This is a genomic window from Micromonospora mangrovicola (genome assembly GCF_047200535.1).
GTDB lineage: Bacteria > Actinomycetota > Actinomycetes > Mycobacteriales > Micromonosporaceae > Micromonospora.
The window spans coordinates 54,257-110,328 of record NZ_JBJZOG010000009.1; the positions used below are offsets into that span (position 1 = coordinate 54,257).

Here is a 56,072-nt window from a genome sequence, read left to right on the forward strand (position 1 = left end):
CACCCGCACCCGACCGGCCAGCACGTCGGCGGTGAGCCGGTCGAGCGTCTCCGGGGTCGGGCTGGCCATGATCGAGGTGGCCGCCGGGTGCTGGTGCGGGCCGAAGCCGATGGTGGACGCCAGCCGCCCGTCCGGGCCGAGCAGCCCGGCGAGCTCTGCCCCGTCGCCGGCCAGGTGCACCACCGCGGACACTCCGTCCGGGGCCACCGCCCGGACCTGGGCGGCCAGGTCGCCGGTGTGGTCCACCACCTCGGTGGCGCCCAGTTCCCGGACGAAGTCGGCGGCCGCGCCCGGGCGGGCGGTGGCGACGACCCGGGCGCCGGCCGCCCGGGCGTACTGCACGGCGAGCGAACCGACGCCGCCGGTCGCGCCCGAGATCAGCACGGTGTCCCCGGGGCCGGGGGCGACGGCGGCCAGCGCGTCGACCGCGGTGGTGCCGGCCAGCCCGAGCGCGCCCGCCGTCGACAGGTCGACCCCCTCGGGCACCCGGCTGATCCCGTACCCATCGCCGGTCGTCAGGTACTCGGCCCACGCGCCGTCGCCCAGGTACGACCGCATGACCACCCCGTACACCGGATCGCCGACGCGGAACGGGCTGGTGACGCCCCCGATCGCCTCGACCTCGCCGGCGAAGTCCTTGCCGAGCACGACCGGGAACCGGTACTCCATCCCGCCCCGCATCAACCCGGCTGCCGCCTTCCGGTCAAAGCCGTTGATCGAGGTCGCCCGCACCCGGACGAGCACCTCGCCCGGGCCCGGGCTGGGCCGGGCCAGGTCGCCGCGCAGGGCCGGCGCCGCGCCCTCCGCGTCCAGCGTGATCGCCCGCACGGGCTCGTCCCCTCTCTCGCCGTGACAGCCGGGCGTCAGACGCCGCGGGCGCGGGGCCGGCCGGCGGACCGGCGCAGCGAGCTGGGCGCGTTGACGCCCGCCTCGTCGCTCACGCTCACCCCGAGCCGCTCCACCAGCTCACCGCCGAGCCAGCCGGTCACCCCGACCAGGACGATGCCGGCGAAGCTGCAGATCAGGGCCAGCGCGCTCGGGTCCCAGTTGTCGGCGGCCAGGCGCAGCAGCCAGCTCACCGCGAACAGCACCAGCACCACCACATTGCCCACGCCGTGCACCGCGCCGACCCGCTTGGCCCGCGTCCCGGCCGGGATGGCACTCCAGTCGATCAGGCCGAACAATCCCGCGACCAGACCGCCGATGATGCCCGCGCCCATCGTGTACGCGGCGGAGATCTGGAACCCCGTCCGATCGGTGATCAGATACAGGATGTCGAAGATCACCGAGGTGGCCAGCAGGCCCAACGGGAACACGATCAGAAGCGGATGGATCCCGTGACCCATCGCCTTCGCGCGACTTTCCATACCGGTCCCTCCTGTCTGCGATCCCAGGCCGGGGCCGGGTTCCCCGCCGGGACCGGAGTACACCTGCCGCTCAGGCGATCGCCTGCCGCGGGGCCCGCCGGACCACCACCAGCCGGTCGCCACGCGTGCGCACGGAGGCCCGCCCGCCGCGCCGGCGCCGGACCGTCAGGTCGACGGTGGCCCGGCCCACTCGTACGCCCTCCAGCCGCAGGTCCGGCAGCCACTCGGGCAGGTGCGGGTCGACGAAGATCGTGCGCAGCGGCGCCGCCGGCCGCAGCGCCAGCAGCGCCTGGACCAGGGCGACGACCGCGCTGGCCGACCAGGCCTGCGGGGAACACGAGTTCGGGTAAACCCCCGGGTGCGGATGTCCCGGGTCGCGGGGGAGCCCGCTGAGCACTTCGGGCAACCGGTGCTCGTCGAACAGCGCCGCCGCGGCGAACATCCCCTCCGCCAGCCGGTGCAGGTGCGCCCAGCAGCCGTACCTGGCCAGCCCCAGGCCGATGGTGCCGGCCTCCACCGGCCAGACACTCCCCCGGTGGTAGCTGAACGGGTTGTACGCCGGGTGCTCGGCTGAGAGCGTACGCACCCCCCAGCCGCTGAACATGTCCGGCGCGAGCAGCCGGTCGGCCACCCGCGCGGCGGACCGGGCCGGCACGATTCCGGTGGTCAGCAGGTGCCCGTCGTTGGAGTTGGTCGACCTGACCGGCCGCTTGTCCGGTCCGAGCGCCATCGCGTAGCAGCCCCGGTCGGGCAGCCAGTACGCCCGGTGGAAGCGGCGGCGCAGCGCCCGGGCCCGGGCCAGCAGGGCCGCGCCGCGGGCCGGGTGGCCGGTCAGGGTGAACACCGCGGCGGCGTGCCGCAGGGCGGCGTACCAGTACGCCTGCAGCTCGCTGGTGGCGATCGGGTTGGGAACCACCCGCCCGTCCTCGTCCACGATCGCCGTGTCGGAGTCCTTCCAGCCCTGGTTCTTCAACCCGGCCCGGGACCGGCAGTGGTACTCGAGGAAGCCGTCGCCGTCGGGGTCGCCGTACCGTTCGATCCAGCGCAGCGCCCGCCCGGCCGTGGGCAGCAGCTCCCGTACCGTGTCCAGGTCGCCGGTCCAGGCCAGGTACTGCCCGAGGTAGACCAGGAAGTCCGGCGCGGTCGACCAGTCGCCGTAGTAGGCGTCGAACGGGTTGAGTCCGAGCACGGAGACCGGCCCTTGCCGCGCCTCGTGCAGCGGTTTGCCCGGTTCCTCGTCGCGCCAGTCGTCCAGCCGCCGGCCGAGGTGCGCGGCGTTGAGCCGCAGGCTGTCGGCCAGCATGGTCGGCCCGGCCAGCAGCGCCTGCCAGGACGCGGTCATCGTGTCCCGGCCGAAGATCTCCTGGTAGACGGGCAGGCCCGCGATCGGCGCCGTGGGGCCGGCCGGCTCGCCGAGCGGCAGCACCGCCAGGTCGTCCACGGCGCACCGCCACGCCGCCGTCACGTCGAAATTGCTGCTGCTCAACCTGGCCAGCTCCCCGGCCAGCCGGGCCCGGCCCCGCGCCGCGCCGTCGTCGGGTTCGGCGAACGTCGCCGGGGGAGCGGCCAGGCGCGTCCCGTCGAAGACCGGTTCGACCAGCAGCTCCACCCGGGCCTCGCCGCGCGGCGGCACCGCCAGGTCGAGGTGGAACGCGTCGTCCTCGTACGCCACGGGGGCGTCGGCCCGGATCCGGACCGCGACCGCCCGGTCCAGGCCGTCGCGCAGGTAGGTCAGGCGCAGTTCCCCGGCGGCCGGGTCCCAGCCGGCGCCGACGTCGCCGACCTGCAGCCGGCGGCCCGTCTCCGCCTCGCTAGTGTCGGCGAAGTCCGCCGCGACGCGGATCTCCAGCCGGAACCGCAGCGGTCGTGCGGCGTAGCTGAGCACGGTGAGCCGGGTGCGCAGCCCGGGTCCGACGAACCGTTCGGTCCGCAGGTACGCGGCCCGCGCCGGCAGTTCCTCCCCGTCGCCCAGTTCGGCGTAGGAGAGCTGGGCGTGCCCCTGCACGTTCCCGGTGGCGAAGGGGACCGGCTCGCGGCCGTCGACGGTGATCCGTTCCCGGCTGAGCACCCGGGTGTTGTGGGCGAAGAAGCCCTGCGGGTCGGTGCCGCCGATCCGGCCGCGTACGTCGGTGACCAGGGTGCTCCACCCGCTCGCGACGTAGCGCAGGTCGGGTCGGACGCGCAGGTTGCGGACCGTGGTCATCGGGCCGCCGGTACCCGTTCGCAGGCCCGGTACACCCGTTGCGGGTCAGGGCATGGTGCGGGCCCGGTCGCGGACGATCAGCTCCACCGCGAGGGCGATGGCCACCGCCTCCACGGCGAGCAGGGTCAGCAGGATCAGCAGCTGGGTGGCCCCGGCGCGGATCGGGCCGGCCCCGCCGAGCAGCACACCGACGAACGCTCCCGGCAGGGTCACCAGCCCGACCGTGCGGGTCTGGTCCAGGGCCGGGACGAGGGCCTGCCCGGCGGCCGGCCGGCAGATCTCCAGCGCGGCGTCGCGGGGGAGCAGCCCCAGCGCCAGGCCCGCCTCGTACTCGCCGTGCCGGGTGCGCAGCTCGTCGAGGGTGCGCCGGCCGGCGAGGCTGGTCGCGGTCATCGCCCCGCCGATGAGGATGCCCGCCGTCGGTAGTACGACGAGGGGCGTCGCCGGCAACGCCCGGCTGGCCAGCAGTACGCCCAGGCTCGGCGCCACCCCGGCGGCGATGGCCAGCGGGGCGACCCGACGCGGCCCGGTCGGGCCGATCCGGCGGTTCGCGGTGACGCTGGCCACGACGTACATGAGCAGGACGAACAGTGCCGTGCTCCACCACGCGCGCAGCACCGCCACGATGATCAGGGAGACGGCGCCGAGCTGGACGGTGGCCCGGGCCGCCGCGGTCAGGATCGTCCGGCCCGGCCCGAGCCCGCTGAACCGGAGCACCGCCGCGCCGGCGAGGGTGAGCGCGGTGAGGGCGGCGACCAGCGTCGGGCCGATCGGTACCGTGCCGCCGCTCACCCGGTGATCATATTGCGGTGGGCCGGCCGGCGGACAGGTTCCGCCGGCCGGCCGCTCACGCAGGGATCACTTGGCGTAGACCTCGAACTCCCAGAGCGAGAAGCCGTACGAGGTGGCCCGCTTGACCCCGTACATCCGCACGTAGCGGGCGGTGACCGGGGCGAAGGTCACGTTGTCCACGCCGCCGTTGCCGACGGTGGTGCTGAACGCGGTCTGCCAGCTGCTGCCGTCGTTGGAGACCTCGATCCGGTACGCGCTGCCGTACGCGGCCTCCCAGCGCAGCACGACCCGCTTGACCGTCCGGGCGGAGCCGAGGTCGACCCGGATCCACTGGTTGTCGTTGTAACTGCTGCCCCACCGGCTGCTCAGGCTGCCGTCGACCGCCTTGTTCGGGGTGTGGCTGGTGAGGAACTGGGTGCTGGACGCGGTCGCGGCCCGGCCCTGGGCCAGGTTGGTGACGTCGTCGCCCCGGCGTGCCGGGAAGGAGACGACCTGCTGGTACGTGGGCCGGTTCTGCCAGGCGATCAGCGGGTGGGTGATGCCGCCGAGCCCGGACTGGGCGATGGTGTCGGCGCACCACTGGTCGCCGGCCCCGCAGTGTGAGTCGCCGGGGTAGACCGTGGTGGCCGGCGCCGCGGCCGCCTGGCCGAGGGCGTTCAGCAGCGCCTGCCGGCAGGCGGCGAGGTTGCCGTCGCCGCAGTACGTGCGGCCGAGGCCGCCGGCGACCGGGTCGCCGAGGACGGCGCGGATGTCCTTGTCGACGTAGCCCCACCAGCCGTACTGGAACGACGAGCCCTTGTGCGGCTGGCCCTGCAGCGCCCAGACGGCGGTGCCGTCCCGGCCGCCGTTCTGGCCGCCGGAGGGCGCCTCGTTGACCTCGATGGCGTCGACCAGGGCGCCGTAGAGGTCGGCGCCGAGGCCGGGCCGGAACTCCGCGGCGGCCAGCAGCGGCCACCAGGCGTCGAAGATCCGGATGGCGTCGGCGTGCTGGTAGACCTTGGACCCGGCGCTGGTCTCCACGCGGCGGGCGCCGGCCAGCTGCCAGGCCTGGAGTTTGCCCACCGCGTCGGCCAGGGTCGGGTCGGTGACCGGCTGGCTGGTGAGCACCCGCAGCAGGTTGCCGAGCACCTCCTGGCCGCGCAGGTCGGTGACGGCCGCGTCGGCCATGATCCGGACCACCGCGGCCCGGTCCAGCTTGCCCTGGGCGAGCGCGGCGCGCACCCGGCCGTCGAGCAGGTCAGCCCGGTGCACCGCGCCGAAGCTGAAGTTGCCGTCGGCGGCGCCGTAGTCCTTCGCCTGCTTGTTGTTCCAGCTGACGTAGTAGTCCTGGTTGACCGACTGCGGGTGGGCGCCGGCCGGCGTGTAGGTGGCGGTGTTGGTGTCCGGGTTCCAGCCCTGCCACTCGTACGCGGCCTCGGCCTTGGTGGGCAGGTTCGGGTCGGTGCCGGACGGGCGGACCGGGTTGGACCCGGAGTTGAAGTACGCCGCCTCGGTCGAGTTGACGTAGAACCAGTTGAACGCGTACCCGACGTCGGCCGCGGACTGCTGGAACGCCGCCGCCGAGCCCATCGCGGCCGGGTCGTTGTACGCCTGGAAGCCGATCGCCGAGTCGGCCTCGTGGCGGTACGTCGAACGCAGCTTGGTGAACGCGGTCGGCTGCCCGTTCACCAGGCCCCGGTGGGTGACGAGGCCGTACCGGGTGCGCAGCGCGCGCAGGGTGTACGAGCCGGACGGGGTGGAGTCGGCCAGGGTGGGCGACCAGGAGTTGGTGTGTTCGAGGACCTCCATCGCCAGGCACTGGCCGTGGTAGAGGTAGCGGGTCGACTGGACGGTCGGGGCGCTGCCGTCGGTGGTGCACAGCGGCACCGCGTAGGTGTCGGTGAGGTCCTGGCTGGCGGAGGTGGCGCTCCAGGCGTAGTCCTGGCCGCGGCCGAGCAGCACGTAGAGGTTGAGACCGGCGAAGGCGGCGCCCCGGGCGCTGATGCCGGGGCCCTGCAGCTCCTGGAGCATGAGCAGCTGCGGCGCGAAGTAGCCGGTCTGCGGGCCGAACACGGCGACCGGGTTGCCGCTGGTGGTGTGCTGGCCCGAGATCACCACGGCGTTGGACATGCCGTGCGCCTTCAGCCCGGCGAGCCCGCTGAGCAGGCTGGTGGTGGCGTCGCTGCCGCTGCCGCTGCTGCTGAGCGTCGCGGTGCCGGCGGAGCCGGTCCGGTTGTAGACCAGCGGCTCGGTGGTGACGGTGCCGGCGTCGGGCAGGGCCACGCTGGGCGCGTTGGCGGGGGCGGCCCCGTACGGGAAGCTCTGTCCGTCGTGCAGGGTCAGCACGGTCACCGGGTCGTTCTGCTGCCGGAACGCCTGCCACACCTGGTCGCCGACGGTGGTGCCGTACTTGGCGCGGGCGGCGATGCGGACCAGCGCGGACTGGATCTCACCGCCGCCACCTCCGCCGAAGAGCCCGCCGACGACGCCGGCGGTGGCGATGAGGTCGGTCATCGTGAAGTGTTTCGGGCTGCCGTTGCCGGTGAGGTTGTACTCGCCGGGGCAGTTGTCGGCGGCGACGCACTGGTCGATGTAGGCGTTGACGCCAGCGATGTAGTCGGTGACGTCGGTGTGAAGCTGCTGGCCGCGGGTGCCCTTCTGGCGCAGCGCGTCGACCTGGGCCTGCAGGTCGGCCTCGGTGTACGGGGAGTTGGCCCAGACGCTCTGCTCGAGGTCCCGGTTGCCGGGCGCGCCGCCCGCGAACGGGGTGAGGGTGCCGCGTCCGACGTGGCGGAGCAGGTCCATCACCCAGAGCCGGTCCTGCGCGCCGGCGAAGCCGGCCCCGTACATGGTGCCGGAGCGGGTGGTGCCGGTGATGTGCGGTACGCCGGTGGCGGAGTCGCGCACGATGGTCACGTCGGAGCGGGGTTGGATCCGGCTCTCCACCTGCGCGTCGGGCACCCCGAACGAGGCGTCGTTGTAGAACCGGGCGATCTGTTCGTCGGTGAGTCCGGCGTAGTTGTAGACCAGGTTGGCGTACTCGTCGAGCTGGTCGCTGGAGTGGGCCGGGCGGGTGCCGAAGATCTGGTGGGCCAGGATCGCGGTGAGGGTGGCGTTGCCGTTCTCGCCGGGGGGCAGGATGTCGGCGCACTGACCGAGGCAGTAGTCGTTGGGGGTGAAGGTGGTGGCGGCGAGTGCCGGTGACGGTGGGACGACCGTCAGAGCGCTCGCCGCCGCGGTGAGGGTCGCGGCCAGGACCGCGAGCCGGATGCGGGTGGTGGGACGGGGCATGGCGGATCCTCCGGGAGTGCGGAGTGGGGCCGGTGGTACGCCCGGCTGCCGCTGTGCCGACGTCTCGCCCTCCGCGCCCGGGCGTCACACCCGGAGGTGAGAATGGCTCATATCTACCTCCGGGTAATGATTGATGGAGTTCCATGCCTTGGCATAGACGCCGTTCACCAGGCGCGAATGCCGACGTTTCGCCCCGGTCAGGACTGCGGCTGGCTGATGTTGACCAGCCAGCCGATGCCGAACCGGTCGACGCACTGCCCGAACTCGTCGCCCCACATCTGCTTCTCCAGCGGCACCGAGACGACGCCGCTCTCGGAGAGCCGGTCCCACCAGCCGCGCAGATCGTCGGCGTCATCGCCGCTCAGGCTCACCGTGATGTTGTTGCCAACGACGAGGTCCATCCCCGGCGGCGTGTCGGAGCCCATCAGCGTGAAGCCGCGAGCGGTCTCCAGTTGCGAGTGCATGACCTGGTCGGCCAGGGCCGGGTCCGGGTTGCCGAAGTCGCCGAAGGTGCTGATGGTCAGGGTGCCGCCGAACACCTCGCGGTAGAACTCCATCGCCTGCCGCGCCTCGCCGCGGAAGCTCAGGTACGGGTTGAGTCTCGAGCCCACGTTGCCTCCTCAGGTCCGCGGACGGGCGCTCGCCCGTCCCGGATGGACAACGAGGCGCGGGCCCCGTGGGCGCGGTGGGGACGGCGCCGTTGCCGCCCCCACCGCTCTCCCCGCGGTACGCCGATCAGTCCAGCTGGAACGACTGGCGCACCACACCCCCCACCAGGGCGCACCAGGTGGTGGTGCTGACCTTGCCGTTGGCGTCCAGGCCGTGCAGTTCCTGCAGGTCCTTGAGGGCCTTCTTGGTCACCCAGTCGTACTCGCCGGTGACCGCGACGTCGGCGTAACCCTTGTAGTTGAGCATGAACTGCACCGCGCTCACCGGGATGCCGGTCGCGTCCTTGTCCAGCTCCGGCGCGAGGGTCTCCCAGGTCGGCGCGGTGACGGTGGCGTCGATGTCGACCGGGATGCCGTTGCGCGCCTGCCAGTCCTTCACCGCGGCGACGGTGGCGGCGTCGAAGACGCCGGTGATCGGGACGGTGTAGCCGCGGAAGGTGAGCAGGTACTGCGCCACCTGCACCACCGGCCCGCCGACGAAGCGCCAGATGTCCGGCCAGCGGCGGGCCGGCACGTCGGCCAGGTCGGTGCCGAGCTTGGCGAAGACCCGGCGGCGCAGGGCGGGGAACTCGCGGTAGAACATCGCGCCCGGGCACTGCGTGGCGCGGAAGTCCCAGTGGCCGAAGATGTCGTGCGCGTGCAGGCCGTACTGCCGGCAGACGGTGGTGCAGAGCTTGACCAGGCCGGCGAGCAGCTCCTCCGGTGGGGTCTCGGTGACGTAGGTGCCCTCGTTCTCGATGCCGATGGCCCGGCCGTTCTCGCCCGGGCAGTGCGCGGCGATCATCTGGCGGTCGCCGGCCTGCAGCCGCTCCAGGCTGCCGTGCCGGCCCTCCAGCACGTGGCCGCCCCGGCTGACGGTGAAGTGCTGCCCGGTGTCCGACCAGTGGTTCACGTCCAGGTGCAGGTCCTGGCAGTCCCGGGCGAGCTGCTTGGCGTGCTCCTCGGAGTAGTCGGTGCTGTTCGGGAACGCCATGTGATGCAGGATGATCTTGTTGCTGGGAATGGCGCTGGTCGACAGCGGATAGGCGGGTGGGCGGGCGCCCCACTCGTCGCAGCTGATGATCCAGTCCAGGTCCGCGCCGGCGTCGGCCTGCGCGGCGGCGGGGAGGGCCAGCTCGCTCCCGACGACCGCGACCGCGGCGGCGCCGAGGCCGGCCCGCAGCAGGGTACGGCGGTCCAGCTCGGGGTGGTCGAAATGCATGTCATCTCCTCTGTGGCCGTTCAGGGCGGCCCACGGCGGCACGCGGGAACGGGCGGCGGCCCGTCCGGGCGGGTCTGAAAAGGAGCTCCAAGAACCGCGCGTGGTGTGGAGGATATTGCCAAGAGGGGCCGAGCGCCAGAGCCTGAACCGGATCGATGCGCGGCATCCGGGGCGACGCCCGGTCGACGGGTCCGCAGTGGCCGTTCCGTCGGACGCCGCCGGGCGCTAGCGTGCGGGACATGCCGACGCTCCCAATGAACGGCATCGACGTCTACTACGAGAGCCACGGGGCGGGCGCCGCGCTCCTGCTGATCAACGGCCTCGGCGCGGACTTCAGCCTGCTGGCCCCGCTCACCGGCGAGCTGGCCCGGCACCGCCGGGTCGTCGTCTTCGACAACCGGGGCGCCGGGCGCACCGGCAAGCCGGACCAGCCGTACTCCGTCGAGCTGATGGCCCGGGACACGGTCGGGCTGATGGATGCCCTGGGCATCGCGCGGGCGGACCTGCTCGGCATCTCCATGGGTGGCCGGATCGCCCTGGAGCTAGCCCTGACCCACCCCGACCGCGTCCGCCGCCTCGTCCTGGTCAGCACCTCCGCGGCGGGCCGGGGAAAGGTGCACATGTCACTGCCGATGCGCCTGCTGTGGCTGCTCCATTGGCTTCCCGGGAGGCACGGCCGGTACCCGCAACCCGGGTACGCACACCGCCGCCAGCGCGACGCCGCCGTCCGCTACGACGCCACGGCGCGGCTCGACCGGATCCACGCCCCGACGCTGATCCTGCACGGTCGACGCGACCGGTCGCTGCCCCTGTCGATGGCCGAGCAGCTGCACGCCGGCATCGCCGGATCGCAGCTGGCGGTCTTCCGGGGCGGGCACATGTTCGCCTTCCTGAGCCAGCGGCCGGCCTTCCTCGCGCGGGTCGAGGAGTTCCTGACCGACCGACCCGTGCGGGGCTCGGGGGCGACGCCGGACGACTCCGACCCGGTAGGCACGTGATCTGCGTCCGACCTGCGGGACGACCGGGGTCGGCCGGCGGTGCGGCGTGGCACCCTTGAGCGGTGCAGAGCCCGAGCCTGACCGGTGTGTTCGTGGTGCTCGCCGTGCTCGGCCTCAGCAGTGCCCTCGGCTGGTGGTGGCGCCGCCGCGACGGCCGGCTCCGCGTGGTGGCCGCGTCCCCCGGCGCGGCCCTCCCGGCCGCGCTGGCCGGGGTCGGCGTACCGGCCGGCGTGGTCACCCTGGTGCAGTTCTCCGCCCCGGTCTGCGCGCCCTGCCGGGCCACCCGCCGGCTTCTGGAGGAGGTACGGGAGAGCGCGCCCGGCGTTTACCTGGTCGAGGTGGACGTCGAGGAGCGGCTGGACGTGGCCCGGGCCCTGGACGTCTGGCAGACCCCTACCGTGCTGGTGGTCGACGCGGCCGGGCACGTGGTCCGGCGGGCCTCCGGCGTGCCGGCGCCCGACGACCTCCGCGCGGCACTCGCCCCGCTGCTCGCCGGAGCGCGGCGGTGATCGGGGTGGCGTTGACCCGGCGTCGGGTCGTGGACCACGGGTGGCTCGCGGCGAGCCTCTGTGCGTCGGTCCGTCCCGCCTGACCGACCGACTCTCGCCCGAACGGAACCCCGCATGCTGCTCGACCCTCGTGGGCCGCGGTTCGCCGCCGTCCTCACCACCGTCGTCCTCGCCATCGCCCTGATCACCGGGTCGGGGCTGCTCGTCCTCGTCCAGGCCGTGGTCTTCGCGGTCACCGCCACCAAGCCCCGCCTCGGCCCGTACGGCCTGCTCTACCGCTTGCTGGTGGCGCCCCGGCTGAGGCCGCCCGCCGAGCTGGAGCCGGCCGCCCCGGTGCGCTTCGCCCAGCTCGTCGGCCTGGTCTTCGCCGGGCTGGGAGCGGCCGGCTGGCTGGCCGGCGTACCGGCGCTCGGGTTGGCCGCCACCGCCGCCGCGCTCGCCGCCGCCTTCCTCAACGCCGCCTTCGATCTCTGCCTCGGCTGCGTGAGCTACCTGGCGCTGCGCCGGCTGGCCGGCCGTCCCCTGGCCGCCCGGGTCCCCGCCCCGATGCGCTGACCCCCGGTGGGGCCGCCCGGTCCGTGCCTGGCGGCCCGGCAGCCGTGGGCGCCTTCGCATAGTCGGGGTAGCGCTCCGTCGCCGGGGCGTCCTCGGTGCGGAGCGAGCGGCGGTCCAGCTCGGAAGCAGTTGGAAACGTTTTCGTAACGAGGCCTTGACCCGGCCGTCGGGTGGGGCGCAGACTCCCGGAAACGTTTACAGCAAGGAGCTGGAGGTGCGGGCGTGGGTCGTAAACGTTTACAGGAGTCGGCCGAGGGTCGACCCACCGTCCACACCGTCGCCGCCCGGGCCGGAGTCTCCATCGCGTCCGCCTCGCGCGTGCTCAACGGCGTCGGCGGCAGCCCGGAGACCATCCGCAAGGTCCGCGAGGCGGCGGCCGAGGTCGGGTACGTGCCCAACGCCATCGCCCGCTCGCTCCAGTCCCAGCGCACCGGCCTGATCGCCCTCGCCGTCGAGGACATCGGCAACCCGGTCTACGTCGAGATGATGCGGGCCATCGAGTCGGTGGTCGCCGCCTCCGGCCGGCAGTTGCTGGTGCACGCCACCGGCGGACAGATCGCCAACGAGACCGCCCTGCTGCGCCGGCTCGCCCACCGGTACGTCGACGGGATGATCGTCTCCCCGATCCGGGTCACCGACGACCACCTCGCCGCGCTGGTCGACAGCCCGGTGCCGGTGGTGGTGGTCGGTCAGCTCGGCGCGGACGCGCCGGTCGACAACGTCCGCACCGACTCACGTACCGGTGTGGGGCTGGCCGTCGGACACCTGGTCGCGGCGGGACGGCGGCGGATCGGGTTCGTCAACGGCCCGCTCGACACCGTCCCGGGTGCGGCCCGCGACGCCGGCTTCCGGGCCGCCCTGGCCGCGCACGGCATCGCCCTCGACGAGCACCTGATCGAGGTCGGCGACTTCCAGTACGCGGCCGGCCGCGCCGCCGCCGAGCGGCTGCTCGCCCGGGCCCGACCCGACGCGCTGGTCTGCGCCAACGACCTGATCGCCGTCGGCGCGCTGCACGCCCTGCTCGCCGCCGGCCACCGGGTCCCCGACGACGTCGCGGTGGTCGGCATGGACGACACCGAGCTGGCCCGGATGATGTTCCCGCAGCTCTCCAGCGTCTCCCTCGGCTCGGCAGAGCGCGGTCGGCGCGCCGCCGAGCTGCTGCTGCAGCGCATCGCCGACCCCGGCCTGCCGCCCCGCCGCGAGCAGGTCGCGCCCAGCCTCGTCGTCCGCGCCTCCAGCGCCGCCGTGCCCGACACCGCGCCGCGGTCCGTGCCCGCGGCCGGCGTGACCGGACCGGACCTGCCCGCGCCGCGTACCCCGGAGGTGACGGCATGACCACCGTGGCCGAACGCCCCGACGTCGCCCACGGCCAGCGGCCCCGCGCGGCCCGCTCCCGCTCCGACCGGCTCGGCATCTACCTGTTGCTGCTGCCGTCGCTGCTGCCGATCGTGGTGCTGTCGGTCTTCCCGCTGCTGCGCGGCATGTACCTGGGCTTCACCGACGCCCGCGCCGGCCGGCACGTCGAGATCAGCTTCACCGGACTGGCCAACTATCGGGAGCTGCTCGGGGACGAGCTGTTCTGGAACTCGTTCAAGATCGGCCTGCTCTGGGCGGTCGGGGTGACCGTGCTGCAGTTCGTGCTCGCCCTGGGCCTGGCCCTGCTGCTCTACCAGCAGCTGCGCTTCCGGGGCATCGCCCGGGTCCTCGCCGTGGTGCCGTGGGCGATGCCCCCGGTGGTGGTGGGGATTCTCTGGAAACTCGTCTACCACCCCGACGCCGGCCTGCTGAACGAGTTCTTCCACCGGCTCGGCGCGGACGCGCTGCGCACCAACTGGCTCGGCGACTTCAGCACCGCCCTGCCCGCGGTGATCATCGTGGGCGTCTGGGCCGGCATGCCGCAGACCACCGTCGTGCTCCTCGCCGGGCTGCAGGGCGTCCCGCGCGACCTGCACGAGGCGGCCGCAGTCGACGGCGCCAGCACCTGGCACCGGTTCCGCAACGTCACGCTGCCCGCCATCGCGCCGGTCGTCGTGGCGATCACCTCGCTGGACTTCATCTGGAACTTCAACTCGTTCGGCCTGGTCTACGTCCTCACCGCCGGCGGGCCGGGCGGCAAGACCATGCTGCCGATGCTCTTCGCCTACGAGGAGGCGTTCCGCTACGGCAACTACGGCTACGCCGCCGCGCTCGGCAACGTGATGGTCGTGATCATCGTCGCGCTGCTCGCCGTCTACCTGCGTCGCCGGCTGAGGGAGGCCAACTGATGTTCGGCAAGCCGAGCCGCACCGTGCGGAGCCTGCAGTACCTCGCCCTGACCGGTTACCTGATCTTCCTCGGGTTCCCGCTGGTGTGGCTGCTGTCCACCGCGTTCAAGCCGCCCCGTGAACTGGTGCAGCTGCACCCCACGCTGATCCCCGCCCACCCGACGGTGCAGAACTTCGTGCAGGCCTTCACCGAGCAGGAACTGGGCCGGGCCGCGCTGAACAGCCTCCAGGTGTCGCTCGCCTCCGCGGTGCTCACCGTGCTGGTCGCGTTGCCCGCCTCGTACGCCCTGGCACGCTTCCGGACGAAGCTCGGCACCGCCGCGCTCGGCTGGGTGCTGCTGTCGCAGCTGTTCCCGTTCGTCCTGCTGATCATCCCGATCTTCCTGGTGCTGCGCGAGGTCGGGCTGGCCAACTCCCACGCCGGGCTGGTCCTCATCTACGTGGTGTGGGCGCTGCCCTTCGCGCTGTGGATGCTGCAGGGCTTCGTCCGCAACATCCCCCGCGAGTTGGAGGAGGCGGCCAGCGTCGACGGCGCCACCCGGCTCCAGGTCCTGCGCCGGGTGGTCTTCCCGCTGCTCGCGCCGGGCATCGTGGCCACCGCGCTGTTCTCGTTCATCTCCGCCTGGAACGAGTTCTTCTTCGCGCTGGTCCTGCTCAAGACCCCCGAACTGGCCACCCTGCCGGTGACCCTGGCCCGCTTCGTCGGCATCGAGGGCACCGCCCGGCTCGGCCCCCTCGCGGCCGGATCCCTGCTGGCCACCCTGCCCAGCCTGATCTTCTTCGCGTTCATGCAACGCCGGCTCTCGTCCGGGTCGCTCGCCGGCGCGGTCAAGGGCTGAACCACACCCCCAACCCACCACCAAGGAGGAATCCCCCATGCTCCGTAGCAGATTCCGTCGACTCGCCGCGGCCGCCGCGGTCGCGGTCGTCGGCCTCGGCGCCCTCACCGCGTGCGGTGGCGGTGGCGGCGAGGACGAGAACTCGTCCGGCCCGGTCAAGCTGCGTTTCCTCAGCCTCGCCTGGCAGAAGGAGTCGCTGCAGGCCAACAAGGACCTGGTCGCGAAGTGGAACAGCGAGCACCCGGACATCCAGGTCGAGTACGTCCAGGGCGACTGGAACTCCGTCCACGACCAGCTGCTCACCTCCTTCGAGGGCGGCGACGCGCCGGACATCGTCCACTACGAGGCCGCGGCCATCGGCGAGTTCAGCAAGCAGGGCTACCTGGCCGACGTCTCCAAGCTGCTCGGTGACGACTTCAAGGGCCAGATCGACCAGGGCGTCTGGGACACCGTCACCTTCGACGGCAAGGTCACCGGCATCCCGTTCCTGCTGGAGTCGCAGGTCGTCATCGCCAACAAGAAGCTGCTCGACGCCGCCGGCGTCGCCGTCCCGCCCGCCGACGGCGGCTGGACCTGGGACGAGTTCCAGGCCAACGCGCAGAAGCTCACCAAGACCGGCCAGTACGGCGTGGCCTGGGCGCTCAAGTCGCCCACCAACCGGGTGATGAACCTGGCGTTGAACTACGACGGCAAGTTCTTCTACACCGACGGCGGCAAGACCGAGGTGAAGGTCGGCGACGCCGAGAAGGAGGTGCCGAAGCGGATGCACGACATGCTCTACACCGCGAAGTCCGCGTCCCCGGAGGCCCTGGGCATGAGCGGCGCGGACACCCTGCCCGGCTTTTTCGGCGGCAAGTACGCCATGCTCCCCGGCTCGGTCTCGCTGCGCCAGCAGATGGTCGAGCAGGCCCCCGCCGGCTTCGAGTGGGTGACCCTCCCGCCGGTCAAGGGCCTGTCCAGCAAGCAGGCGGCCAACCCGCAGACCCTGTCCATCTCCGAGGACAGCAAGCACAAGAAGCAGGCCGCGCAGTTCCTCCAGTGGTTCCTGAACCCCACCAACATGGCCGCGCTGGCCAAGGGTGACTGGCTGGTGCCCACCGGCAAGCAGGCCAATCAGGAACTGGTCAAGGCCACCGGGGGCAAGGACGGCTGGGATGTCGCCGCGGACAGCGCCGCCGACCTGACCGTCGCCCCGTTCCAGAAGGTCGACGCCTACCCGGAGTGGAAGACCAAGTACGCCACCCCGGCGCTCCAGCAGTACTTCGCCAACAAGATCACCCTGGACCAGCTCGGCACGCAGCTGGTCGACGGGGGCAAGCAGGTTCTGAGGTAACCATGTCACTCTTGCTCGACACGTCGGTCGGCTGCCTCGTCGGCGCCGCCGTGGGCGACGCCCTCGGCGGAGCCACCGAGACGGCCCTGCCCGAGCAGATCCGCGCCCGGTTCGGCGGCTGGGTCGAGGGGATCGTCGGCCCGTACCACGCCGACTGGGCCACCGCGCGGCCACTCGCGCCGTACCACAAGGGCGACGGGCACATCACCGACGACACGTTGATGACCCACGCGCTGGTCCGGGCGTACGCGGCCAAGCGGGACCACCTCGACGCGTACGACGTGGTGGAACTGCTCGTGCCCGACCTGATCGAGCGGGTGGTCTACATCCCGGACCTGGAGCGGGAGGGGGTGACCTTCCACCGGCTGGCCGCAGCCGAGCGGTGGCTGGTCACCCGCCTGCACCACGCGCACGCCGATCCCCGCGAGGCCGGCGTGGGCAACATCGTCAACTGCGGCGCCGCCATGTACATGGCCCCGGTCGGCATCGTCAACGCCGGCGACCCGGCCGGGGCGTACGCGGAGGCGGTGGAGATCGCCGGGGCCCACCAGCACAGCTACGGGCGGGAGGCCGCAGCGGTGTTCGCCGCCGCGGTCGCCGCCGCCGCGACGCCCGGCGCGGGCGTCGACGACGTCGTCGCCGCGACGCTCGACGTGGCCCGCGACGGCACCCGCGCCGCCATCGACGCGGTGGTCAAGGAGGCCCGGGGGTACGACGACTGGAAGGTCGCCATCCCCGCGCTGCGCGCCGCCGTCGCCCCCTACGACACGGTGGGGGAGGAGTACCGCAGCCCCGGCCTGGGCGCCCGCCGGCCGAGCCGGCTGCACGCCATCGAGGAGTTGCCGGTGGCGCTGGGCATGCTGGTGGTGGCCGGCGGCGACTACCGTGCGGCGGTGCTCGGCGCGGTCAACTACGGCCGCGACGCCGACTCCACCGCCACCATGGCCGGCGCGATCGCCGGGGCGCTCGGCGGTGCCGCGGCCGTGCCGGCCGAGTGGTCCGACACCGTCGCCTCGGCGTCCCGCACCGACCTGGTCGAACCGGCCCGGGTGCTCGCCGAGGTGGCCACCGAGGTCTTCCGGCGCGACCGGGAGCGCTTCGCCCGCCGCGCCGAGCGCTTCGGCGGGCTGGCATGAGCGTGGCGTCCGCTGCAGCGGGTGGGTTGCGGCTGACCTGGGTGCAGCCGGAGGACCTGCTGCCGCACGAGCTGGCCGCCGGCCGCGACGAGGGCCGCGATGTCGAGGCCCTCGCCCAGCGCTGGGCGGCGGCCGGCGGGGAGGTCACCGCCCCGGTCAGCGGGGCGTCGGCGGTCCCGGCGTCGCCGGAGCTGCGCGCCCTCGCCGTCGAGCTGCTCGACGCCGCCGACGCGCTGCCCGGCCCGGACGCCCCGGGCGAGCCCGACAGCCTCGACGCGGTCCGCGCCACCTGGCCGGACAACTGGCGCCTGCCGACCGCCGCCGACCGGGACCGGCTGCACGGCGCCTGGCTCGGGCGGGCGGCCGGCTGCCTGCTCGGCAAGCCGGTGGAGAAGATCCCCCGCCACGGGATCCGGGAGATCCTCTCCGCCACCGGCCGGTGGCCGCTGCGCGACTGGTTCACCGCGCAGGGGCTGCCGGCCGAGGTGGCCGCCCGCTGGCCGTGGAACCGGCGCAGCGCCCCGACCAGCCTCGCGGAGAACATCGCCGGCATGCCGGAGGACGACGACCTCAACTTCGCGCTGCTGGCGCTGCGCATCCTGGAGACCCACGGGCCCGGCTTCACCAGCGCCGACGTGGCCCAGGCATGGCTGGACTGGCTGCCCGCCGGCCGGGTCTTCACCGCCGAGCGGGTCGCCTACCGCAACCTGCTGCTCGGCCTCAACCCGCCGGACACGGCCCGCCGGCACAACCCGTTCCGGGAGTGGATCGGCGCGCAGATCCGCACCGACGTGTACGGCTGGACCAACCCCGGCCGCCCCGACCTGGCCGCCGGGGCGGCCTGGCGCGACGCCGCGGTCAGCCACGTCCGGGCCGGGGCGTACGGGGCGATCTGGGTGGCCGCCCTGGCCGCGGCGGCACCGGTCGCCGGCAACGTCGACGAGGTGCTCGACGCGGGCGAGTCGGTGCTGCCCCCGGGCAGCCGGTTCACCGCCGCGATCCGGGAGGCGCGCGCACTCGGCGCCGGCAGCGACGACTGGGAGAGCATCGTGGACACCCTCTACGAGCGGCACGGGCACCTGCACTGGGTGCACGTCCGCAACAACGCCGCCCTGGTCGCGGCGGCCCTCGCCCACGGGCGCGGCGATCTGGAACGGTCCATCTGCGCCGTGGTCAGTGGTGGCTGGGACACCGACTCCAACGGCGCCACCGTCGGCGCGGTCACCGGAGCGCTCACCGGCGCCTCCCGGCTGCCCGCGCGCTGGGTGGCGCCGCTGCACAACCGGTTGGCCAGCAGTATCGCCGGCTTCGACGGCATCGGCTTCGACGAGCTGGCCGACCGTACCCACGCCGTGGCCCACGCCGGGGGTGCCGGGTGAGCGCGAGGAGCGAGCCGGTTTTGCGAGCCCCGCAGTCGCGAACGGAGGTGGCGCCATGAGCGCCCGGGTGGTGGTGGTCGGCAGCGCCAACCTGGACCTGGTGGTCACCGCGCCGCAGCTGCCCAGGCCGGGCGAGACGGTGCTCGGCGACGACTTCCGCACCGTGCCCGGCGGCAAGGGCGCCAACCAGGCGGTCGCCGCCGCCCGGGCCGGCGCCGACTGCGACTTCGTCGGGGCGGTCGGCGCCGACGAGTTCGGCACGCAGCTGCGGGACAATCTGGTCGCCGCCGGCATCGACGTGCGGGGCCTGCGCACCGTCGACGGGCCGTCCGGCGTCGCGCTGATCGCCGTCGACCACGCGGCGGAGAACTGCATCGTGGTCGCCCCCGGCGCCAATGCCACCCTGACCGCCCTCGACGACGCCGACCGGACCGCCGTTGCCGCCGCCGACGTGCTGCTGCTGCAACTGGAGGTGCCGCCGGCGGCGGTGGGCCAGGCCGCCGGCTGGGCCCGCGACGGCGGTACCGCGGTGGTGCTCAACGCCGCGCCGGCCCGGCCGCTGCCCAGCGAGCTGCTCGACCTGGTCGACGTGCTGGTGGTCAACGAGCACGAGGCCGCGGTCGTCGCCGGGGTGTTCACCGACGAGCCCGCCGCCCTGCTGGACACGCTGGTCACCCTGGTGCCCCGGGTGGTGCTCACGCTCGGCGCGCGCGGCGCCGCGTACGCCGACCGCGGCGGGGCCCGCGTCGAGGTGCCGGCACCGAAGGTCGACGCGGTGGACACCACCGCCGCCGGCGACGCGTTCACCGGTGCCCTCGCGGTCGCCCTCGCCGAACGTGGCGGCCTCACCGCCGACACCGCCACCGCGGTGCTGCGCTGGGCGTGCGCAGCCGGCGCGGCCTGCGCCCGGCGTGCCGGCGCGTCCACCGCGCTGCCCGAGCGCACCGCCATCGAGGCGCTCTGCGCCGCCACCTACGGAGGGGCCGAGTGAGCTTCAACCCGTACGTGCCCCGGCCCATCGACCGGCCGACCGAGGTGCCGCTCGGCACGCACGCCGACCTGACCACCCTGGACGAGGCGAAGATCTTCGCCGCCCCCGACGATCCGGCCGACTGGCGGGAGCAGCTCACCCGGTGGCGGGCCGACGCCCGCGCCCGCCTCGGCTACACCGGCGCGCACTACGACGAGATCCCCGGGGACTGCTTCACCGTCTGCCTCGCCTGGCTCTGGGACGAGACGCTGTACGACCACGAGCGGGGCGTGTTCACCGTCGAGGCGTTCCTCGACGCCGCGCGGCGCGACTTCGGCGGCTTCGACGGGGTGGTGCTCTGGCACGCCTACCCGGTGATCGGGCTGGACGAGCGCAACCAGTTCGACTGGTACCGCGACGTGCCCGAGCTGCCCGACGTGGTGCGCACCTTCCAGGCCCACGGGGTCCGGGTGTTCGTGGACTACAACCCGTGGGACACCGGCACCCGGCGGGAGGCCGGCGCCGACGCCGAGGAGGTCGCCGCGCTGGCCGCCAGCCTCGGGGTCGACGGGGTCTTCCTGGACACCCTGAAAGAGGGCGCCGGTGAGCTGCGCAAGGCCCTCGACGCCGTCCGGCCCGGCCTGGTCCTGGAAGGGGAGAGCCGGGTGCCGCTGGCCCGCATCGCCGACCACGCCATGTCCTGGGCCCAGTGGTTCGCCGACTCCGACACCCCGGGCGTGCTGCGGGCCAAGTGGTTCGAACGCCGGCACGTGCTGCACCACACCCGCCGCTGGCACCGCAGCCACCTCGACGAGCTGCACTCCGCCTGGCTCAACGGCTGCGGGGTGCTGGTGTGGGAGAGCGTCTTCGGCGTCTGGGTCGGCTGGAACGACCGGGACAAGGCCGTGCTGCGCGCCATGCGGCGGGTGCAGGCCGGACACGCCGCGTGGTTGCGGTCTGGGGACTGGGTCCCGCTCGCCGACCATCCCGGCACCGGCCAGGTGTACGCGTCCCGCTGGACCCACGACGACCGGCCGCTGTGGACGGTGGTCAACCGGGGCGCCGACCACGACGGGCCGTGGCTGGTCACCGACCGCCGGCCGGAACGTTTCGTGGACCTGGTCACCGGCGCCGAGCTGACCGTCACCGAACTCGACGGCGGCCGGGTCGCCGTCGGCGGGCCGCTGCCCGCCGGGGCGATCGCCGCCGTGGTCGCCACCGACGTTTCGGTGCCCCGGCACGCGCCGCCGACCGGCGACGCGTCCTTCCCCGCCCGCGCCGCCGTCCGCACCCGCGTCCCGCAGGCCCGGCTGGCCGCCCTGCCCGACGGCATGGCCACCGTCGAGGCCGGTCGCCACGAGCTGACCGTCCACCATCGGGTCCGGGAGACCGGCCTGTACGGCGAGGCCCCCTACGTCGACGAGTGGAAGCCACTGCCGCCCCGGCTGCACCACGCCGGCACCCTGCACCGGAGCGTCCGGCTCGGCCGGTTCGCCATCGACACCCACGAGGTCACCCACGGCCAGTACGCGCGCTTCCTCGCCGCCACCGGCTACCGGCCGGTGCGACCGGAACGGTTCACCGCCGGGCAGGGCCCCGCCGACGCCCCGGTCACCGGCGTCGAGCTCGCCGACGCCCGCGCGTACGCGGACTGGGCCGGGATGCGGCTGCCCACCGAGGACGAGTGGCAGGTGGCCGCCGGGGCCGGACTGCTCGTGCGGCGGGAACCCCTGGTGTGGAACCTGACCGAAAGTGAACACACCGATGGGCGGACCCGGTTCGCCATCCTCAAGGGCGGCTGCGCGTACCGGGCCGAGGGCTCCGACTGGTACCTCGACGGCGGCCCGCAGCCCCCCGACGTCTCGGTGAAGCTGCTGCTCACCGGTGCCGGCCTCACGCGCTCCACCTCGGTCGGCTTCCGCTGCGCCGCCGACCTGCCCGGGGCGGCGTGATGACCGCACCGCTGCACGGGATCAAGGTCGTCGACCTGGCGACCCTGTTCGCCGGGCCGCTCGCCGCCGCGTTCCTCGGCGATTTCGGCGCCGACGTGATCAAGGTGGAGCACCCGGCCAAGCCCGACCCGTCCCGGGGCCACGGCCCCGCCAAGGACGGGGTCGGCCTGTGGTGGAAGGTGCTGGGCCGCAACAAGCGCACGGTCACCTGCAACCTGTCCGACCCGCAGGGCGCGCAGCTGCTGCGCCGGCTGCTCGCCGACGCCGATGTGCTGGTGGAGAACTTCCGCCCCGGCACCCTGGAACGCTGGGGCCTCGGCCCGGACGAGCTGCACGCGGTCAACCCGCGGCTGGTCATCGCCCGGATCAGCGGCTTCGGCCAGCTCGGTCCGTACGCGCCCCGGCCCGGCTTCGGCACCCTCGCCGAGGCGATGAGCGGGTTCGCCGCCGCCACGGGCGAACCCGACGGGCCGCCCACCCTGCCCCCGTTCGGGCTCGCCGACTCGGTGACCGCGCTCGCCGGCGCGTACGCGGTCATGCTGGCCCTGCGCTCCCGCGACCTGTCCGGCCGGGGCCAGGTGGTCGACCTGGCCATCATCGAACCGATCATGGCGATGCTCGGCCCGCAGATCACCTGGTACGACCAGCTCGGCTACGTCCAGCCCCGGCTGGGCAACCGGTCGAACAACAACGCCCCCCGCAACACCTACCGCTGCGCGGACGGGCGGTGGGTGGCGGTGTCCACCAGCGCGCAGAGCATCGCCGAGCGGGTCATGCGCCTGGTCGGCCGGCCCGAGCTGGTCGACGAGCCGTGGTTCGCCACCGGCAGCGGCCGGGCCGCGCACGCCGACGAACTCGACGCCGCGGTCGGCGCCTGGGTGGCCCGGCGTGGCCGGGACGAGGTGGTGGCCGCCTTCGAGGCGGCCCAGGCGGCGGTCGCCCCGGTCTACGACGTGCGGGACATCCTCACCGACCCGCAGTACGCGGCGCTCGGCACCGTGGCCACCGTCCCCGACGAGGAACTGGGGGAGGTCCGCATGCAGAACGTCCCGTTCCGGATGTCGGCCAGCCCTGGCGAGATCCGGCACGCCGGCCGCCGCCACGGCCAGGACACCGAGGCGGTTTACCGGGCGCTCGGCCTGACCGCCGAGGAGCTGGCGACGCTGCGCGAACGCGGGGTGATCTGATGCTGCTCACCTGGCTCTACGTGCCCGGCGACCGGCCCGACCGGTTCGCCAAGGCGGTCGCCTCCGGCGCCGACGGGGTCATCCTCGACCTGGAGGACGCCGTCGTCGCCGGGCGCAAGGCGTACGCCCGCGACGCGGTCGCCGAGTTCCTCGCCGGGCCGCAGCCGCTGCCGGTCCAGGTCCGGGTCAACGAGCTGACCGGCCCGGACGTCGACGCCGACCTGGCCGCGGTCGCCGCCGCCCCCGGGCTCGCCGGGTTGCGGCTGCCGAAGGTGGAGTCCGCGGCGACGGTCGCCGCCGTCGCCGCCCGGGTCGACACCCCGCTGCACCCGCTGATCGAGTCGGCGGTGGGCCTGGAGTCGGCGTACGCCATCGCGGGCGCGCACCCCGCGGTGGCCTCGCTGGGGCTCGGCGAGGCCGACCTCCGCTCCGACCTGGGCGTCGCCGACGACGGCCTGCTCTGGGCGCGCGGCCGGATCGTGGTCGCGTCCCGGGCGGCCGGCCTGCCGCCGCCGGCCATGTCGGTGTACGCGAACGTGGCGGACCTCGACGGGCTGGCCGCCTCGTGCGCCGCCGGGCGGCGGCTCGGTTTCCTCGGCCGGGCGGCCATCCACCCGCGCCAGCTTCCGGTGATCGCCGAGGCGTTCCGCCCGGCCGACCGCGAGGTGGCCCTGGCGCGGGAACTGCTCGCCGCGGTCGCCGACGCGCAGACCCGCGGCACCGGCACCGTGGTGCTGCCGGACGGTCGCTTCGCCGACCGGGCCATGGTCGCGGCGGCCCGTCGGGTGGTCGACCTCGCCGCCCGCTACGCCGCCTGACCGGCTCGCCCGTCCGGCGCAGGACGCCCGCGGCGCACCGGGCCGCTCAGCCGGCCAGCTCGGCCAGCGGTCCGGTCGGCAGGGCGATCCAGCCCTCCACCCGGGCGAGCGGCAGGTCCGCCGGCGCGGGCCGGCTCACCCGCCCGAGGGCGGCGGCACGGGCGGCCAGGGCGGCGACCACCGCGTCGAGGGCGTGGTCGCTGCGCCGGCACGCCGCCTCGTGCCCGCCGAGCCGGAGCCAGGGCGCCGCCCCTGTCAGCCGGTCGACCAGTTCGCCCAGCGCGGGGCCGTTGCCGGTGCCTTTGTATCGGCGGTGGGGGAGCTCCCACAGCTTCAGCGACCCGGCCGGGTAGACCTCCACCACGGCGCCGGCTCCGCTCCGGTCGACGGGCCGCCCCCTCGCGGCCAGCGCGGCCAGCAGCGCCGCGCAGCGCATCGCGGTGTGCGCGATCCGGTCTGCGGCGACACTCAACGGCAGGTGACCGGTGGTGTGGTGGGTGAGCAGATCCGTCCGCCGCCACGCCAGTTCCCGGCGCCACTCCCGTCCGACCAGCTCGGGGGTGACCAGGGAGCCGGCGTGATGGGCGACGAGGAACTCCACGAACGGCGCGGGCCAGCCCAGCGGACAGTCGATCCCTGTCTTGTCGGCCGGTGCGAGCGCGGCGAGCAGGGCGTCGTCGTCGGCGCGTTCGGTCAGCGCCTCCAGCGTCGCGCATTCGTCCGTCCAGCGCACGGAGGCGACCGCGGTGGTGCGGGGTTCGGCGGCCAAATCGATTCCGACGGTCAGCACCGGCCCACCCTAGGCCGGCCCGGCCTGGCGGGGCACTCGTGCCGCCCCGCCAGGCCGGGCTCACCGGTCGTCCTCCGTGCCGATGATGCGGGTGAGCTGGTCGACCCGGCGCAGCCGGCCGTCCGGGGCCAACTGGCCGAACATGTGGATCTCGGTGATGACGTCGCGGCCGCGGGACAGCGCGATCAGCGTGTAGCGGGCGGCCACCCGGTCGCCGCAGACCAGAGCCTCGTGGACGTCCACCTCGCAGCGGGTCACCGTGCGGCGGACCGGCCGGGCGTGCGCCGTCAGGCGCTCCCGGTCGAGGTGGAGCCCGTCGCTGTACCAGGCGATGTCGGGGGTGTGGTAGCGGTCGGTCACCACACCCGGGTCCTCGTCGCCGAAGGCGATCTCCTGCACGTACGCCCGCAGATAGTTCGTCAGGTCGTCGCGCGGGCTGGGGGATGAATCGGTTGACATGGCGTCCCTTCGATCCCTACCTCTGACGTTGCTGTCAAGGCTAGGGGGTCTTCGGTAGTCTTGACAACCGTGTCCGAGCAAAGTTCTCCCGGGCGGCGCCGGCGGGTCCGCGCCGAGGCCCGTCGCAGTATTTCGGCCATTCTCGACGCCGCCGTCCGGGTGCTCAGGGACCGACCACAGGCCACCATGGAGGATTTCGCCACCGCCGCAGGCCTGTCCCGGCAGACCGTCTACGCGCACTTCCCGTCGCGGGATGCGCTCATTACCGCCGTCTACCAGCGGATGACCGACGAGGTCCTCGCCGCCCTCGACGAGGCGCAACTCGACGAGGGGTCGGCGTCGGAGGCGCTGCTGCGCCTGCTGCGGGTCAGCTGGGGAACCTTCGACCGCTACCCGACCCTGCCACCGCCACCCGGCGCGGCCGACGTCGAGCTGCACCAGCCCGTCTTCGACCGGCTCTCCCGGCTCATCCGGCGGGGACAGCGGGTCGGCGAGTTCGATGCCGACGCCACACCCGGCTGGCTCTTCGCCGCCACCATCGCGCTCGGCCACGCCGGCTGGGCGGAGGTCACCGCCGGCCGGATGTCCGCCGCCGACGCGGCCGCCGCGGTGCAGACCGCTGTCCTACGGGTGTACGGGGCGAAGGCGCCCGCCTCCTGAGCCCGCGCCGTCTCAGCCGCTGTCGTCCGCCCACTCGACGCCCGGCCATCGGCCCGCCGCGGCGAGGAAGTGCGCGACGAGCGCGGGCAGCCGGTCGACCTCCACCGTGTCCCGGTCGGCGTACCGGTCGACCTGGCCGTTGTTCAGCCTGTACTCGCCGACCACGTCCGGTGGAGCGGTCGGGTCGACGGCGTGGCGGCCCACGTCGCCCGGCTCGCGCAGGTGCAGCACCAGCGCGCGGCGCCCGCCGACGACCACGCCCAGCACCGCCCCCTGAGGATGCTCCCACCACACCTCGCCGCGCCCGGCGGAAACCACCCGGCTGAGGCGGTTCACGGGACGGGCCAGGTGACGGCGACGGTGGTGTGCCGGCGGGGCAGCAGGAGCCGCGGACTCTCGGTCGGGGCCAGGGCGGTGCCGGCGCGGTGCACGGTGATGCGCGGCCCCGGGCCGTGCCGGTGGCGCCGGTCCCAGGCGTCGAGGAGGTGGAGCAGGTCGACCACGAGGCGTTCGGCGTGCGGCCCGAAACCCTGCGCGCCGAACTGCCAGGCGTCGGCGTCGATCTGCCGGAGGGCGAGATGGGCCAGGCTGTCCGCCGAGACCAGGGTGGGGCAGGCGGTCGAGTTCTGCGGCCGGAGCCGCCCACCCACCCGGGACGGGTCGACGGCGAGCAGGCCGTACGGTCGCGGCTGGCTGGCCAGCCACAGGTGCAGCGAGTCGAACGGCTCGGTCGCCGACGTGGTGACCGCCGACCACGCCTCCCACAGCGGCCCGTCGAGCGCGGCGCCGAGGACCGCGGGGTCGACGTCGGTGGCGTTGTCGTCCACCGCCAGCACGACCGCGTCACCGCGCAGCGGCAGTCGCCGTACCGCCCGGGCCCCGGCACCCTGCATGGGCACGAACCCGCATGGCAGCGCGGAGGCGGCGACCAGGTGGTCGCCGTCGCGGATCAGGGCCACGCTGCGGGTGTTGCCCCGGATGCGCAGCGGCGCGACGAGGACGCCGCCGGGTGCGAGCTGGTCCGTCCACGCCGGTGGGACGTCGCCGGCCTCGACGGTGACGATGACGGCGTCGTACGGCGCGGCCGCCGGGTGGCCGTACTCGCCGTCGGTCTCGACGACGCGCACCTGCGGGTAGCCGGCGCGGGCCAGGGCGGCGCGGGCGTGCCCGACCACGTACGGGTCGATGTCGATGCTGGTGATCCGCCCGTGCGGGCCGACGACCTCGGCGAGCAGGGCCGCGTGGTAGCCCCCGGAGCCGACCTCCAGCACCCGGGCGCCGGGAAGCAGCGCCGCCTGCTCGATCATCAGTGCCTGCAACCAGGGCGCCGACACCGAACTGGTGGCCCGGCCGCCCGGGTCGCGCCGGGTCACCACCACCTGGTCGGCATAGGCGGTCGCCAGGTCGGTGCCGGCGGGCACGAACGCCTCCCGGGGCACCGTCCGGAACGCCGCCTCGACCGCGGCCGATCTGACCGCACCACCGGCCACAAGGGCGTCCGCCAGCGCCTGGCGCAGCTCATGAGCAGTGGTCACCGGGGTCCTCTCGCACGGGCTGTGCCGGCTCGGCGGATCAGCCTCGCCGCAGGATCGCGTAGACCACCCGGCTGGCGCCGAACTCGGAGACGGTAACCAGTTTCCGGCCGTACGCCTCGAGCACCTCGGCGGCCGCCACCGTCTGGGTGACCGCGTCGGCGCTGGCCGCATGGGCGACGACCAGCAGCAGCCGGTAGGGGTAGGCGCGGAGGTCGACCTCGTTGCCGAGGATCGCGTGGGCAGGAACGGTGCGGCTGCGGACGATCCGATCGAGGCTTGCCCGGGCGGCCATACCGGCACCATATCGTCGGCCTGCGACAGCGCGACGCAACGCCCTCCGGGCTTGCGGGCCGGCGTGGGCCCGATCGTCGCCCGGCAGCTCCAACAACTCCCTGACCGTCCGCCGGCGCTCCTCGACGTTGGTCTGCGAGCAGGCGGCCAGCGGGTTCAGCTCCACCTCGCTGCCATCAACCAGGTGGAGGAGGTGCACCTGCCCCCCGGCCAACGGCCCGCAGGTCACGTTCCGGATGACCCACCGGTGGAGTCGACGCCGCCATTGCGGCCCCACCCCGGATCCGGCGTCCGGCCCCGAACAAAGATTGCACTGTGCAAGGAATCTCCCCGTCGGCGTGGTTGCCGACCTCCCGGCCGGGGTAGCGACCTCCATGGCGCACACATCGCAAGGAGGCCCCCCATGGCACAACCGCACGTCGTCATCGTCGGCGCGGGCTTCGCCGGGTTCCACGCCGCGCGGCGGCTGTCCCGCGTCGCCCGGGGCCGCGCCGACGTCACCCTGGTGAACCCCACCGACTACTTCCTCTACCTGCCGCTGCTGCCCGAGGTGACCGGCGGCGTCCTCGACCCCCGGCACGTCGCCGTGCCGCTCACCGCAGCGCTGCCCGGCGTTCGGCTGGTGCTCGGGGAGGTCGACGAGCTGGACGTGACCGGCCGGCGGGTCGGCTACCGGGATCCCACCGGCAGGCGGGACGGCCTCCGGTACGACCGGCTCGTGCTCGCCGCCGGAAGCGTCAACAAGCTGCTGCCGATCCCCGGCGTCGCCGACCACGCGCACGGCTTCCGGGGCATCCCGGAGGCGCTCTACCTGCGCGACCATTTGATTCGCCAGCTGGAACTCGCCGACGCCGCCGACGACCCGGGCGAGCGGGCCGCGCGCTGCACCTTCGTGGTGGTCGGCGCCGGCTACACCGGCACCGAGGTCGCCGCGCAGGGGCAGCTGTTCACCGAGGAACTGGCCCGCCGCCACCCCCGGCTGGCCGACGTGCCGATCCGCTGGCTGCTGCTGGACACCGCCGACACGGTGCTGCCCGGCATGCAGCCCCGGCTCTCCGCCACCGCCGGACGGGTGCTGCGCGACCGCGGCGTCGAGGTCGACCTCGGCGTCTCGGTGCAGGAGGCCACCGCCACCGGCGTACGGCTGACCGACGGCCGGACGCTCGCCACCCACTCACTGATCTGGTGTGTCGGGGTACGCCCCGACCCCCTCGTGGAGGCCACCGGCCTGCCGGTGGACCACGGCCGGCTCAAGGTCGACGAGTACCTGGCCGTGCCCGGGCACCCGGAGATCCTGGCCTGCGGCGACGCCGCCGCCGTGCCGGACCCGCAGCATCCGGGCCGGGCCACGCCGATGACCGCGCAGCACGCCGTACGCCAGGGCCGGCTCGCCGCCGACAACATCGCGGCCAGCTACGGCACCGGCCGCCGGCGTCCCTACCGGCACCGGGACCTCGGCTTCGTGGTCGACCTCGGCGGCTGGCAGGCGGCCGCCGCCCCGCTGCACGTACCCCTGTCCGGGGCTCTCGCGCGGGCGGTGACCCGCGGCTACCACCTGGCCGCGCTGCCGGCCGGCCGGGCCCGGGTGGCCGCCGACTGGCTGCTCACCGCGTTGGGCTCCCGCCCGGCCGTCGGCCTCGGCCTGGTGCCCGGGCCGGCCGTGCCGCTGGAGACCGGCGCCCCGGAAACCCTGCACGCCTGAGAGGAGGCGCCGTGCGCGCCCTGACCGTCGTCCCGCAGAACGCCGACACCGCCGCCCTGACCGAGCTGCCCGACCCCACCCCGCACCACGGGGAACTGCTGGTCAAGGGGATCGCGCTGGGCATCTGCGGCACCGACAAGGAGATCGTCCAGGGCCGGTACGGCTGGGCCCCACCCGGCCGCGACCGGCTCGTCCTCGGCCACGAGTCCCTCGGCCGGGTGCGCCACGCCCCGGCCGGCGCCGACTTCGCCGACGGGGACCTGGTCGTCGGGGTGGTCCGCCGGCCCGACCCGGTGCCCTGCGGCGCCTGCGCCCGTGGCGAGTTCGACATGTGCCGCAACGGCCGCTACACCGAGCGGGGCATCAAGGAGCGCGACGGCTACGGCAGCGAACTGTGGACCGTGGAGACCGGCTACGCGGTCAAGCTCGATCCGAAGCTGGCCCGGGTCGGCGTGCTCATGGAACCCACCAGCGTGGTCGCCAAGGCCTGGGAGCAGGTCGACCGGGTCGGCGCCCGCTCCTGGTACGAGCCGCGTACCGCGCTGGTCACCGGCGCCGGGCCGATCGGCCTGCTCGCCGCCCTGCTCGGCGTCCAGCGCGGCCTCGACGTACACGTGCTCGACCTGGCCGACGACGGCCCGAAGCCGGCGGCGGTGGCCGCGCTCGGCGCCACCTACCACAGCCAGCCGGTCACCGAGGTCGCCGACAAGCTCCAGCCGGACGTCGTCATCGAGGCCACCGGCGTCGGCCGGGTGGTCGTCGACGCGATGAACGGCACCGGCGCGTACGGGATCGTCTGCCTCACCGGCGTCTCCTCCGGCGGCCGGACCATCCCGGTCGACGCCGGCGCCACCAACCGGGCTCTCGTGCTGGAGAACGACGTGGTGATCGGCTCGGTCAACGCCAACCTGCGGCACTACGCGGCCGCCGCCGACGCCCTCGCCGCCGCCGACCCGGACTGGCTGGAACTCCTGGTCACCCGCCGGGTGCCACTGAGCCGGTTCGCCGAAGCGCTCAGCGCGCGACCCGACGACATCAAGGTCGTCGTCACCTTCGACTGAGAGGAGCCCGCCGTGCCACGTCCGATCGAGGACTACGCCGTCGTCGGCGACCTGCACACGGCCGCGCTGGTGGCCCGGGACGGCTCGATCGACTGGCTCTGCCTGCCCCGCTTCGACTCGCCGGCCTGCTTCGCCGCCCTGCTCGCCGACGAGGAGGCCGGGCGTTGGCTGCTCGCCCCGGCCTCGGGTGGCACCGCCGCCCGCCGCCGCTACCGGGACGACACGCTGATCCTGGAGACCGAGTGGGACACCCCGGACGGCACCGTCCGGGTGGTGGACTTCATGCCGCCGCGCGGCGAGGCCACCGACGTCGTCCGCGTCGTGGAGGGGCTCACCGGCCGGGTGCCGATGCGGATGGACCTGCGGCTGCGTTTCGACTACGGGCACATCGTGCCGTGGGTCCGCCGCCACGGCCGCGACCTGGGTGCGGTCGCCGGACCGGACGCCGCGTGGCTGCGCACCGACGTCGCGCTGCGCGGCGTCGACCGGACCACGGTCGCCGAGTTCACCGTGGCGGCCGGCGAGCGGGTGCCGTTCGTGCTCACCTGGCAGCCCTCCCACCTGCCCCGGCCCACCCCGGTCGACCCGGACGTCGCGCTCGCCGACACGGAGCGGTACTGGCACACCTGGATCGACCGCTGCGCGTACGACGGGCGCTGGCCCGACGCCGTCCGCCGGGCGCTGATCACCCTGAAGGCGCTCACCTACGCGCCCACCGGCGGCATCCTCGCGGCGGCCACCACCTCGCTGCCGGAACAACTCGGCGGGCCACGCAACTGGGACTACCGCTACTGCTGGCTGCGCGACGCCACCTTCGCCCTGCAGGCGCTGCTCGGCACCGGGTACGTCGCCGAGGCCAAGGCGTGGCGGGAGTGGCTGCTGCGCGCCGTCGCCGGCGACCCCGCCGACCTGCAGATCATGTACGCCCTCGACGGCACCCGCCGGGTCCCCGAGCACACCCTCGACTGGCTCGGCGGGTACGCCGGCTCCGGCCCGGTGCGCATCGGCAACGCCGCCGCCGAACAGTTGCAACTGGACGTGTGGGGCGAGGTGCTCGACGGTCTCCAGCTCAGCCGCGAGGCCGGCCTCGCCACCACTGAGGAGGCGTGGGACGTGCAGCGCGCCCTGCTGGACTTCCTGGAGGGCAACTGGCGCCGGCCGGACAACGGGCTCTGGGAGGTACGCGGGCCCCGCCGGCACTTCGTCCACTCGAAGGTGATGGCCTGGGCCGGCTTCGATCGGGCCGTCACCGCCGTCGATCGGTACGGCCTGGCCGGACCGGTGGACCGCTGGCGCGCCCAGCGGGACGCGGTGCACGCCGAGGTGTGCGCCCGCGGCTTCGACCCGGGCCGCAACACCTTCACCCAGTTCTACGGCTCGCGCGGGCTGGACGCCGCGCTGCTGCTGATGCCCCGGGTGGGCTTCCTGCCGTGGACCGACCCCCGGATGGTCGGCACGGTCGACGCCATCCGCAAGGAGTTGTGCGTCGACGGGTTTCTGCTGCGCTACCAGCCGGACCACGACGATCACGTCGACGGCCTGCCCGGCGCCGAGGGCGCCTTCCTGGCCTGCACGTTCTGGCTGGTCGACGCGCTGCACAACACCAACCGGACCCGGGAGGCGGAGGAGATGTTCACCCGGCTGCTCGACCTGCGCAACGACGTCGGCCTGCTCAGCGAGGAGTACGACCCGGTGGCCGGCCGGCAGCTCGGCAACACCCCACAGGCGTTCAGCCTGGTCGGGCTGGTCAACTCGGCACGTCAGCTCAGCGGGGCCAGCACCGGCACCCGGGTGTCGCGCGCCGAGCAACGCACCCCCGTCCAGCGGCGCCCGACCGCCTAGGGTCTCCGGGGGTGGCCCGCACGACGGCGTGCACCTCGGGCCGACCCGGTGGCGCGGAGGGAGCTGAAGGAGACGAACGTTCGGCCGGACACCCACGGTCAGGGTCGCTCCGCCTGGCGAGCGGCAGCGCCGTACCGGCCGCTGGTGGCGCTGATGCTGATCACGTCGACGGCGTCGTTCGCGGCGCTTGGCGTGCTGTCGTTGTTCGCCCGCGACGAGCTGCGTGCCTCGGACACCGAGGTGACGGTCAATTTCGTGGTCGTCGCGCTGGCCGGCATGGTGGTGATGCTCGCGACGGGCCGGTTCTCGGATCGTCGGGGCGTCCGGCGCCTGATCGTTGCGGCGAGTCTCGTCTGGCTGGGGGGCGGCTACGCGATTCTGGCGAGCCTGCGGTCGTACCCGGCGATGCTCGCCGTCGGGATCATCTTCTTCTGTGCGGTTGGCGTTCCCACCGCCCAGCTGATGGCGTACTCCCGGGACCTCGTGGAACGCCGCGACGACGCCGCCGCGTCCACCGCGGTGATCGCCGTGATGCGGATCGTCCTGTCCGTCGGTTCGTTCACCGGATTCGGCATCGGCGGCCTCGGGCTGGCGTATCTCGGGGCACGTCCCCTCTTCGGGGTCGTGGCGATCGTCTGCCTGGGTTGCGCGGCGCTGTCGTGGCGCGTGCTTCGCGCAGCCGACGACGTCGCCACCGCGACACCGCGCCCGGCGGACGGCGACACCATCGGTGACCGGGTCGGTGTTCGGACCGGGGCGGCCGGCGGTCAGCGGCTGCTGCTGGTCCTCGTGGTCGTCATGGTGCTGTTCTCCAGTGGACGCGTCATGCAGCTGGCCCAGTTGCCGATCCTGATGCGCGTGTCCCTGCACGCGCCACTGGAGCTGACCGGTCTCGCGCTGGCGCTGCCGCCGCTCTGCGAACTGGTACTCATGCCGGCGACGGCGTTCGCGGCCATGAGCTGGGGACGCGGCAAGGTCTTCCTGGTCGGTGGCGCCGCGAGCGTGGCCTACTACGGCGGCCTCGTCGTGGTCACCACACCTGGGCAGCTGATGCTGCTGCAGGTCGTCTACGCGGTGTTCGGAGCCGCCACGGTCATGGTGGGCATCGATCTGGCCCAGCGGTTGATGGTCGGTCGCGCCGGTGCGGCGACGTCCGCGTACCTCAGCCACGAGAACGTGGCCACCGTGAACGGGAGCGTCGTGGCAACCCTCTCCGTCGCCACGCTTGGCCACCAAAACGGCTTCCTCGTCCCGGGCGCGTTGTGCCTGGTGGCGCTGGTGCTCGCCGCGTGGGCGTTCATCCGGCACCCGGGAAGCTTCGACCTGCGCCCTCGTCAGCGACGGCGCCGGCCGCGACGGGTCAGTCGTGTTCTGTGGGGCGGTGGCGCGGGTGGGTCAGCCCGTCCGCGATGCCCTCGATCGTCTGGTTGAGGTAGTCGAAGTTCGGCACGGCGACCTGCTCCGCGCGTTCGTGCAGGTTCTCCGGGGTGACGGTGTCGTCGATCCGGGCGATCTCGGGGTGTCCGTAGCGGTCCATGCCTGCCTCCCTGACAGTGGGGGCGGCGCTGCGCAGCAGCGTCGTCAGACCATTCCGTGCATCCTCCAATCATTGCACTGTGCAACCGTGACCGCTACCGCAATCGCGTCACACGTCGACCGTCGCCTCCTCGTCCCCGGCGGTGAAGCCGAGCCACCACTCCTGCTCGGGCACCTCTCCCGCGGCGGCGGCGAAGGCGGCCAGCGCCTCGGTCACGGCGGGCTGCCAGTACTCGGCCGTGGTCGCCACGATCCGGGACAGCTCCTCCCGGCGACGCCGGGTCACCTCCTGCACCAGGCGCTGCCCGGCCGGGGTGAGGCGCAGGCGGACCACCCGGCGGTCGGCGGTGGAGCGGGTGCGGCGGATCAGGCCCTTGCGGATGAGACGGTCGCACATCCGGGTCCCGGTCGACGGGGCGACCTGCAACTCCGCCGAGATGTCCGCCGCCCGCTGCGGTCCCCGGGTCGCCAGCACGACCAGCGCCCGGAACTGGGGCAGGGTCACTTCGGCGCCGAGGTCGGCCAGCGACCGGGCGGCCAGCCCGACGAAGGCGCGGCTGGCGGCCATCAGGGCCTCGACGGCTCGTCCGGGGTCCGGAGCGGGAGGTGGCATGCCGACCATCATGGCAGCCGGCCCGACCGCTGGCGGCCTGCGCCTGCCGGCGGGCGCAGGCGTGAAAGCTGGTGGAGCGGGTAGGCCCGGCGCCGGGAGGCGGGTGCCTCCGGGATCGAGGGGGACCATGGGAGCCGCCGTCGCCATCGCGCTGATCATCATCGCCGTGCTCGTGGTGCTCGCGCTGTCGTTGAGCGTCCGGCTGGTGCAGCAGTACCAGCGAGGCGTGGTGTTCCGGTTCGGTCGGGTGCTGGAGCGCATTCGGCAGCCCGGCTTCCACCTGATCATTCCGGTCGCCGACCGGATGGTCCGGGTCAGCATGCAGACCACGGTGATCGGCGTCCCCGCGCAGGGCGTCATCACCCGGGACAACGTCACCCTCACCGTTGACGCGGTCGTCTACTACCGCGTGGTCGATCCGGTGAAGGCGCTGGTCAACGTCCGCGACTACCCGTCGGCCGTGCTCCAGGTCGCGCAGACCGCGCTGCGTTCGGTGATCGGCAAGGCCGACCTCGACACCCTGTTGCGGGATCGGGACCGGATCAACGCCGAGCTGAAGGCGGTCATCGACGCGCCGACGGAGAAGCCGTGGGGTCTGCTCATCGAGCGGGTCGAGGTGAAGGATGTGTCGCTGCCCGAGGGGATGAAGCGGTCGATGTCCCGCCAGGCCGAGGCCGAACGGGAACGCCGAGCGCGGGTGATCGCCGCCGACGGCGAGTTCCAGGCCTCCCGGCGGCTGGCAGACGCGTCCCGGGCGATGGCGAACACCCCCGGGGCGTACCAGTTGCGCCTGCTCCAGACGGTGGTGGACGTTGCCGCGGAGAAGAACAGCACCCTGGTCATGCCCTTCCCGGTGGAGCTGCTGAAGTTCTTCAACGCCTACACCGAGGGCGCCGGGCGGCAGCCGGCGGCGCCCGGGCGGCCGGGGCCGACGGAGCAGGGCACGCCGGTCGGTCCGGTGCTCGGTCCGGTCACCGAGAGCGTGGCGGCGGCCGCCGAGGGGGACGGGCACCAGCCCGGGCGGTGACGCGGCAGCGAATATACCGGCTGTCTGTATATTCTGGCCCGCATGAGTGACACTCCGCTGCGGGAACCGACGTTCCTGGTCCTCACCGCGCTGGCCGAGACACCCCAGCACGGATACGCCGTCATCGAGGACGTGCTGCGCATCTCCGACGGCCGCGTCCGGCTCCGCGCCGGCACCCTCTACGCAGTCCTCGACCGGCTGCGCGCAGACGGCCTCATCGAGGTCGACCGCGAGGAAGTGGTGCAGTCCCGGCTGCGCCGCTACTACCGGCTCACCGCGCTCGGTGCGACCCGGCTCGCCGTCGAGGCCGACCGGCTGCGCCGCAACGCCGACGCCGCCGGCCGGCGGCTGCGCCGTGCCGGCCTGCTCCCCGAGGGAGGAGCCGCGTGAGCGCCGACCGGCTCGAGCGCCGCTACCGCCGGCTGCTCGCCGCCTACCCGTGGGAACACCGCCGCACGTACGAGGAGGAGATGCTCGCGGTCCTCCTCGCCGGCGCGCGGCCCGGCCAGACCCGCCCCGGCGCCAGGGACGCGGTCAACCTGATCGGCGCCGGCCTGCGCGCCCGGGCGCGGGTGGCGGTAGGCGGGTTCACCGCACCGGCCTGGGCCGACGCGTCCGCCGTCACCGGCGTCCTGGTGGCGCTGGTCCTCTGCGCCGCCGCCGGCAAGAACCTGGTCGACCACCTCGTCGCCGATCCCGCCCTGCCGCCGCCGCTGCGGCCGATCGGCGCCGACCCGGTCGACTGGCTGCGCCTGGCCGGCTGGGCGGCGGTGGCGCTGACCGCGCTGGCCGGCCTGCGGTGGGTGGCCGCCGCGCTGGCCTGGGCCGGCGTGGCCGGCTGGGTGGTGCTGGTCGGGCCGGGCGTGGTCGACCAACCGAGCTACGTCGTCGACACCCTGCCGCAGCTCGCCCTCGCCGTGGTGGCGGCCGCGGCGCTCACCGTGCCCGCGCCGCGTCGCCGGGCCCTCGCCGTGCTCGGCATCCGCCGGCTGGCGGCGGTGGTGCTCGCCCCGCTGGCGGCGGCGGCCCTGCTGGAACTCAACCGGATCACCAGCCCGCTGTTCGACATGACGGCCGCCACCGTGCAGTACCAGAGCTTCTACGGGCTGGAGGCCGGCAGCGAACCGGTCATCTGGCTCTACGTCGCCGGGCTCGCCGTCGCCGGGCTGACCGCCCTGGCAGCCCTCGCCACGCTCGCCCCACCGGTCCGCCGGCGGATCGCGGTGCTGCTGGCCCCGGTCGGCGCGCTGGCCCTGGTGATCGACACCGCGCTGAACGGCTGGGCGGTGTCCACCGTGCACCTGGGGCACACCATTGCGCTGGTGCCGGCCCAGTGGGCGATGCTGGTGCTGGCGCCCGTGGTGGCCTTCCTCGCCGGGGTGCTGCTGGTCCGTCGCCGGGAGGAGACGCTGCGGATGGTCGCTCTCGGCCGGGCCGCCGACCGGGAACGCCCCACCGGCTGAGCGGGTGACCCGGCACCGGGCGGTGGCGGCGGGCCCGGCCGCCACCACCCGGTCACCGGTCGTCGTGGCCGCGCGACCCGCAACCCCGCCCGGTCACCGGTCGTGCCGCGCTCAGGCCGGGGCCACCGGCGTACGCTCACCGGCCTGCTCCGGCACGGCCACCGGCGTCGCCGTCTTCGGCAGGGTGAAGACGAACCGGGCGCCACCGGTGCGCCCGTCGTCCAGCCGCAGCGTGCCGCCGTGGTACTCGACGATCTTCTTGCAGATGGCCAGCCCGATCCCGGTGCCGTCGTACGCGCCCCGGGGGTGCAGCCGCTGGAAGATCAGGAAGATCTTGTCGGCGTACTTCGGGTCGATGCCGATGCCGTTGTCCGCCACCGCGAAGGACCATCCGTCCTCGTCCTCGGCGGCCTCGACCCGGATCCGGGGCGGCCGGTCGGGGCTGCGGAACTTGACCGCGTTACCGAGCAGGTTCTGCCACAACATGGTGAGCAGCGTCGGATCGCCGTGCACGACGGGCAACGGGTCGCAGACGATCTCCGCGCCGGCCTCGGCGATCGGCTCGGACAGGTTGGACTCGGCCTGGGCCAGCAGCGCCGCCAGGTCCACCTCCCGGTCGTCGCTGTACACCCGGCCGATCCGGGAGAAGGCCAGCAGGTCGTTGATCAGCGTCTGCATCCGGGTCGCGCCGTCCACCGCGTACCCGATGTACTGTCCGGCCCGCTCGTCGAGCTGGTCGGCGTAGCGGCGCTGGAGCATCTGGCAGAACGACGCCACCTTGCGCAGGGGCTCCTGCAGATCGTGCGACGCGACGTACGCGAACTGCTCCAGGTCCTCGTTGGACCGGCGCAGCTCGTCGGCCTGCTGTTCGAGGGCGTCCTGGTGCCGTCGACTGGTCTTCAGCGCGTCGACCACCCGCTGCCGCATCGTCTCCACGTCCGCGGTGAGCCGGGCGATGTCCGCCGGGCCCTCCGGGGACAGCCGGTGGTCGAAGTCGCCGCCGGCGACCTGCCGCACCGATGCGCCCAGCCGGCCCAGCGGGCGCAGCACGGTCATCCGGACCAGCACCGAGATGACGATGCTGGACAGCAGCAGGGTCGCCAGGATGGCCACGAACAGCACGTCGCGCAACGCGCGGGCATCGTCCAGGTCGGCCCGTCCCGCCGCCTGCTCCCGGTCGAGCCGGTCCTCCAACCGGGTCAGGGCGGCCTGGGCGTCGTCGAAGGCGAGCCGTCCGCGCTCCACGATCGGGGCCAGCTCCATCGGGGTGGCGCCGGCCCCACGGGCCGCGATCAGCCGGGCCGGGTAGTCGGCCCGCCACCGGTCCGCGAGCGCGACCGCCGCGTCCAGCTCACGGCGGGCCTCCGGCTCCTCCGCCAGCAGATCACGGGCTTGCTGGACCGTCACGCGTTCGGCGGCCACCCCTTCCTGGTACGGGCGCAGCAGCGCCGGATTGCCGGTGATTATGTACCCGCGTACCGCCGCGACCTGCTCCAGCAGGCCGACCTCCAGCCGGCTCACCGCGGTCCGGGCAGGGGCGATCCGGTCCGCCAGGCGGTTGGAGACGGCGGCGGTGTGCGTCAGCGCCGCCGCGCCGACCGCGCCGCCGGTGAGCACCAGCACGGTCATGGCGATCATCATGACGCTGAGCCGACGGCTGGTCGTCATCCGCGACCGACGACCCTCGGTGGCGGTCCCGCCCGCCGATGCTGCGCTGCTCACGGCAGCACAGTAGCGGAGTGTCGGGAATGTCGCGCGAAGCGTCGCCTTGGATCGGGCGGGCCTGCTGCTCTACCGGACCGGGGGTTTGCCCGGGTCTGCTATCTGTGGCGGCGTGTCCGTGACCGATCACCTGCCGAGCACTCCGAGCGGCCCGCGTACCACCGACCCACGAACCGGCCGGCACCCCGGCGGCAGGGTCGCCGACCGGACAGTGGATGCACCCGTTGCGCCGATGGACGGCAGCTCCGGGGCGACCAGAATGATCAGCGAGACGGGGGTCGACACCCGTCCCTGGATCGCCGTGGAGTACGTCGTATGAGCGGCTGGCAGCTGTCCGGCTACACGCCCGTCCGTCGGCTCGGCGCCGGGGCGTCCGGCAGCGTCGTGCTCGCTGTCCACGACGCCACCGGCACCCCGGTCGCCATCAAGTACCTGGTACGCGACATCGGCGACGACCCCTCGTTCCGGACCGCCTTCCGGCAGGAGGCCCGGCTGCTCGGGGAGATCGACGACCCGCACGTCTCCCGGTTGTACGAGTACGTCGAGTCCGATGAGGGCGCGGCGATCGTCATGGAGCTGGTCAACGGGGTGTCGCTGCGGCAGATGCTGCGCGAGCACGGGCCGACCACCCCCGAGTCGGCGCTCTGCGTGCTCAAGGGCTCCCTCGCCGGGCTGGCCGCCGCGCACGCCTACGGCGTCGTGCACCGCGACTACAAGCCGGAGAATGTGCTGATCACCGGCGAAGGGCTGAGCAAGCTCGCCGACTTCGGCATCGCCATGCCGATCGGCGAGGGCTCCGACACCACGGTCTCCGGCACGCCCCGCTACATGGCCCCAGAGCAGTGGACCGGAGCCCCGGCCAGCCCCGCCTGCGACATCTACGCGGCCACCGCCACCTTCTTCGAGTGCCTGACCGGACGGCCGCCGTACGACGGGCTGAACCTGTTCACCCTGCGCGAGCAGCATGCCTCCGCGCCGATCCCGACCGACCCCGCCCCGGTGCCGGTGCACGAGCTGCTCCGGCACGGCATGGCAAAGCAGCCCGCCGACCGGCCCCAGCCCGCCCAGGTCTTCCTGGAGGTGCTCGACCGGGTGGCCGGTGCGGCGTACGGCCCGGAGTGGGAGGAGCGCGGGCTGCGCGAGCTGGCCCGCCGGGCGGCGCTGCTCGCCGCGCTGTGGCCGTTCCCGGACGGCAGCGGCGGGGCCACCAGCCTGGCCAGCACGACGCTCGGCGCCGGCACGGGTGCGGCGGCGAGGCGGCGGGGCCTGTTCCGCCGGGGCCGCAAGCGCACCGCGCTGGTCGGCGGTGCCCTCGTCGCGGCCCTGCTGGCCGGTGGCGCCGGCTACAGCTACGCCGCCCACGACGACCCGGCGGTCGCCGACGGCCCGTCCGGCCCGGCCACGGCCGGCACTCCGACCGCCACTCCGACCGACCCGCCGACGCCGACCCCGGACCCCACCCCGAGCGCCTCGCCCACCCCCACGCCCACACGGTCGGCGACCGCGGCCGCCACACCCAGCCGATCCCGGTCGGCCGCGCCGACGCGGTCACCGGTCCGCACCAGCGCGCCACCGCCCCCAACGACCAGCCCCGCCCCGCAGCCCCCGCCCGACGTCACCGCCCCCACCGTCAGCGGCGTCAGCGCCAGCCCCAATCAGCTGGAACCGAAGGGCTGCCCGTACGGCTACCAGACCAGCACCGTCACGGCCACCGTCACCGACGATCGCAGCGGCCCGGCCGCGCTCAAGGTGAGCTTCCGCTACACCCTGGCGAACACCACCTCGACCGTCCCGATGAGCTCGATCGGGCAGGGCGTCTTCCAGGGCGCCCTCGGCCCGCTGGGCATGCCGAAGCTGAGCACCCGCATCCCCGTCCAGGTCACGGCCGCCGACGCCGCCGGCAACACGGTCACCTCCTCGACGGTGTACGTGACCCTCTACAACTACTGCACCCCCGGCTGAGGAGTACGACGTGCCCGCTGCCCACACCGCCACCGCACTCCGGGGACGGCTCGCGTGACCCGGCCGGAGGAGCCCACCGAGGCGCTGCCCACCCGGGCGACGCCGCCGGTCACCGACCCGGGGGCGACGGTCGACCTCGACCGGACCACCGCACTGGGCGGTGCGCCCGCCGCGCCCGGCCCCGACACCACCGTCCACCTCGGCGCGACCGACGCCACCGTCCACCTCGGCGGGCCGGACCGGACCGCACCCCTCCGAGCCGGGGACGCGACGGTCCACCTCGGCACGGCCGACGCGACCGTGCACCTCACCGGGCCGGACCGGACGGCGCACCTCGGCACAGCCGACCCGACGATGCGCCTGGGCGGGCCGGACCGGACCGTGCGGCTCGGCGCCGCGGACGCGACGGCGCACCTCGGGGCGACCGACCGTACCGTCGACCTCGGCCCGCCCGACCGCACCGCGCCGCTCGGGACGCCCGGCCCGCCGGTGCACCCCGGCGCGACCGACCGGACCGTCAGCTTCGGGCCGGCGGACGCCGCCACCGCCCACTTCGGCGCGCCGACCGGTGGTGCCACCGCCGCGTCCGGCGGCACGCCCGGCCCGGTCACCTCCGCCTACGGCGGCACGACCGGCGCGTACCCCCGGTCGGCGCGGACCTCGGGTGGTCCGGCCCAGCCGGCGCCCGGCGGGGAGGTGCGCTTCGGGCCCGGTGTGCCGGCGGCGCCGCCGGGCGCACCCGGCTGGCCGGCCGCCGCCCCGGCGCGCCGCCCGCGCCCGGTTTGGCGCCGGGTGGTGTCGGTGCTGTCCACCCTGCTGACCCTGGCGCTGGTCGCGGTCGTGGGCCTCTACCTGTGGGAACGGCTCAGCCCGCTGGAGGTGGAGGGGGTCACGGTGGCCGTGCCGCAGCCGGCCGGTGACCGCTGCGACGTCACCGTCGACGTGGTGGCGACCGTGCGGACGAATGGTCGGGGCGGGACGATCCGCTACCAGTGGTTCCGCTCGGACGCGTCGCCCGGGGCCCTGCTCAGCGAGCGGGTCGGTCGGGGCCAGCGCACCGCCACCCTCACCCTCAAGTGGACGTTCAGCGGCGTCGGCGCCACCACCGAGACCGCCACCGTCAACATCATCGAACCGTCGCCGGTGCAGGCCGGCACCCAGGTGGCCTACCGCTGCCGAGGCTGACCGGGTTTCCCCGCCGGGCGGGTCGGGTAGGTCCCCGGCGGACCGACTTGAATTCGTGCGTGGAGGCCCTTCGATGAGAGACAACTTCGGCAACGCGGTGGGCGACGCGTTCCGCTCGGTGATGCTGTTCCTGCCCAAAGCAGTTGCCTTCATCGCGATCCTGGTGGTCGGCTGGCTGATCGCCAAGGCCGTGCTGAAGCTCGTGGACGCGCTCCTGGAGCGGGTGCACTTCGACAAGGCCGTCGAGCGGGGCGGCATCAAGACGGCGCTGGCCCGCTCGAAGTACGACGCCAGCGACCTCGTCGCCAAGCTGGCCTACTACGCGGTGCTGCTGGTCACCCTCCAGCTCGCCTTCGGCATCTGGGGCCCGAACCCGATCTCGGACCTGATCGCCGGGGTCATCGCCTGGCTGCCCCGGGCATTCGTGGCCATCGTCATCGTGGTGGTGGCCGCGGCCATCGCGAGGGCGGTCAAGGACATCATCTCCGGTGCCCTCGGCGGCCTCTCGTACGGCCGGGTGCTGGCCAACATCGCCTCGGTGTTCATCCTGGGCCTGGGCATCATCGCGGCGCTCAACCAGATCGGCGTGGCGACCGCGGTGACCACCCCGGTCCTGATCGCCTTCCTCGCCACCGTCGGCGGCATCCTGGTCGTCGGTGTCGGCGGCGGACTGGTCCGCCCGATGCAGAGCCGCTGGGAGAACTGGCTGACCCGCGCCGAGGAGGAGTCGCGGACCATCGCCACCCACGCCCGCGCCTACCAGGCCGGTCGGCGCGACGTCGAGGAGCGGCTGAGCCCGGCCAACCCGTACGCCGAGGCCGAGCTGACCCAGCCGGTCGCCCGGGACGCCGAGGCCGAGCTGACCCAGCCGATCGCCCGGGACACCGAGGCCGACCGCACCCAGCCGGTCGCCCCGTACGCGTCGGCGGAGCCGGCCGCTTCGCCGTACGCCGACTCGGAGCGCACCCAGCCGACCACGCCGCGCCAGCCCGCCGCCGAGCAGGCGGCGGACGGTGACGCCACGATGGTGATCCCGCAGGCCGACGTGGAGAAGTTCCGCCGCTGAGCGTCGGAGTCACGAACGGGGCGGGCCCGACCGGGCCCGCCCCGGTTCGCGTCGAGCGTCCGGCGCAACGCCGGCTAAACGACCTGACTCCCGGGTGCCGGCGCCGACGGCGGCTGCAGCTCGTCGAGCGGGACGTCGGGGTCGGCCAGGCGGTCGAGGTCGACCGGTTCGGCCGCCGCGACGAGCCGGCGGATCGACGGGACGACGTCCCAGGTGTTGACGTTCATGCCGGCCAGCACCCGCCCGCCGTGGGTCCAGAAGGCGATGAACTCGCGCTTGGCGACGTCGCCCCGGACGACGACCCGGTCGAACTTCCCGGGCGGGGCGTGTCCGACGTACTCCATTCCCAGGTCGTACTGGTCGGTGTAGAAGTAGGGCAGTTCGTCATTGCTGACCGCCTGGCCGAGCATGGCACGGGCCGCCGTGGCGCCGCCGTGGCGGGCGTTGGCCCAGTGCTCGACGCGCAACCGCCGGCGGAGCACGGGATGGTAGGCGTTGGCGACGTCACCGGCGGCGTAGATGTCCGGCTCGGCGGTGCGCAGGGACGAGTGGACGAGGATCCCGTTCTCGACGGCGAGGCCGGCCGCCGTCGCCAGTTCGGTGTTCGGCCTTGCGCCCACGGCCACCATCACGGCGTCGGCAGGCAACTCGGTGCCGTCGGCAAGCAGGACCGAGGAGACGCGACCGCTGCCGCGGATCTCGCGGACCTCGGCGTCGAAGTGGAAGGTGACGCCGTGGTCCCGGTGCAGGTTGGCGAAGACCCGGCCGATCTCGTCGCCGAGCACCCGGAGCAACGGCAGCGTGGCGGTCTCGACGACGTCGACGGTGGCGCCGCGCTGCCGGGCGGCGGCGGCGACCTCCAGGCCGATCCACCCGGCTCCGACGATCACGATGTGCGCGCCGTCGACCAGCGCCGCAGCGATTCGGCGGCTGTCGGCCAGGGTGCGCAGCCGCAGCACCCCGTCCAGGTTGACGCCGGGCGCCGCGAGGTCGCGGGGGGTGGCGCCGGTGGCCAGCAGCAGCTTGTCGTACCGGATGTGCTGGCCGTCGGCGAGCCGGACCTCCCCGTCGACGCGGTCGACGGCGACGGCGCGGGCGGCGGTACGCAGGTCGACGTCGTGCTCGGCGTACCAGCCGGCGTCGTGCACGAACACGCTGTCGGGTTCGGCGCCGCCGGTCAGCAGGCCCTTGGACAGTGGTGGCCGCTCGTACGGTCGCTCGGGCTCGTCGCCGATCATGACGACCCCGCCGTCGAAGCCCTCCTCTCGTAACGTCTGCGCTGCCCGCGCGCCGGCGAGCCCGGCTCCCACGATCACGAACGTGCCGGTCTTCGACATCGGTCAAGCTCCTTTCGAGGTACGCCGATCAGCGGGGGCCGACCCCGGCCAGGGTGAAGAACTCGGCGCGCGAGCGGTGGTCGTCGCGCAGGGTGCCGAGCAGGGTGGACGTGATGGTGCTGCTGCCGACGGCCTGGACACCGCGCAGCGTCATGCACAGGTGTTCCGCCTCGATGACCACGCCGACCCCGCGTGGGCGCAGCCGGGTGGTCAGCCAGTCGGCGATCTGCTTCGTCAGGCGCTCCTGGACCTGCGGGCCGTGGGCGAACAGTTCGACCACCCGGGCCAGTTTGGACAGTCCCAGGATGCGTTCGCCGGGCAGGTAGCCCACGTGTGCGACGCCGATGAACGGCAGCAGGTGGTGTTCGCAGACCGACCGGATCGGGATGGCCCGGGCGAGCACCAGTTCGTCGTAGCCCTCGTCGTTGTCGAAGGTGGTCAGCTGGAACTCGCGCGGGGTGAGCAGTTCGGCGTAGGCGCGGGCCATCCGGCCCGGGGTGTCGGCGAGCCCTTCGGCGGAGAGGTCCACGCCGAGCGCGGCCAGGAACTCCGCGGCCGCCCGTTCAGCGGCGGCCGGGTCGCGGCGGGGGCCCTGGTGCTGCACCCGCAGTGCGCTGACACTCACCTCAGCGACCTCCCACGCCGAGGGCGGCGAGCGCCGTCAGGGCCAGCGTGGCGGCGGCGAACAGGCCGTGGCCGACCACCACCGGTACGGGGAACCGGGACTCGGCGGTCCCGGAACGCCGGGCTGCGATCCACCGGGCCAGCATCGTGAACCCGAGCAGCGCCACCGGCAGGAGCGCCGCGAACGCGACCCAGGCCACCGCGTCGTTGTCGACGACCAGGTAGGCGATCCACAGCACCAGCCCGATCGCGGCCAGGGCGAAGTGGGCGAACACCAGGCCCGGTGCCAGGCGGCTGCCGCTGCCCGGTCGATGGCCGCCGTGGCTGATCCAGGTGCCGAGCATGACGAAGCCACCGGCGGCGGTGATCAGCCAGGTGACGAGTGCGGCGATGCCCATCAGGAGTTCTCCTTGTCTGCGCTGTGGTAGCCCTGCGCCTGGGTGGTCTCGGCGGCGACGCGCACGCCGTAGCGGTAGGCCAGCTCGCCGCCCAGGTAACCGGCGACGGTCAGCCCGGCGAGGCTGATCGCCGAGAGCACCAGTGGTCCCGCGGCCACCGGACCCGGCGGGCCGGCACCGCCCCGGACGGCGAAGTTGACCGCGTACGCGCCGGTCACCGCGAGGTTGATCGCCATGTGGGCGAGCGCGGTGCGGAAGGCGCGGGTGCCGGCGGGGATGGCGAACAGGTCCAGGAAGCCGACGAGCCCGGCGGCGAGCGCGCCGACGATGCCGAGGCCGATGAGCCACCGTGCGCCTTCGGCCAGGAACTGCGGCCCGGGTACGAACCGGGAGGCGAGGTCGAAGGCGAAGCTGGCCACCCAGGCGCCGATCGGCACCGCCACCAGCGCGGGATGAAGCGGGTGGCCGTAGCGGCCGGCCAGGTTGGTCACCGGATGTTTGGCCTGATCCATGGGTCGCACGCAAACCCCCAGGGTATTTTCACCAACGATCATTGGCGTTAACGGTGATGCTGCCCCAGCGCGTCGGGAATTTCAATAGCCCGCGCTGGTGATAACCTCGGGGCCGTGAGCACGGGGGAGCGCTGGAGCGCGATGGCCGCGCTCGTCGACCGGTCCCGACGGGCGCTGTACGACTACGTGTGCCGCGCCGATCACCCGGTCACCCGCGAGGAGGCGGCCGAGGCGCACGGCATGTCCCGCAACCTCACCGCGTTCCACCTCGACAAGCTCGTCGAGTCCGGGCTGCTGCGGGCCCGCTACGAGACGCCGGCCGACCAGCCCCGGGGGCGCGGCCGGACGCCGAAGGTCTACGAGGCGGCCGGCGACGGCGTGACAATCACCGTTCCGGAGCGGCGCTACGAATTCATCGCCGAGATCCTCGCTGACGCGGTCGCCGACGACCCCGGCGACGCCCCCGAGGCGGCCCGCCGGCATGCCCGGCGGCGCGGCCACGACATCGGAGCACGGGTACGCGACGCAGGCGAGGACCTCGTCGCCGTGCTCACCGGCCTCGGCTTCGAGCCCGAGGCGCTCGGTGCCGAGGTGCTGCTGCGCAACTGCCCATTCCACGCCCTGGCCACCCGGCAGACCGCCCTGGTGTGCGGCCTCAACCACGCGTTCCTCGCCGGCCTGCTCGAGGGTGCCGGACGTACCGACCTGCTGGCCCGGCTCGCGCCGCGTTCCGGAGCGTGCTGCGTGCGGTTGGAGCGGCGCTCAGCCGCGACGTAGGGCACCACGACGCGGCCCGGATCGCCGGCCCGTGTCGAGGGGCCGCACGTGCCGCCGATGCCGGCTAGCATCGGCCCCATGACCTGGCGATGTTGATCCTGCCCTAGCGGTCGTGCCCGCGGGCCGCCGCGGACGCCGTACCTCCGGTGTCCGTCTCGTCCCCGTGGGAAGGCCTCATGACCATCGCTCCTGCGCGCGTGCCCGCGACCCGCCGGCTGGCGGCGACGCTGCACGGCTACGCGTTCCTCACCGACCTCGTCCTGCTCTACCCGCTCTACGCGCTGCTGTTCGCCGACACCGGGTTGTCGGTCGGGCAGATCTCCTCGCTGTTCGTCATCTGGTCGGCCACCGGGATCGTGCTGGAGGTGCCGTCCGGGGCGTGGGCCGACGCGTTCTCCCGGCGGCTGCTGCTCGTCCTCGCACCGCTGCTGGCCGCGGCGGGCTTCGCCCTGTGGGTGGTCGTCCCGTCCTACCCGGCGTTCGCCGCCGGCTTCCTGCTGTGGGGGATCGGCGGTTCGTTGCGCTCGGGCGCGCTGGAGGCGCTGGTCTTCACCGAACTCGACCGGCTCGGCGCCGCCGAACGGTACGCCCGCCTCACCGGTCGGGCCCGTACGGCAGCGGTGCTCGGTGCCGCCGGCTCCGGTGTCCTGGCCGGGCCGGTCTTCGCCGCCGGCGGTTACCCGGCGGCCGGTGCGGCCAGCGTCCTCGCCTGCCTGCTCGCCGCCGCCGTAGCGACCCGGTTTCCGGAGCACCGGCCACCCCGGGGCGCGGAAGCGCCACCACCGGCCGTGGCGGGCGACGTCGCCGTGTCCGGGCCCGGCTGGCGGGCCAGCCTGCGCGGCGGTCTGGCGGAGGCCCGGGCCGATCGCCGGGTGCGGGCGGCGCTGCTGCTGGTCGCCGTGGTGACCGCGATCTGGGGCGGCCTGGACGAGTACACGGCGCTGCTGGCCCGCGACACCGGCGTCGCCGAGCCGGCCGTGCCGCTGCTGCTCCTGCTCATGTGGGCGGGGATGTCCGTCGGTGGCCTGCTCGCCCCGGCGGGGGAGCGGCTCACCGACCGTGGGTACGCCGCGCTGCTGGTGTTCGCCGCGGCGGCTCTGGCGGCGGGGGCGCTGGTCGGCCATCCGGCGGGCTTCGTGCTGCTGGCCGTCGCCTTCGCCGCGTTCCAGGCCGCCACCGTCCTTGCTGATGTGCGCCTGCAGGCGCACATCAGCGGCGCGGCCCGGGCGACGGTCACCTCGGTGGCCGGCATGGCGACCGATCTGACCATCGTCGCCTTCTACGTCGGCTACGGGCTGGTCGCGGGGGCGGTCGGCAACGCGACCGCCTTCGCCCTGTGGACGCTGCCGTACCTGGCGGTGGCGCTGCGACTGTGCGACGGCCGGCGCTTTCGGTCGCGGCGGCGGCTCGCCACCGGCGGCGTCGTGGCGGCGGCCGAGGACGCCGGCCCCTGACGGCCTTCGCGCGCGCCGGGCCGGTCGACCGGGCGGCCCGGCGCAGCGCCGTCTGGGCCCGGTCGGGCGGAGATCGGGCAGAGCGGGCGGGAAGTCGGGCGGGTAAAATGAGAGGGATGTGGCTTCGGTGCCGTTTTCGGCTGCCCGTTTCGGGTGGCGGCGGGGGCGGCAAATCCACCGCATTACCGGAGATGTGACCGTCGTCACCCCGTTTCGTCGGTGTTACAAAAGAGGCACGAACCGGCGGGAGGTGCGAGGTGGACGCAGCGCAGCGCAGGCACCACATCCTTGGCCTCGCCCGCCGCCAGGGCGACGTCGACGTGCAGAAACTCGCCGCCGACCTGGGCGTCGCGCCGGAGACGATCCGACGCGACCTCAGCCTGCTGGCCCAGCAGGGTCTGGTGCACCGCACCCACGGCGGGGCGTACCCGGTGGAGACGGCCCGCTTCGAGACCACGCTGGAGACCCGCACCACCAGGATGGTCGCGGAGAAGCGGCGGATCGCCGCCGCGGCCGTCGAGCACCTCGGCGACGCGGAGTCCGTCTTCATCGACGAGGGCTACACTCCGCAACTGATCGCCGAGGCGCTGCCCACGCACCGGCCGTTGACCGTGGTGACCGCCTCGCTGCACACCGCGGCGGCGCTCGCGACCTCGCCCAGCCTCACCGTGCTGCTGCTCGGGGGCCGGGTGCGTGGTCGCACCCTCGCCACCGTCGATCACTGGGCCACGGCCATGCTCGGCGGCTTCGTCATCGACCTGGCGTACGTCGGGGCGAACGGGATCTCCCGCGAGCAGGGGCTGACCACGCCCGACCCGGCGGTGGCCGCCGTCAAGGCCAAGGTCATGGCGGTGTCCCGGCGGGTGGTCTTCGCCGGGGTGCACACGAAGTTCGGCGGCCACAGCTTCTGCCGCTTCGCCGACGTCGCAGACGTCGACACCATCGTCACGGACACCGCGCTGCCGGCGTCCGAGGCGCACCGCTACTCACTGCTCGGCCCCGTGGTGCTGCGCGTCTGAGCGCCCGGCCGACCCGTCATCACCACCACACCACCACCCTTGGAGGTCCACTGTGTCCATAACACGGTCTCCTCGCCGATGGCGCGGCGCACTCGCCGTCGCCGTCGCCGTCGGTCTCGCCACCACCGCCTGCTCCGGAGCCGGCGGTGGCTCGTCGTCCGGCGGCAGCGGCGGCAAGACGATCACCGTGCTGATGGTCGGCAACCCGCAGATGGAGGACCTGGCGAAGGTCACCGCCGACAACTTCACCAAACAGACCGGGATCACCGTGCGGTTCACGATCCTTCCCGAGAACGAACTGCGCGACAAGGTCACCCAGGACGTCGCCACCCAGGGCGGTCAGTACGACGTGGCCACGATCGGGGCGTACGAGGCGCCGATCTGGGCCAAGAACGGCTGGCTGCACGAACTGAGCTCGTACGCCGACTCGGACAACGGCTACGACGAGGGTGACCTGCTCAAGCCGATGGTCGCCTCGCTCTCCGGTGAGGACGGCAAGCTCTACGCGGCGCCGTTCTACGGCGAGTCGTCCTTCCTCATGTACAACAAGGAGCTCTTCACGGCCAAGGGCCTGACCATGCCGGAGCGGCCGACCTGGCAGCAGGTGGCCCAGTTCGCCGCGCAACTCGACGACAAGAAGGCCGGCGTCGCCGGCATCTGCCTGCGCGGGCTGCCCGGCTGGGGCGAGCTGTTCGCCCCGCTGACCACGGTCGTCAACACCTTCGGCGGCACCTGGTTCGAGAAGGACTGGACCCCGAAGGTGAATGCGCCGGAGTTCACCGCGGCGACGAAGTTCTACGTCGACCTGGTCCGGTCCCACGGCGAGGCGGGCGCGCCGCAGGCCGGCTTCACCGAGTGCCTGAACACCTTCGGCCAGGGCAAGGCGGCGATGTGGTACGACGCCACCTCCGCCGCGGGCACGCTGGAGGACTCCAGCGCGAGCAAGGTCGCCGGCAAGGTCGGCTACGCGTACGCGCCGGTGAACAAGACGAAGTCCTCGGGCTGGCTGTGGGCCTGGGCACTCGCCATGCCCAAGACCACCAAGAACGCCGACGCCGCCTGGAAGTTCATCTCCTGGGCCACCGGCAAGGAGTACGAGAAGCTGGTCGGCTCCTCGCTCGGCTGGTCGCGGGTCCCGGCCGGCAAGCGGCAGTCCACGTACGAGATCCCCGAGTACCGGCAGTCCGCGACCGCCTTCGCCGACCTCACCCTCAAGTCGATCCAGGAGGCCGACCCGGTCAATCCCGGCCTGCAGCCCCGGCCCGCGCTCGGCGTGCAGTTCGTCGGCATCCCGGAGTTCGCCGACCTCGGCACGAAGGTCTCCCAGGAGGTCTCCGCCGCGATCGCCGGCAGCAGCACCGTCGACAAGGCGCTCGCCGACGGCCAGCGACTGGCCGAGGACGTCGCCAAGGAATACCGGTAGCCGCCAATCCGGGGCCGGTCGAGGACCGGCCGGCCCCGGCCCTGCCCCGAGGGGTTCCCATGACCCAGACCGTCACCGCCGGCGCGGGCGCGGCACGCCGGCGTACCGGCAGACCCGTCCCCGCCGCCGCGCGGCAGCGCTGGACCCGCCGCGCCCCGCTGCTGCCCGCCCTGATCTTCGCGATCGTGGTGACCCAGATTCCGTTCCTGGTCACCCTTTACCTGTCCACGCTCGACTGGAACGCACTGCGCCCCGGCCGGCGCGCCTTCGTCGGTCTCGCCAACTACGGTGAGGTGCTCACCGACGCCCGGTTGCGCGCCGCCCTGCTGAACACCGTGGTGCTCACCGCCGCCTCCGTCGTGCTGTCCGTCCTGCTCGGTCTCGGCCTGGCCATCCTGCTCGACCGCCGGTTCCCCGGGCGCGGCGTGGTCCGGACGCTGCTCATCACGCCGTTCCTGGTGATGCCGATGGCCGCGGCGCTGCTCTGGAAACACGCCATCTACAACCCGTCCTACGGCCTGATCAACGGAATCGTGGGCGGCAGCACCGACTGGGTGTCCCGGTACCCGATGCTCTCGGTGGTGACCACCCTGGTCTGGCAGTGGACCCCGTTCATGATGCTGATCATCCTGGCCGGGTTGCAGAGCCAGTCGCTGGAGACCCTGGAGGCCGCCCGGGTCGACGGGGCCGGACCGTGGCAGACCTTCACCCGGGTGACCCTGCCCTACCTGCGCCCCTACCTGGAGCTGGGCGCCCTGCTCGGCTCGATCTATTTGGTGCAGACCTTCGACGCCGTCTTCACCATCACCCAGGGTGGGCCCGGCACCGCCACCACCAACCTGCCGTACGAGATCTACCTGACCACCTTCCGCAAGTTCGAGTACGGCGAGGCCGCCGCGGCCGGCGTCGTGGTGGTGATCGGCACCATCGTCGTCGCCACCTTCGCCCTGCGGGTGATCTCCAGCCTGTTCCGGATGGAGGACGCGCGATGACGACCCTCACCCGACGCGCCCCCCGGCGGCGCACCAGCCCGGCGCGGCGCGCGAGCGGCGCGGGCGGGGCGGCGTGGACCGTGCTGGCCTGGCTGGCCGGGCTGCTGTTCTTCCTGCCCGTGCTGTGGATGGTGCTGACCGGTTTCAAGCGGGAGGTCGACGCGGCCAGCAACCCGCCGGCCTGGCTCTTCACGCCCGTGCTCGACGGCTACCGGCAGGTCTTCGACCGGGACATCACGCCGTACCTGCTCAACTCCCTGATGGCCAGCCTGCTGTCCACCCTGCTGGTGTTGCTGCTGGCCACCCCGGCGGCGTACGCGCTGTCGATCCGGCCGGTCGCCAAGTGGCGCGACGTGCTGTTCTTCTTCATCAGCACCAAGATGCTGCCCGCGGTCGCCGCGCTGCTGCCGATCTACCTGCTGGTCAAGGAACTCGGCATGCTCGACAACGTCTGGACCATGGTCATCCTCTACACCGCGATGAATCTCCCGCTCGCGGTGTGGATGATGCGGTCCTTCCTGCTGGAGGTGCCGGCCGCGCTGATCGAGGCGGCGGCGATGGACGGCGCGAGCCTGACCATGACGATCCGGCGGATCCTGCTGCCGATCGTCGCACCCGGCCTGGCCGCCACGGCACTGATCTGTTTCATCTTCAGCTGGAACGAGTTCTTCTTCGCGGTCAACCTCACCGCGACGCGGGCCGGCACGTCGCCGATCTTCCTGGTCGGCTTCATCACCTCAGAAGGGCTCTTCCTCGCCCGGCTCTGCGCGGCGGCGACCATCGTGTCGCTGCCGGTCGTGCTGGCCGGCTGGTTCGCCCAGAAGCAACTCGTCCGAGGACTCTCCATGGGGGCGGTCAAATGAAGGCAGCGGTCATCGTCACGCCGGGGCAGGTTTCGCTGGAGTCGGTGCCCGATCCGACGCCCGGGCCGCGCGACGTGGTCGTCGAGGTCGCCGGCTGCGGGATCTGCGGCACCGACCTGCACATCATGGACGGCGAGTTCGCGCCCGCGTACCCGATCGTGCCGGGCCACGAGTTCGCCGGCCGGGTGGTCGAGGTGGGCCGGGACGTCACCGAGGTGCGGGTCGGCGACGCGGTGGCCGTCGACCCGTCGCTGCACTGCGGGGAGTGCTACCAGTGCCGCCGAGGGCGGGGCAACCTGTGTGAACGGTGGGCGGCCATCGGGGTCACCGTCTCCGGTGGCGCGGCGCAGTACGCGGTCGCGCCGGTACGGAACTGCTTTCCGCTGCCGGAGTCCGTCGCGCCGGCGGACGCCGCGCTGATCGAGCCGCTCTCCTGCGCGGTGCGCGGCTTCGACGTGCTGCCCCGCCGGCTGGCCGACCATTACCTGATCTACGGCGCCGGCACCATGGGGCTGATGATGCTGGAGTTGGCGAAGCGGTGCGGCGCGGCGAGCGTCAGCGTGGTCGACCCCAACCCGGACCGGTTGGCCACCGCGGTCCGGTTGGGCTGCACGGCCAGCGGCGCGGGCGCGGAGGAGTTGACCCGTCCCCGCGGCTGGGACGTGGTCATCGACTGCACGGGCGTGCGGGCGGCGATCGACGACGGTCTGGGGCGGGTCGCCCCGGCCGGCACCTTCCTCCAGTTCGGGGTCTCCGAGTACCGCACCCGGGCGACCGTGGAGCCGTACCGGATCTACAACCGGGAGATCACCATCACCGGGTCGATGGCGGTGCTGCACAGCTTCGAGCGGGCGGGCGAACTGTTCGCCGCGGGGGTGCTGGACCCCGCGGTGTTCATCAGCCACCGCTTCCCGCTGGACCGGTACGCCGAGGCGATGGCCCAGTTCCGGGCGGGCGTCGGTCGCAAGATCCAAATCGCGAGTTGACGAGAGGTGGTCGCAGGCAGCTGCCGGCAAATCGGTGGTTAACCGGATAAATGTTCGCCCTCTGATTACGGTGGGGTGCGCAAGGCGGTCAGCGGCAGCGGTCCGGTCCGGGTGGTCCGACGGTCCGCCGTACGGGCTGGCCGGGCTGGGCCGACCGCTGGAGGCGAATCCGGTGACGATGGAAGCAGAGCGCACCCTGCAGGACGAGGAGATCACCCGGCTGGGTGACCTCGCCGCCCAACTCCGGGCGGACTCGATCCGCTGCAGCACCAGGGTCGGGTCCGGCCACCCGACCTCCAGCCTGTCGGCCGCCGACCTGCTGGCGGTGCTGATCTCCCGGCACCTGCGCTACGACTGGCGCAACCCGCGCAACCCCGCCAACGACCACCTGATCTTCTCCAAGGGCCATGCCTCACCCCTGCTCTACGCGGTCTTCAAGGCGGTCGGCGCGATCAGCGACCAGGAGCTGATGGACACCTACCGTCGGTCGGGATCGCGCCTGCAGGGGCACCCCACCCCGGCCCTGCCCTGGGTGGACGTGGCCACCGGTTCGCTCGGCCAGGGACTGCCGGTCGGCGTGGGGATCGCGCTCGCCGGTCAGTACCTCGACCAGCGTCCGTTCCACGTCTGGGTGCTCTGCGGCGACAGTGAGACTGCGGAGGGCTCCATCTGGGAGGCCCTGGACAAGGCCGCCCACTACGGGCTGCGCAACCTCACCGCGATCGTGGACGTGAACCGGTTCGGGCAGCGGGGGCCGACCGAGCTGGAATGGGACCTGGACACCTACCGCCGGCGGGTCGAGGCATTCGGGTGCCACCCGCTCGTCGTCGACGGCCACGACCTGGCCGCCATCGACGAGGCGTTCGGCCGGGCCCGGGAGGCGACCGGCCCGACAGTCGTGCTCGCCCGGACGGTCAAGGGCAAGGGGGTGCCCGAGGTCGAGAACAAGCCCGGCTGGCACGGCAAGGCACTCAAGGAGGACATGGCAGAGCGGGCCGTCCAGGCCCTCGGCGGCGTACGGCAGATCCGCGTGACCGGGCCGCACCCCGGCAGCTTCTCGCCGCCCGCCGCCCCCGCCAAGGAGCCACCGGCACTGCCCCGCTACGAGAAGGGGGCGAAGGTGGCCACCCGCAACGCGTACGGGGAGGCGCTGCGCGCGCTGGGCGCCCGGCCGGACGTGGTGGCCCTGGACGGCGAGGTCAGCGACTCCACCCGCGCCGACAAGTTCGCCGAGGCGTACCCGGACCGGTTCTTCGAGATGTTCATCGCCGAGCAGCAACTGGTCGCCGCCGCGGTCGGCCTCCAGGTACGCGGCTACCGGCCGTTCGTTGCGACCTTCGCCGCGTTCCTGTCCCGGGCCTACGACTTCATCCGGATGGCCGGCATCTCCCAGGCCGACATCGCCCTGTCCGGCTCGCACGCCGGGGTGGAGATCGGCCCGGACGGCCCCTCGCAGATGGGGCTGGAGGACCTGGCCGCCATGCGTGCCGTGCAGGGCTCGACCGTGCTCTATCCCAGCGACGCCGTCTCCTGCGCCACCCTCGTCGCGCAGATGGTCGACCGCAAGGGCGTCAGCTACCTGCGCACCACCCGCGGCAAGTACCCGGTGCTCTACGACAACGGGGAGGAGTTCCCGATCGGCGGTAGCAAGCTGGTCCGGGAGGGCGGCGACGTCGCGCTCATCGGCGCCGGGGTGACCGTGCACAACTGCCTCGCCGCCGCCGACGAACTGGCCCGCGAGGGGATCGACGCCCGGGTCATCGACCTCTACTCGGTCAAGCCGCTCGACCGGCAGCGGCTGCGCGACGCGGTGCGCGACACCGGCGGCCGGCTGGTGGTGGTCGAGGACCACTACCCGCAGGGCGGGCTGGGCGCCGCCGTGCTGGAGTCGCTGGCCGACCTGGCCGATTCGGTGCGGGTCACCCACCTCGCGGTACGCGGGCTGCCCGGCTCGGGCACCCCGACCCAGCTGATGGACCAGGCGGGGATCGGTGTCAACGCCGTCGTCATCGCGGCCCGCGCCCTGGCCTGACGCCGCCGGCTCAGCGCCGCAACCGGATCTCGGCCGGTTCCCGGTCGCTGCGCAGCCCCTTCCAGGACGGGTGGCGCAGCCGGCGGTCGGGGGTCCAGGACCGGAAGGTGACATCCCCGACCAGGACCGGGTCGACCCAGACGGCCTGCCGGGCGTGCTCACGCGGCACCGGCGAGTCGAACGGCGGGTCCCGTCGGGTCAGCGGCTCCAGCCGCTGCTGGAGATCGCGCAGCACGGTCTGGGTGAAGCCGGTGCCGACGTGGCCGACGTAGACCAGCCGGTCCTGCGGGTCGTACATGCCGAGCAGCAGGGAGCCGATGGTGCCGGCCCGCCGGCCGGCGCCCGGCTTCCACCCGCCCACGATCACCTCGACCGTGTCGTTGAGCGGCACCTTCACCCACGCCGACGCCCGCCGGCCGGGTTCGTACGCCGCGCCGAGCTGCTTCGCCACGACTCCTTCCAGGCCGAGTTCGGCCGCCGCCGTGGCCAGCTCCCGGCCGGCCTCGCCAGTCCAGTAGGGCGGCGTCTCGACGCTCTCGCCGCTGAGCCCCAACTCCGCCAGGGCCGCCCGGCGCTCGGTGTACGGCAGGGACGTGGTGTCCCGCCCGTCGAGGTGCAGGAGATCGAACAGGTACAGCCGTACCGGGGTCGCCGCGACCAGCGCGGCGGCCGGCGCCCGGACGTGCATCCGGCGTTGCAGCGCCGAGAAGCTGGGCCGGCCGTCGGCGTCGAGGGCCACGATCTCCCCGTCGAGCACCGCCCGCCGCCCGGCCAGCAGCCGGGCCAGCTCGCCCAGCTCCGGGTACGCCCGGGTGACGTCCCGGTCGTTGCGGCTGAGCAGTCGCAGCCCGCCGTCGACGTAGGCGATCGCGCGCACGCCGTCCCACTTGAACTCGTACCCCCAGCCGGGACCGGTGGGCAGCGCGCCGCTGGACGCGAGCATCGGCGGCACCAGCTTCGGCATCCTGGCCACTCCTCGAGCATGGTCGCCGGCGCCCGGCGCGTCGCCGTTTCCAGGCTTTTGGCCGGCCGGCGGGGCGTCGATCGTTTGTGCCGGTCGCCGGTGGGTAGCCACGCGGTCTCCGGGACGGGAAGGACGGGTCATGGCCGAGCTGGAGTTCTTCGAGAAGGTGGCCGCACGGGCGGGCGTCCCGGCGGAGACCGCGCGCTCCCTGACCGAGGCGACCCTGCGTACCCTCGCCGAGCGGATCAGCGGCGGCGAGGCGGCGGACCTGGCCGAACACGTGGCGCACGAGCTGCGCCCGCTGTTGGCCCGGGCCCGCCCGGAGGAGCCCGAGGC

General features: G+C 73.7%; 53 protein-coding genes (2 of these 53 running past the window's edge). 33 read left to right on the forward strand and 20 right to left on the reverse strand.

Going from position 1 to position 56,072, the window contains the following annotated elements:
- The 7 genes from ACL02O_RS06115 to ACL02O_RS06145 form a co-directional block, all read right to left on the reverse strand.
- Positions 1 to 828, reverse strand: the 5' portion of a protein-coding gene (locus tag ACL02O_RS06115) for an NADP-dependent oxidoreductase (protein WP_412816968.1). Its footprint begins 93 nt before the window's first position; the window shows 828 of its 921 coding nt (coding positions 1-828); the start codon lies at positions 826 to 828; the stop codon falls past the left edge of the window.
- A gap of 35 nt (positions 829 to 863) precedes the next feature.
- Positions 864 to 1,367 carry a DUF2231 domain-containing protein gene (locus ACL02O_RS06120; protein ID WP_412816969.1) on the reverse strand — a complete coding sequence of 168 codons (504 nt, stop codon included), beginning with the start codon at positions 1,365 to 1,367 and terminating at the stop codon, positions 864 to 866.
- Between the two features lie 70 nt (positions 1,368 to 1,437).
- Positions 1,438 to 3,570: an amylo-alpha-1,6-glucosidase gene (locus ACL02O_RS06125; RefSeq protein ID WP_412816970.1), complete on the reverse strand. Its 2,133-nt coding sequence runs from the start codon at positions 3,568 to 3,570 to the stop codon at positions 1,438 to 1,440.
- Between the two features lie 45 nt (positions 3,571 to 3,615).
- Entirely contained in the window at positions 3,616 to 4,362 is a 747-nt protein-coding gene (locus ACL02O_RS06130) for an ABC transporter permease (protein WP_412816971.1), read from the reverse strand.
- 66 nt (positions 4,363 to 4,428) lie between these two features.
- Positions 4,429 to 7,632, reverse strand: coding sequence for a penicillin acylase family protein (locus ACL02O_RS06135; RefSeq protein WP_412816972.1), 3,204 nt, complete (start codon positions 7,630 to 7,632; stop codon positions 4,429 to 4,431).
- Between the two features lie 197 nt (positions 7,633 to 7,829).
- Positions 7,830 to 8,243 carry a VOC family protein gene (locus tag ACL02O_RS06140; protein ID WP_412816973.1) on the reverse strand — a complete coding sequence of 138 codons (414 nt, stop codon included), beginning with the start codon at positions 8,241 to 8,243 and terminating at the stop codon, positions 7,830 to 7,832.
- A 124-nt stretch (positions 8,244 to 8,367) separates the two neighbouring features.
- Positions 8,368 to 9,501, reverse strand: a complete 1,134-nt coding sequence (locus ACL02O_RS06145) for a peptidoglycan recognition protein family protein (protein ID WP_412816974.1) — start codon at positions 9,499 to 9,501, stop codon at positions 8,368 to 8,370.
- Between the two features lie 239 nt (positions 9,502 to 9,740).
- Here ACL02O_RS06145 and ACL02O_RS06150 point away from each other — a divergent pair, with 239 nt between their 5' ends.
- From ACL02O_RS06150 to ACL02O_RS06210, 13 genes are all read left to right on the forward strand, one after another.
- Entirely contained in the window at positions 9,741 to 10,499 is a 759-nt protein-coding gene (locus ACL02O_RS06150) for an alpha/beta fold hydrolase (protein ID WP_412816975.1), read from the forward strand.
- Between the two features lie 62 nt (positions 10,500 to 10,561).
- Positions 10,562 to 11,008, forward strand: a complete 447-nt coding sequence (locus ACL02O_RS06155; protein WP_412816976.1) for a thioredoxin family protein — start codon at positions 10,562 to 10,564, stop codon at positions 11,006 to 11,008.
- Positions 11,009 to 11,122: 114 nt separating this feature from the next.
- On the forward strand, positions 11,123 to 11,563 hold the full coding sequence (locus ACL02O_RS06160) for a DUF4395 domain-containing protein (protein WP_412816977.1): 441 nt from the start codon (positions 11,123 to 11,125) through the stop codon (positions 11,561 to 11,563).
- Positions 11,564 to 11,785: 222 nt separating this feature from the next.
- A complete protein-coding gene (locus tag ACL02O_RS06165) occupies positions 11,786 to 12,898 on the forward strand; it encodes a LacI family DNA-binding transcriptional regulator (protein WP_412816978.1) in 1,113 nt (370 codons plus the stop codon).
- Positions 12,895 to 13,827 (forward strand): carbohydrate ABC transporter permease, encoded by a 933-nt coding sequence (locus ACL02O_RS06170; protein ID WP_412816979.1) that lies wholly within the window; start codon positions 12,895 to 12,897, stop codon positions 13,825 to 13,827. The genes ACL02O_RS06165 and ACL02O_RS06170 overlap by 4 nt, the downstream gene beginning before the upstream one ends.
- The gene (locus tag ACL02O_RS06175; protein WP_412816980.1) at positions 13,827 to 14,666 is read left to right on the forward strand and encodes a carbohydrate ABC transporter permease; all 840 of its coding nucleotides are present in this window, start codon (positions 13,827 to 13,829) and stop codon (positions 14,664 to 14,666) included. Before ACL02O_RS06170 ends, ACL02O_RS06175 begins: the two co-directional genes overlap by 1 nt.
- A gap of 37 nt (positions 14,667 to 14,703) precedes the next feature.
- Positions 14,704 to 15,999 (forward strand): ABC transporter substrate-binding protein, encoded by a 1,296-nt coding sequence (locus ACL02O_RS06180; RefSeq protein ID WP_412816981.1) that lies wholly within the window; start codon positions 14,704 to 14,706, stop codon positions 15,997 to 15,999.
- 2 nt (positions 16,000 to 16,001) lie between these two features.
- Complete coding sequence (locus tag ACL02O_RS06185; RefSeq protein ID WP_412816982.1) at positions 16,002 to 17,135, forward strand: ADP-ribosylglycohydrolase family protein; 1,134 nt, start codon at positions 16,002 to 16,004, stop codon at positions 17,133 to 17,135.
- Positions 17,132 to 18,514: an ADP-ribosylglycohydrolase family protein gene (locus tag ACL02O_RS06190; RefSeq protein ID WP_412816983.1), complete on the forward strand. Its 1,383-nt coding sequence runs from the start codon at positions 17,132 to 17,134 to the stop codon at positions 18,512 to 18,514. The genes ACL02O_RS06185 and ACL02O_RS06190 overlap by 4 nt, the downstream gene beginning before the upstream one ends.
- A gap of 55 nt (positions 18,515 to 18,569) precedes the next feature.
- Complete coding sequence (locus ACL02O_RS06195) at positions 18,570 to 19,505, forward strand: ribokinase (protein ID WP_412816984.1); 936 nt, start codon at positions 18,570 to 18,572, stop codon at positions 19,503 to 19,505.
- Positions 19,502 to 21,436, forward strand: coding sequence for an SUMF1/EgtB/PvdO family nonheme iron enzyme (locus ACL02O_RS06200; protein WP_412816985.1), 1,935 nt, complete (start codon positions 19,502 to 19,504; stop codon positions 21,434 to 21,436). The genes ACL02O_RS06195 and ACL02O_RS06200 overlap by 4 nt, the downstream gene beginning before the upstream one ends.
- Positions 21,436 to 22,623 carry a CaiB/BaiF CoA transferase family protein gene (locus ACL02O_RS06205; protein ID WP_412816986.1) on the forward strand — a complete coding sequence of 396 codons (1,188 nt, stop codon included), beginning with the start codon at positions 21,436 to 21,438 and terminating at the stop codon, positions 22,621 to 22,623. Before ACL02O_RS06200 ends, ACL02O_RS06205 begins: the two co-directional genes overlap by 1 nt.
- On the forward strand, positions 22,623 to 23,441 hold the full coding sequence (locus ACL02O_RS06210) for an HpcH/HpaI aldolase/citrate lyase family protein (RefSeq protein ID WP_412816987.1): 819 nt from the start codon (positions 22,623 to 22,625) through the stop codon (positions 23,439 to 23,441). Before ACL02O_RS06205 ends, ACL02O_RS06210 begins: the two co-directional genes overlap by 1 nt.
- Before the next feature lie 46 nt (positions 23,442 to 23,487).
- Here the strand turns inward: ACL02O_RS06210 and ACL02O_RS06215 are convergent, their stop codons facing one another.
- Together ACL02O_RS06215 and ACL02O_RS06220 are read right to left on the reverse strand one after the other, a co-directional pair.
- The gene (locus ACL02O_RS06215; RefSeq protein ID WP_412816988.1) at positions 23,488 to 24,231 is read right to left on the reverse strand and encodes a DUF429 domain-containing protein; all 744 of its coding nucleotides are present in this window, start codon (positions 24,229 to 24,231) and stop codon (positions 23,488 to 23,490) included.
- Positions 24,232 to 24,291: 60 nt separating this feature from the next.
- Positions 24,292 to 24,690: a nuclear transport factor 2 family protein gene (locus ACL02O_RS06220; protein ID WP_412816989.1), complete on the reverse strand. Its 399-nt coding sequence runs from the start codon at positions 24,688 to 24,690 to the stop codon at positions 24,292 to 24,294.
- Positions 24,691 to 24,759: 69 nt separating this feature from the next.
- On the opposite strand from ACL02O_RS06220, the gene ACL02O_RS06225 reads away from it, so the two are divergent.
- Positions 24,760 to 25,350, forward strand: a complete 591-nt coding sequence (locus tag ACL02O_RS06225; RefSeq protein ID WP_412816990.1) for a TetR/AcrR family transcriptional regulator — start codon at positions 24,760 to 24,762, stop codon at positions 25,348 to 25,350.
- 12 nt (positions 25,351 to 25,362) lie between these two features.
- Here ACL02O_RS06225 and ACL02O_RS06230 read toward each other — a convergent pair whose 3' ends face one another.
- From ACL02O_RS06230 to ACL02O_RS06240, 3 genes are read right to left on the reverse strand one after another with little or no spacing between them, the layout of a single operon-like run.
- Positions 25,363 to 25,686: an Imm1 family immunity protein gene (locus tag ACL02O_RS06230; protein ID WP_412816991.1), complete on the reverse strand. Its 324-nt coding sequence runs from the start codon at positions 25,684 to 25,686 to the stop codon at positions 25,363 to 25,365.
- Positions 25,683 to 26,885: a methyltransferase, FxLD system gene (gene fxlM, locus ACL02O_RS06235; protein WP_412816992.1), complete on the reverse strand. Its 1,203-nt coding sequence runs from the start codon at positions 26,883 to 26,885 to the stop codon at positions 25,683 to 25,685. Before fxlM ends, ACL02O_RS06230 begins: the two co-directional genes overlap by 4 nt.
- Positions 26,886 to 26,922: 37 nt before the next feature.
- Positions 26,923 to 27,177 (reverse strand): transcriptional regulator, encoded by a 255-nt coding sequence (locus ACL02O_RS06240; protein WP_412816993.1) that lies wholly within the window; start codon positions 27,175 to 27,177, stop codon positions 26,923 to 26,925.
- Positions 27,178 to 27,579: 402 nt separating this feature from the next.
- Here ACL02O_RS06240 and ACL02O_RS06245 point away from each other — a divergent pair, with 402 nt between their 5' ends.
- The 4 genes from ACL02O_RS06245 (at position 27,580) to ACL02O_RS06260 (ending at position 33,212) form a co-directional block, all read left to right on the forward strand.
- Positions 27,580 to 28,878 (forward strand): NAD(P)/FAD-dependent oxidoreductase, encoded by a 1,299-nt coding sequence (locus ACL02O_RS06245; protein WP_412816994.1) that lies wholly within the window; start codon positions 27,580 to 27,582, stop codon positions 28,876 to 28,878.
- An 11-nt stretch (positions 28,879 to 28,889) separates the two neighbouring features.
- Positions 28,890 to 29,939 carry a glucose 1-dehydrogenase gene (locus ACL02O_RS06250; protein ID WP_412816995.1) on the forward strand — a complete coding sequence of 350 codons (1,050 nt, stop codon included), beginning with the start codon at positions 28,890 to 28,892 and terminating at the stop codon, positions 29,937 to 29,939.
- Positions 29,940 to 29,951: 12 nt separating this feature from the next.
- The gene (locus ACL02O_RS06255; RefSeq protein WP_412816996.1) at positions 29,952 to 31,781 is read left to right on the forward strand and encodes a glycoside hydrolase family 15 protein; all 1,830 of its coding nucleotides are present in this window, start codon (positions 29,952 to 29,954) and stop codon (positions 31,779 to 31,781) included.
- 153 nt (positions 31,782 to 31,934) lie between these two features.
- On the forward strand, positions 31,935 to 33,212 hold the full coding sequence (locus ACL02O_RS06260) for an MFS transporter (protein WP_412817031.1): 1,278 nt from the start codon (positions 31,935 to 31,937) through the stop codon (positions 33,210 to 33,212).
- On the opposite strand, the gene ACL02O_RS06265 is transcribed toward ACL02O_RS06260, so the two are convergent.
- Both ACL02O_RS06265 and ACL02O_RS06270 read right to left on the reverse strand, forming a co-directional pair.
- On the reverse strand, positions 33,142 to 33,318 hold the full coding sequence (locus ACL02O_RS06265; RefSeq protein ID WP_412816997.1) for a hypothetical protein: 177 nt from the start codon (positions 33,316 to 33,318) through the stop codon (positions 33,142 to 33,144). The genes ACL02O_RS06260 and ACL02O_RS06265 overlap by 71 nt on opposite strands.
- Before the next feature lie 108 nt (positions 33,319 to 33,426).
- Positions 33,427 to 33,930: a MarR family winged helix-turn-helix transcriptional regulator gene (locus ACL02O_RS06270; protein WP_412816998.1), complete on the reverse strand. Its 504-nt coding sequence runs from the start codon at positions 33,928 to 33,930 to the stop codon at positions 33,427 to 33,429.
- A 127-nt stretch (positions 33,931 to 34,057) separates the two neighbouring features.
- On the opposite strand from ACL02O_RS06270, the gene ACL02O_RS06275 reads away from it, so the two are divergent.
- From ACL02O_RS06275 to ACL02O_RS06285, 3 genes are read left to right on the forward strand one after another with little or no spacing between them, the layout of a single operon-like run.
- The gene (locus ACL02O_RS06275; protein ID WP_412816999.1) at positions 34,058 to 34,957 is read left to right on the forward strand and encodes a slipin family protein; all 900 of its coding nucleotides are present in this window, start codon (positions 34,058 to 34,060) and stop codon (positions 34,955 to 34,957) included.
- Positions 34,958 to 34,999: 42 nt separating this feature from the next.
- Entirely contained in the window at positions 35,000 to 35,347 is a 348-nt protein-coding gene (locus ACL02O_RS06280; RefSeq protein WP_412817000.1) for a PadR family transcriptional regulator, read from the forward strand.
- Complete coding sequence (locus ACL02O_RS06285) at positions 35,344 to 36,420, forward strand: hypothetical protein (protein WP_412817001.1); 1,077 nt, start codon at positions 35,344 to 35,346, stop codon at positions 36,418 to 36,420. Before ACL02O_RS06280 ends, ACL02O_RS06285 begins: the two co-directional genes overlap by 4 nt.
- Positions 36,421 to 36,531: 111 nt before the next feature.
- Here the strand turns inward: ACL02O_RS06285 and ACL02O_RS06290 are convergent, their stop codons facing one another.
- A complete protein-coding gene (locus tag ACL02O_RS06290; protein ID WP_412817002.1) occupies positions 36,532 to 38,142 on the reverse strand; it encodes a sensor histidine kinase in 1,611 nt (536 codons plus the stop codon).
- Positions 38,143 to 38,457: 315 nt separating this feature from the next.
- Here ACL02O_RS06290 and ACL02O_RS06295 point away from each other — a divergent pair, with 315 nt between their 5' ends.
- The 3 genes from ACL02O_RS06295 to ACL02O_RS06305 all read left to right on the forward strand — a co-directional run bounded on the left by ACL02O_RS06295 (position 38,458) and on the right by ACL02O_RS06305 (position 42,355).
- Positions 38,458 to 40,104 (forward strand): serine/threonine-protein kinase, encoded by a 1,647-nt coding sequence (locus ACL02O_RS06295; protein ID WP_412817003.1) that lies wholly within the window; start codon positions 38,458 to 38,460, stop codon positions 40,102 to 40,104.
- Positions 40,105 to 40,158: 54 nt separating this feature from the next.
- The gene (locus ACL02O_RS06300; protein ID WP_412817004.1) at positions 40,159 to 41,289 is read left to right on the forward strand and encodes a hypothetical protein; all 1,131 of its coding nucleotides are present in this window, start codon (positions 40,159 to 40,161) and stop codon (positions 41,287 to 41,289) included.
- A gap of 73 nt (positions 41,290 to 41,362) precedes the next feature.
- Complete coding sequence (locus ACL02O_RS06305; RefSeq protein WP_412817005.1) at positions 41,363 to 42,355, forward strand: mechanosensitive ion channel family protein; 993 nt, start codon at positions 41,363 to 41,365, stop codon at positions 42,353 to 42,355.
- 74 nt (positions 42,356 to 42,429) lie between these two features.
- Here the strand turns inward: ACL02O_RS06305 and ACL02O_RS06310 are convergent, their stop codons facing one another.
- From ACL02O_RS06310 to ACL02O_RS06325, 4 genes are read right to left on the reverse strand one after another with little or no spacing between them, the layout of a single operon-like run.
- Complete coding sequence (locus tag ACL02O_RS06310) at positions 42,430 to 43,692, reverse strand: NAD(P)/FAD-dependent oxidoreductase (protein WP_412817006.1); 1,263 nt, start codon at positions 43,690 to 43,692, stop codon at positions 42,430 to 42,432.
- A 28-nt stretch (positions 43,693 to 43,720) separates the two neighbouring features.
- The gene (folE, locus tag ACL02O_RS06315; protein WP_412817007.1) at positions 43,721 to 44,317 is read right to left on the reverse strand and encodes a GTP cyclohydrolase I FolE; all 597 of its coding nucleotides are present in this window, start codon (positions 44,315 to 44,317) and stop codon (positions 43,721 to 43,723) included.
- Position 44,318: 1 nt separating this feature from the next.
- Positions 44,319 to 44,714, reverse strand: coding sequence for a hypothetical protein (locus tag ACL02O_RS06320; protein WP_412817008.1), 396 nt, complete (start codon positions 44,712 to 44,714; stop codon positions 44,319 to 44,321).
- The gene (locus tag ACL02O_RS06325; RefSeq protein ID WP_412817009.1) at positions 44,714 to 45,226 is read right to left on the reverse strand and encodes a DUF2231 domain-containing protein; all 513 of its coding nucleotides are present in this window, start codon (positions 45,224 to 45,226) and stop codon (positions 44,714 to 44,716) included. The genes ACL02O_RS06320 and ACL02O_RS06325 overlap by 1 nt, the downstream gene beginning before the upstream one ends.
- A 114-nt stretch (positions 45,227 to 45,340) precedes the next feature.
- Between ACL02O_RS06325 and ACL02O_RS06330 the strand changes: the two genes are divergently transcribed.
- The 8 genes from ACL02O_RS06330 to ACL02O_RS06365 all read left to right on the forward strand — a co-directional run bounded on the left by ACL02O_RS06330 (position 45,341) and on the right by ACL02O_RS06365 (position 54,772).
- A complete protein-coding gene (locus ACL02O_RS06330) occupies positions 45,341 to 46,003 on the forward strand; it encodes a helix-turn-helix transcriptional regulator (RefSeq protein WP_412817010.1) in 663 nt (220 codons plus the stop codon).
- Positions 46,004 to 46,179: 176 nt separating this feature from the next.
- Positions 46,180 to 47,457 (forward strand): MFS transporter, encoded by a 1,278-nt coding sequence (locus ACL02O_RS06335; protein WP_412817011.1) that lies wholly within the window; start codon positions 46,180 to 46,182, stop codon positions 47,455 to 47,457.
- Between the two features lie 257 nt (positions 47,458 to 47,714).
- Entirely contained in the window at positions 47,715 to 48,476 is a 762-nt protein-coding gene (locus ACL02O_RS06340) for a DeoR/GlpR family DNA-binding transcription regulator (RefSeq protein ID WP_412817012.1), read from the forward strand.
- 52 nt (positions 48,477 to 48,528) lie between these two features.
- Complete coding sequence (locus ACL02O_RS06345) at positions 48,529 to 49,899, forward strand: ABC transporter substrate-binding protein (RefSeq protein WP_412817013.1); 1,371 nt, start codon at positions 48,529 to 48,531, stop codon at positions 49,897 to 49,899.
- A gap of 59 nt (positions 49,900 to 49,958) precedes the next feature.
- Positions 49,959 to 50,891, forward strand: coding sequence for a carbohydrate ABC transporter permease (locus ACL02O_RS06350; RefSeq protein ID WP_412817014.1), 933 nt, complete (start codon positions 49,959 to 49,961; stop codon positions 50,889 to 50,891).
- A complete protein-coding gene (locus tag ACL02O_RS06355; protein ID WP_412817015.1) occupies positions 50,888 to 51,754 on the forward strand; it encodes a carbohydrate ABC transporter permease in 867 nt (288 codons plus the stop codon). Before ACL02O_RS06350 ends, ACL02O_RS06355 begins: the two co-directional genes overlap by 4 nt.
- Entirely contained in the window at positions 51,751 to 52,740 is a 990-nt protein-coding gene (locus ACL02O_RS06360) for a zinc-dependent alcohol dehydrogenase family protein (protein ID WP_412817016.1), read from the forward strand. Before ACL02O_RS06355 ends, ACL02O_RS06360 begins: the two co-directional genes overlap by 4 nt.
- 178 nt (positions 52,741 to 52,918) lie before the next feature.
- Positions 52,919 to 54,772: a transketolase gene (locus ACL02O_RS06365; RefSeq protein WP_412817032.1), complete on the forward strand. Its 1,854-nt coding sequence runs from the start codon at positions 52,919 to 52,921 to the stop codon at positions 54,770 to 54,772.
- A gap of 10 nt (positions 54,773 to 54,782) precedes the next feature.
- Here the strand turns inward: ACL02O_RS06365 and ligD are convergent, their stop codons facing one another.
- Positions 54,783 to 55,736 (reverse strand): non-homologous end-joining DNA ligase, encoded by a 954-nt coding sequence (gene ligD / locus ACL02O_RS06370; protein WP_412817017.1) that lies wholly within the window; start codon positions 55,734 to 55,736, stop codon positions 54,783 to 54,785.
- Between the two features lie 139 nt (positions 55,737 to 55,875).
- Here ligD and ACL02O_RS06375 point away from each other — a divergent pair, with 139 nt between their 5' ends.
- Positions 55,876 to 56,072 carry the 5' portion of a DUF2267 domain-containing protein gene (locus tag ACL02O_RS06375; protein ID WP_412817018.1) on the forward strand. Its footprint extends 193 nt past the window's final position, so the window shows 197 of its 390 coding nt (coding positions 1-197); its start codon is at positions 55,876 to 55,878; its stop codon lies off the right edge, out of view.

Bases quoted from the DNA above. Each gene is read 5' to 3' on its own strand.
- ACL02O_RS06120 (WP_412816969.1), bottom strand. From the start codon at position 1,367: ATGGAAAGTCGCGCGAAGGCGATGGGTCACGGGATCCATCCGCTTCTG.
- ACL02O_RS06125 (WP_412816970.1), bottom strand. From the start codon at position 3,570: ATGACCACGGTCCGCAACCTGCGCGTCCGACCCGACCTGCGCTACGTC.
- ACL02O_RS06135 (WP_412816972.1), bottom strand. From the start codon at position 7,632: ATGCCCCGTCCCACCACCCGCATCCGGCTCGCGGTCCTGGCCGCGACC.
- ACL02O_RS06145 (WP_412816974.1), bottom strand. From the start codon at position 9,501: ATGCATTTCGACCACCCCGAGCTGGACCGCCGTACCCTGCTGCGGGCC.
- ACL02O_RS06150 (WP_412816975.1), top strand. From the start codon at position 9,741: ATGCCGACGCTCCCAATGAACGGCATCGACGTCTACTACGAGAGCCAC.
- ACL02O_RS06160 (WP_412816977.1), top strand. From the start codon at position 11,123: ATGCTGCTCGACCCTCGTGGGCCGCGGTTCGCCGCCGTCCTCACCACC.
- ACL02O_RS06170 (WP_412816979.1), top strand. From the start codon at position 12,895: ATGACCACCGTGGCCGAACGCCCCGACGTCGCCCACGGCCAGCGGCCC.
- ACL02O_RS06175 (WP_412816980.1), top strand. From the start codon at position 13,827: ATGTTCGGCAAGCCGAGCCGCACCGTGCGGAGCCTGCAGTACCTCGCC.
- ACL02O_RS06180 (WP_412816981.1), top strand. From the start codon at position 14,704: ATGCTCCGTAGCAGATTCCGTCGACTCGCCGCGGCCGCCGCGGTCGCG.
- ACL02O_RS06185 (WP_412816982.1), top strand. From the start codon at position 16,002: ATGTCACTCTTGCTCGACACGTCGGTCGGCTGCCTCGTCGGCGCCGCC.
- ACL02O_RS06190 (WP_412816983.1), top strand. From the start codon at position 17,132: ATGAGCGTGGCGTCCGCTGCAGCGGGTGGGTTGCGGCTGACCTGGGTG.
- ACL02O_RS06195 (WP_412816984.1), top strand. From the start codon at position 18,570: ATGAGCGCCCGGGTGGTGGTGGTCGGCAGCGCCAACCTGGACCTGGTG.
- ACL02O_RS06205 (WP_412816986.1), top strand. From the start codon at position 21,436: ATGACCGCACCGCTGCACGGGATCAAGGTCGTCGACCTGGCGACCCTG.
- ACL02O_RS06210 (WP_412816987.1), top strand. From the start codon at position 22,623: ATGCTGCTCACCTGGCTCTACGTGCCCGGCGACCGGCCCGACCGGTTC.
- ACL02O_RS06220 (WP_412816989.1), bottom strand. From the start codon at position 24,690: ATGTCAACCGATTCATCCCCCAGCCCGCGCGACGACCTGACGAACTAT.
- ACL02O_RS06240 (WP_412816993.1), bottom strand. From the start codon at position 27,177: ATGGCCGCCCGGGCAAGCCTCGATCGGATCGTCCGCAGCCGCACCGTT.
- ACL02O_RS06245 (WP_412816994.1), top strand. From the start codon at position 27,580: ATGGCACAACCGCACGTCGTCATCGTCGGCGCGGGCTTCGCCGGGTTC.
- ACL02O_RS06260 (WP_412817031.1), top strand. From the start codon at position 31,935: ATGCTGATCACGTCGACGGCGTCGTTCGCGGCGCTTGGCGTGCTGTCG.
- ACL02O_RS06265 (WP_412816997.1), bottom strand. From the start codon at position 33,318: ATGGACCGCTACGGACACCCCGAGATCGCCCGGATCGACGACACCGTC.
- ACL02O_RS06270 (WP_412816998.1), bottom strand. From the start codon at position 33,930: ATGCCACCTCCCGCTCCGGACCCCGGACGAGCCGTCGAGGCCCTGATG.
- ACL02O_RS06275 (WP_412816999.1), top strand. From the start codon at position 34,058: ATGGGAGCCGCCGTCGCCATCGCGCTGATCATCATCGCCGTGCTCGTG.
- ACL02O_RS06280 (WP_412817000.1), top strand. From the start codon at position 35,000: ATGAGTGACACTCCGCTGCGGGAACCGACGTTCCTGGTCCTCACCGCG.
- ACL02O_RS06295 (WP_412817003.1), top strand. From the start codon at position 38,458: ATGAGCGGCTGGCAGCTGTCCGGCTACACGCCCGTCCGTCGGCTCGGC.
- ACL02O_RS06305 (WP_412817005.1), top strand. From the start codon at position 41,363: ATGAGAGACAACTTCGGCAACGCGGTGGGCGACGCGTTCCGCTCGGTG.
- ACL02O_RS06310 (WP_412817006.1), bottom strand. From the start codon at position 43,692: ATGTCGAAGACCGGCACGTTCGTGATCGTGGGAGCCGGGCTCGCCGGC.
- ACL02O_RS06320 (WP_412817008.1), bottom strand. From the start codon at position 44,714: ATGGGCATCGCCGCACTCGTCACCTGGCTGATCACCGCCGCCGGTGGC.
- ACL02O_RS06325 (WP_412817009.1), bottom strand. From the start codon at position 45,226: ATGGATCAGGCCAAACATCCGGTGACCAACCTGGCCGGCCGCTACGGC.
- ACL02O_RS06335 (WP_412817011.1), top strand. From the start codon at position 46,180: ATGACCATCGCTCCTGCGCGCGTGCCCGCGACCCGCCGGCTGGCGGCG.
- ACL02O_RS06350 (WP_412817014.1), top strand. From the start codon at position 49,959: ATGACCCAGACCGTCACCGCCGGCGCGGGCGCGGCACGCCGGCGTACC.
- ACL02O_RS06355 (WP_412817015.1), top strand. From the start codon at position 50,888: ATGACGACCCTCACCCGACGCGCCCCCCGGCGGCGCACCAGCCCGGCG.
- ACL02O_RS06360 (WP_412817016.1), top strand. From the start codon at position 51,751: ATGAAGGCAGCGGTCATCGTCACGCCGGGGCAGGTTTCGCTGGAGTCG.
- ACL02O_RS06365 (WP_412817032.1), top strand. From the start codon at position 52,919: ATGGAAGCAGAGCGCACCCTGCAGGACGAGGAGATCACCCGGCTGGGT.
- ligD (WP_412817017.1), bottom strand. From the start codon at position 55,736: ATGCCGAAGCTGGTGCCGCCGATGCTCGCGTCCAGCGGCGCGCTGCCC.